General features: G+C 71.3%; 44 protein-coding genes, 10 tRNA genes, 1 other RNA gene and 1 riboswitch. Of the genes, 25 read left to right on the plus strand and 30 right to left on the minus strand.

Annotation, left to right across the window (positions count from 1 at the left end):
* The coding region (locus tag G412_RS38645) for an NPCBM/NEW2 domain-containing protein (protein WP_208857949.1) at nucleotides 1-860 on the plus strand (860 nt) is incomplete at its 5' end.
* A gap of 147 nt (nucleotides 861-1007) precedes the next feature.
* Here the strand turns inward: G412_RS38645 and G412_RS0128780 are convergent.
* Nucleotides 1008-3203, minus strand: coding sequence for an asparagine synthase-related protein (locus G412_RS0128780; RefSeq protein ID WP_037650149.1), 2196 nt, complete (start codon nucleotides 3201-3203; stop codon nucleotides 1008-1010).
* A 622-nt stretch (nucleotides 3204-3825) separates the two neighbouring features.
* Between G412_RS0128780 and G412_RS0128785 the strand changes: the two genes are divergently transcribed.
* The 4 genes from G412_RS0128785 to G412_RS0128800 all read left to right on the plus strand — a co-directional run bounded on the left by G412_RS0128785 (nucleotide 3826) and on the right by G412_RS0128800 (nucleotide 9168).
* Complete coding sequence (locus G412_RS0128785; protein ID WP_028815086.1) at nucleotides 3826-5259, plus strand: NsdA family TPR-like regulatory protein; 1434 nt, start codon at nucleotides 3826-3828, stop codon at nucleotides 5257-5259.
* Between the two features lie 148 nt (nucleotides 5260-5407).
* Nucleotides 5408-6640: an L-2-hydroxyglutarate oxidase gene (gene lhgO / locus G412_RS0128790; RefSeq protein WP_244283288.1), complete on the plus strand. Its 1233-nt coding sequence runs from the start codon at nucleotides 5408-5410 to the stop codon at nucleotides 6638-6640.
* Nucleotides 6641-6847: 207 nt separating this feature from the next.
* The gene (gene trmB, locus G412_RS36460) at nucleotides 6848-7618 is read left to right on the plus strand and encodes a tRNA (guanosine(46)-N7)-methyltransferase TrmB (protein ID WP_106964186.1); all 771 of its coding nucleotides are present in this window, start codon (nucleotides 6848-6850) and stop codon (nucleotides 7616-7618) included.
* 71 nt (nucleotides 7619-7689) lie between these two features.
* The gene (locus tag G412_RS0128800; RefSeq protein ID WP_028815088.1) at nucleotides 7690-9168 is read left to right on the plus strand and encodes a PrsW family intramembrane metalloprotease; all 1479 of its coding nucleotides are present in this window, start codon (nucleotides 7690-7692) and stop codon (nucleotides 9166-9168) included.
* Nucleotides 9169-9284: 116 nt separating this feature from the next.
* Here G412_RS0128800 and G412_RS0128805 read toward each other — a convergent pair whose 3' ends face one another.
* A complete protein-coding gene (locus G412_RS0128805) occupies nucleotides 9285-10385 on the minus strand; it encodes a M23 family metallopeptidase (protein ID WP_028815089.1) in 1101 nt (366 codons plus the stop codon).
* Between the two features lie 11 nt (nucleotides 10386-10396).
* Nucleotides 10397-10544: riboswitch (cyclic di-AMP (ydaO/yuaA leader) on the minus strand.
* Between the two features lie 269 nt (nucleotides 10545-10813).
* Between G412_RS0128805 and G412_RS0128810 the strand changes: the two genes are divergently transcribed.
* Nucleotides 10814-11800, plus strand: a complete 987-nt coding sequence (locus G412_RS0128810) for a DUF2332 domain-containing protein (protein ID WP_028815090.1) — start codon at nucleotides 10814-10816, stop codon at nucleotides 11798-11800.
* Here the strand turns inward: G412_RS0128810 and G412_RS36465 are convergent.
* From G412_RS36465 to G412_RS0128855, 9 genes are all read right to left on the minus strand, one after another.
* Nucleotides 11736-12941 carry a PP2C family protein-serine/threonine phosphatase gene (locus G412_RS36465; protein WP_051338674.1) on the minus strand — a complete coding sequence of 402 codons (1206 nt, stop codon included), beginning with the start codon at nucleotides 12939-12941 and terminating at the stop codon, nucleotides 11736-11738. The two genes, G412_RS0128810 and G412_RS36465, sit on opposite strands and share 65 nt — an antisense overlap.
* A 183-nt stretch (nucleotides 12942-13124) precedes the next feature.
* Nucleotides 13125-13198: transfer RNA gene (locus G412_RS0128820), tRNA-Met, on the minus strand.
* Between the two features lie 119 nt (nucleotides 13199-13317).
* Nucleotides 13318-13518, minus strand: coding sequence for a DUF5988 family protein (locus G412_RS0128825; RefSeq protein ID WP_028815091.1), 201 nt, complete (start codon nucleotides 13516-13518; stop codon nucleotides 13318-13320).
* A 135-nt stretch (nucleotides 13519-13653) separates the two neighbouring features.
* Nucleotides 13654-13729 (minus strand) — tRNA-Lys (locus tag G412_RS0128830).
* Between the two features lie 278 nt (nucleotides 13730-14007).
* Entirely contained in the window at nucleotides 14008-16260 is a 2253-nt protein-coding gene (locus G412_RS0128835; RefSeq protein WP_028815092.1) for a DEAD/DEAH box helicase, read from the minus strand.
* Nucleotides 16261-16486: 226 nt separating this feature from the next.
* A complete protein-coding gene (locus G412_RS0128840) occupies nucleotides 16487-16999 on the minus strand; it encodes a hypothetical protein (protein ID WP_244283290.1) in 513 nt (170 codons plus the stop codon).
* A gap of 176 nt (nucleotides 17000-17175) precedes the next feature.
* A complete protein-coding gene (locus tag G412_RS0128845) occupies nucleotides 17176-17538 on the minus strand; it encodes a fluoride efflux transporter FluC (protein ID WP_028815094.1) in 363 nt (120 codons plus the stop codon).
* Entirely contained in the window at nucleotides 17535-18011 is a 477-nt protein-coding gene (locus tag G412_RS0128850) for a fluoride efflux transporter FluC (RefSeq protein ID WP_028815095.1), read from the minus strand. Before G412_RS0128850 ends, G412_RS0128845 begins: the two co-directional genes overlap by 4 nt.
* Before the next feature lie 5 nt (nucleotides 18012-18016).
* Complete coding sequence (locus tag G412_RS0128855) at nucleotides 18017-18379, minus strand: metallopeptidase family protein (RefSeq protein WP_028815096.1); 363 nt, start codon at nucleotides 18377-18379, stop codon at nucleotides 18017-18019.
* An 86-nt stretch (nucleotides 18380-18465) separates the two neighbouring features.
* Here G412_RS0128855 and G412_RS0128860 point away from each other — a divergent pair, with 86 nt between their 5' ends.
* From G412_RS0128860 to G412_RS0128875, 4 genes are all read left to right on the plus strand, one after another.
* The gene (locus tag G412_RS0128860) at nucleotides 18466-20034 is read left to right on the plus strand and encodes a metallophosphoesterase family protein (protein WP_037650153.1); all 1569 of its coding nucleotides are present in this window, start codon (nucleotides 18466-18468) and stop codon (nucleotides 20032-20034) included.
* Between the two features lie 79 nt (nucleotides 20035-20113).
* Nucleotides 20114-20186: transfer RNA gene (locus G412_RS0128865), tRNA-Glu, on the plus strand.
* Nucleotides 20187-20225: 39 nt separating this feature from the next.
* Nucleotides 20226-20300 (plus strand) — tRNA-Asp (locus G412_RS0128870).
* A 22-nt stretch (nucleotides 20301-20322) separates the two neighbouring features.
* A tRNA-Phe gene (locus G412_RS0128875) sits at nucleotides 20323-20399 on the plus strand.
* 37 nt (nucleotides 20400-20436) lie between these two features.
* Here G412_RS0128875 and G412_RS0128880 read toward each other — a convergent pair.
* From G412_RS0128880 to G412_RS39895, 3 genes are all read right to left on the minus strand, one after another.
* On the minus strand, nucleotides 20437-21273 hold the full coding sequence (locus G412_RS0128880) for a cytochrome c biogenesis CcdA family protein (RefSeq protein ID WP_028815098.1): 837 nt from the start codon (nucleotides 21271-21273) through the stop codon (nucleotides 20437-20439).
* Nucleotides 21270-22022: a DsbA family protein gene (locus tag G412_RS36470; RefSeq protein ID WP_037650156.1), complete on the minus strand. Its 753-nt coding sequence runs from the start codon at nucleotides 22020-22022 to the stop codon at nucleotides 21270-21272. The genes G412_RS0128880 and G412_RS36470 overlap by 4 nt, the downstream gene beginning before the upstream one ends.
* Nucleotides 22023-22954: 932 nt before the next feature.
* Nucleotides 22955-23467, minus strand: a complete 513-nt coding sequence (locus G412_RS39895) for a hypothetical protein (RefSeq protein WP_157839187.1) — start codon at nucleotides 23465-23467, stop codon at nucleotides 22955-22957.
* Nucleotides 23468-23666: 199 nt separating this feature from the next.
* Here G412_RS39895 and hrpA point away from each other — a divergent pair, with 199 nt between their 5' ends.
* From hrpA to G412_RS36480, 3 genes are all read left to right on the plus strand, one after another.
* Nucleotides 23667-27587, plus strand: coding sequence for an ATP-dependent RNA helicase HrpA (hrpA, locus tag G412_RS0128895; RefSeq protein ID WP_028815099.1), 3921 nt, complete (start codon nucleotides 23667-23669; stop codon nucleotides 27585-27587).
* Between the two features lie 93 nt (nucleotides 27588-27680).
* Nucleotides 27681-27755 (plus strand) — tRNA-Asp (locus tag G412_RS0128900).
* A 126-nt stretch (nucleotides 27756-27881) separates the two neighbouring features.
* Complete coding sequence (locus tag G412_RS36480; protein WP_051338677.1) at nucleotides 27882-28157, plus strand: DUF6274 family protein; 276 nt, start codon at nucleotides 27882-27884, stop codon at nucleotides 28155-28157.
* A 380-nt stretch (nucleotides 28158-28537) separates the two neighbouring features.
* Here the strand turns inward: G412_RS36480 and bldC are convergent, their stop codons facing one another.
* Together bldC and G412_RS0128915 are read right to left on the minus strand one after the other, a co-directional pair.
* On the minus strand, nucleotides 28538-28744 hold the full coding sequence (bldC, locus tag G412_RS0128910; protein WP_003949541.1) for a developmental transcriptional regulator BldC: 207 nt from the start codon (nucleotides 28742-28744) through the stop codon (nucleotides 28538-28540).
* Nucleotides 28745-29215: 471 nt separating this feature from the next.
* The gene (locus tag G412_RS0128915; RefSeq protein WP_028815100.1) at nucleotides 29216-30067 is read right to left on the minus strand and encodes a DUF8083 family protein; all 852 of its coding nucleotides are present in this window, start codon (nucleotides 30065-30067) and stop codon (nucleotides 29216-29218) included.
* Between the two features lie 211 nt (nucleotides 30068-30278).
* Between G412_RS0128915 and G412_RS0128920 the strand changes: the two genes are divergently transcribed.
* Complete coding sequence (locus G412_RS0128920) at nucleotides 30279-31361, plus strand: Leu/Phe/Val dehydrogenase (protein ID WP_028815101.1); 1083 nt, start codon at nucleotides 30279-30281, stop codon at nucleotides 31359-31361.
* 300 nt (nucleotides 31362-31661) lie between these two features.
* Entirely contained in the window at nucleotides 31662-31916 is a 255-nt protein-coding gene (locus G412_RS0128925; RefSeq protein ID WP_028815102.1) for a DUF3073 domain-containing protein, read from the plus strand.
* 85 nt (nucleotides 31917-32001) lie between these two features.
* Here the strand turns inward: G412_RS0128925 and purM are convergent, their stop codons facing one another.
* Together purM and purF are read right to left on the minus strand one after the other, a co-directional pair.
* Complete coding sequence (gene purM / locus G412_RS0128930) at nucleotides 32002-33075, minus strand: phosphoribosylformylglycinamidine cyclo-ligase (protein ID WP_028815103.1); 1074 nt, start codon at nucleotides 33073-33075, stop codon at nucleotides 32002-32004.
* A gap of 33 nt (nucleotides 33076-33108) precedes the next feature.
* Nucleotides 33109-34632 (minus strand): amidophosphoribosyltransferase, encoded by a 1524-nt coding sequence (purF, locus tag G412_RS0128935; RefSeq protein WP_028815104.1) that lies wholly within the window; start codon nucleotides 34630-34632, stop codon nucleotides 33109-33111.
* A 261-nt stretch (nucleotides 34633-34893) separates the two neighbouring features.
* Between purF and G412_RS41475 the strand changes: the two genes are divergently transcribed.
* A complete protein-coding gene (locus tag G412_RS41475) occupies nucleotides 34894-36237 on the plus strand; it encodes an LPXTG cell wall anchor domain-containing protein (RefSeq protein ID WP_028815105.1) in 1344 nt (447 codons plus the stop codon).
* Nucleotides 36238-36303: 66 nt separating this feature from the next.
* On the opposite strand, the gene G412_RS0128945 is transcribed toward G412_RS41475, so the two are convergent.
* From G412_RS0128945 to purS, 6 genes are all read right to left on the minus strand, one after another.
* Nucleotides 36304-37140 carry an META domain-containing protein gene (locus G412_RS0128945; RefSeq protein WP_051338678.1) on the minus strand — a complete coding sequence of 279 codons (837 nt, stop codon included), beginning with the start codon at nucleotides 37138-37140 and terminating at the stop codon, nucleotides 36304-36306.
* 50 nt (nucleotides 37141-37190) lie between these two features.
* A complete protein-coding gene (locus G412_RS0128950) occupies nucleotides 37191-37982 on the minus strand; it encodes a putative protein N(5)-glutamine methyltransferase (protein ID WP_028815107.1) in 792 nt (263 codons plus the stop codon).
* Between the two features lie 181 nt (nucleotides 37983-38163).
* Nucleotides 38164-38979, minus strand: a complete 816-nt coding sequence (locus tag G412_RS0128955; RefSeq protein WP_028815108.1) for a maleylpyruvate isomerase family mycothiol-dependent enzyme — start codon at nucleotides 38977-38979, stop codon at nucleotides 38164-38166.
* Nucleotides 38980-39421: 442 nt separating this feature from the next.
* Nucleotides 39422-41671 (minus strand): phosphoribosylformylglycinamidine synthase subunit PurL, encoded by a 2250-nt coding sequence (gene purL, locus G412_RS36485; RefSeq protein ID WP_037650161.1) that lies wholly within the window; start codon nucleotides 41669-41671, stop codon nucleotides 39422-39424.
* Complete coding sequence (gene purQ / locus G412_RS0128970) at nucleotides 41668-42348, minus strand: phosphoribosylformylglycinamidine synthase subunit PurQ (protein ID WP_028815109.1); 681 nt, start codon at nucleotides 42346-42348, stop codon at nucleotides 41668-41670. The genes purL and purQ overlap by 4 nt, the downstream gene beginning before the upstream one ends.
* Nucleotides 42345-42596: a phosphoribosylformylglycinamidine synthase subunit PurS gene (gene purS, locus G412_RS0128975; protein WP_028815110.1), complete on the minus strand. Its 252-nt coding sequence runs from the start codon at nucleotides 42594-42596 to the stop codon at nucleotides 42345-42347. Before purS ends, purQ begins: the two co-directional genes overlap by 4 nt.
* Before the next feature lie 337 nt (nucleotides 42597-42933).
* On the opposite strand from purS, the gene G412_RS0128980 reads away from it, so the two are divergent.
* The 8 genes from G412_RS0128980 to G412_RS0129015 all read left to right on the plus strand — a co-directional run bounded on the left by G412_RS0128980 (nucleotide 42934) and on the right by G412_RS0129015 (nucleotide 47449).
* The gene (locus G412_RS0128980) at nucleotides 42934-43251 is read left to right on the plus strand and encodes a histone-like nucleoid-structuring protein Lsr2 (RefSeq protein WP_028815111.1); all 318 of its coding nucleotides are present in this window, start codon (nucleotides 42934-42936) and stop codon (nucleotides 43249-43251) included.
* A 109-nt stretch (nucleotides 43252-43360) separates the two neighbouring features.
* A tRNA-Gly gene (locus G412_RS0128985) sits at nucleotides 43361-43432 on the plus strand.
* Nucleotides 43433-43485: 53 nt separating this feature from the next.
* Nucleotides 43486-43561 (plus strand) — tRNA-Gly (locus G412_RS0128990).
* A 151-nt stretch (nucleotides 43562-43712) separates the two neighbouring features.
* Entirely contained in the window at nucleotides 43713-44669 is a 957-nt protein-coding gene (locus G412_RS0128995) for an ABC transporter ATP-binding protein (protein ID WP_037650168.1), read from the plus strand.
* Nucleotides 44666-45433: an ABC transporter permease gene (locus G412_RS0129000; RefSeq protein WP_028815113.1), complete on the plus strand. Its 768-nt coding sequence runs from the start codon at nucleotides 44666-44668 to the stop codon at nucleotides 45431-45433. Before G412_RS0128995 ends, G412_RS0129000 begins: the two co-directional genes overlap by 4 nt.
* Nucleotides 45434-45449: 16 nt before the next feature.
* Entirely contained in the window at nucleotides 45450-46667 is a 1218-nt protein-coding gene (locus tag G412_RS36490) for a sensor histidine kinase (protein ID WP_037650170.1), read from the plus strand.
* A 53-nt stretch (nucleotides 46668-46720) separates the two neighbouring features.
* Complete coding sequence (locus G412_RS39415; RefSeq protein ID WP_028815114.1) at nucleotides 46721-47347, plus strand: response regulator transcription factor; 627 nt, start codon at nucleotides 46721-46723, stop codon at nucleotides 47345-47347.
* A gap of 29 nt (nucleotides 47348-47376) precedes the next feature.
* Nucleotides 47377-47449, plus strand: a tRNA-Gly gene (locus G412_RS0129015).
* Nucleotides 47450-47544: 95 nt separating this feature from the next.
* Here the strand turns inward: G412_RS0129015 and G412_RS0129020 are convergent.
* The 6 genes from G412_RS0129020 to ffs form a co-directional block, all read right to left on the minus strand.
* On the minus strand, nucleotides 47545-48444 hold the full coding sequence (locus tag G412_RS0129020; protein ID WP_028815115.1) for a phosphoribosylaminoimidazolesuccinocarboxamide synthase: 900 nt from the start codon (nucleotides 48442-48444) through the stop codon (nucleotides 47545-47547).
* A gap of 140 nt (nucleotides 48445-48584) precedes the next feature.
* On the minus strand, nucleotides 48585-50075 hold the full coding sequence (locus G412_RS0129025) for a N,N-dimethylformamidase beta subunit family domain-containing protein (protein ID WP_028815116.1): 1491 nt from the start codon (nucleotides 50073-50075) through the stop codon (nucleotides 48585-48587).
* A gap of 298 nt (nucleotides 50076-50373) precedes the next feature.
* Nucleotides 50374-52050, minus strand: a complete 1677-nt coding sequence (locus G412_RS0129030) for a M48 family metalloprotease (protein WP_244283291.1) — start codon at nucleotides 52048-52050, stop codon at nucleotides 50374-50376.
* Nucleotides 52051-52295: 245 nt separating this feature from the next.
* Nucleotides 52296-53549, minus strand: coding sequence for a phosphoribosylamine--glycine ligase (purD, locus tag G412_RS0129035; RefSeq protein WP_028815118.1), 1254 nt, complete (start codon nucleotides 53547-53549; stop codon nucleotides 52296-52298).
* A gap of 58 nt (nucleotides 53550-53607) precedes the next feature.
* On the minus strand, nucleotides 53608-55839 hold the full coding sequence (locus tag G412_RS0129040) for a DNA polymerase III subunit gamma and tau (protein ID WP_028815119.1): 2232 nt from the start codon (nucleotides 55837-55839) through the stop codon (nucleotides 53608-53610).
* A gap of 43 nt (nucleotides 55840-55882) precedes the next feature.
* Nucleotides 55883-55981, minus strand: an RNA gene (gene ffs, locus G412_RS38650) — signal recognition particle sRNA small type.
* Nucleotides 55982-56090: 109 nt separating this feature from the next.
* On the opposite strand from ffs, the gene G412_RS0129045 reads away from it, so the two are divergent.
* Nucleotides 56091-56175: transfer RNA gene (locus G412_RS0129045), tRNA-Ser, on the plus strand.
* Nucleotides 56176-56216: the final 41 nt, after the last annotated feature.

The raw sequence follows: 56216 nt of genomic DNA on the forward strand, positions 1-56216 counted from the left end.
GTGCGGCCGGGGGCGCGGCCGGTGCTGAAGCCGTTGGGGTACCGGCCAAGGTGGCGATCGGTGCGGCGGTGGCCGCGGCGGTGACGGCGGGGGTGGTGTTCGCGCTGGCGGGTGAAGACGCGAGGCCCAAGCCGAAGCCGGTGGCCAAGCCGCCGGTGTCCCGGCCGGTCGTACCGCAGCCGAGCCCTGGGCCGTCCAAGCGGCCCGCGCCGCCCGCGCCTCCGGCTCCGAAACCGCCGCCGGTGGCTCCGCCTGCGCCGTCCCCGACGCCTACGCCTCCCCCTTCGCCCACACCCACACCCACACCTACGCCGACGCCGACGAAGGCGGAGCCCGCGCCCACGCCGAAGCCGCCCCCGCCCGCGCCCCCCGCGCCGAAGCCGACGCCACCGCCGCCGCCGCCGCCCGCGCCACCGCCTGCCCCGGACGTCTACCAGGTGAACGCGCTGGCGTACAGCACGTTCGGTGACCACACCGAGCCGGAGGTGCGGCTCGGCGGGAGCAGTTGGCTGTGGCAGCGCTACGGCATGTCGATCGGTGGTGTGCGGTACGGAAACGGCGTAACGACGCACGCGAAGTCGTCTGTCACCATCGACCTCAACCGGGCGTGCACCGCCTACGACGCGCTGGTCGGCATCGACGACATGACGCTGGGGGTCGGCGCCGCGCGTTTCTCGCTGTACGGGGACGGCGCGCTGCTGTGGCAGTCGGGGCTGGTGCGCGGCAACGACGGGGCTGTGCCGGTGCGGGCCGATATCTCGGGGCGGGAGTCGATCCGGCTCGTGGCGGAGCCGGAGCATCCGCACGAGTCGATGCTGCCGGTGGACTGGGCGCAGTCGCGGATCAGCTGCGGCGGGTAGGGGGCGGGGCTGGGCGGGCGGGCGCCTGCGGCGGGCCTGTTCCCCACCCCGCCCCTTCCCGAACCGGGGCGCTGCCCCGGACCCCGGTCCTCAAACGCCGGACGGGCTGCAACGCAGCGTTTGAGGACGGGCCCGAAGGGCGCGGGGTCACAGGGCCCGGCGTGGGGGTACTCCGCCCGCTACCGCGCGTTGGCGTGGGGCCGCCGTTCCTGTCCAGCACGTTCCGCGGCGTGAGACCAGGCGGCGCAGCCACAGTTCCGTGGAGACCAGGTCGGCCAGGCCGTCCAGGGGGACCGGCTCGCCCTCGGCCGCCGCGCGCAGGGCCTTGCGTACGACGCGGGCCTCGATCAGGCCCGCGTCGGCCAGCAGCGGGGCGTCGAAGAGTGCGATCAAGTCGCCGACCGCTGCGCGCAGTCCGGCCCGGGCGGCCGCCGCTGAGGAGGCATGGGATGTGGCGCCCCAGCCCGGCGGCAGGTCCTTGACGCCCGCCCCGGACAGGACCGCGCGCAGGATCGCCGCGCGGGCGCCCGGCTGGACCCGCAGGGCTTCGGGGAGAGCGCGGGACGCCCGTACGACCTGGTTGTCCAGGAAGGGGGCGTGCAGGCGCTGGCTGCGTACCTCCGCGGCCTGCTCGAAGACCCGGTGGTCGGCCGCCGCCCGGGCCAGGGCAGCCCGCGCGCGGGCCTCGCCCGGCCGCTGCACCGACGAGGGTCTGAGGGCCGAAGCCTGGAGGCGAACCGATACTTCAGCCAGCGCCTCACCCGTCAGCCAGCGGGCCGCAGGTCCCGGCCTGGTCCAGGCGAGGGCCGCGAGTGAGGCGTCCAGGGCGGTCACCGGGCCGTTGCCCGTACCCCTGTCCCTGTCCCTTCCCCTGCCCCTGGAGCCCGGCTCGTCGAAACGGCGGTCCTTGAGGCGGGCCGCCGCTTCCTCGATGCCCGCACGGTACGGCGTACGGGCGAGGCGGCGTGCGGCGCGGTAGACGGTCAGCGGGACGAAGAGGGAGTGGGCGGAGGGCCCTTCGACCTTGGCGAGGGCGGTGACGGGGCGCAGCAGGTCGCGCCGTCTGCGGTCCATCAGGAGGTCGGCGAGGCGCGCCGGGTGGGCGTCCAGGACCTGGCGGGCGCCATGCCCCGTGAAGTGGTCGGCGCTGCCTGCGGCGAGACGGCGGCGGTGGCGTTCGGCGGTGACCAGGGAGGGGCCCGGTTCGTCGGTGAGCGGGCCGCTGTCCAAGTCGGTGTACGGAAGGGCCTCTTCACCGGCGGCTACGACGACGTGGTGCAACCGGGGGTTGGCGGCGATCGCGCCGGCCCGCTGCAACTCGGCCTCGCCGCCGGGGCCTTCGGCGGTCAGGTCGTTGAAGGTGACGGCGAGCAGCCGCTCCCCGGCGCCCGTGCCGTGGCCCAGGACGGTGCCGGGCAGCCCCGGCAGGCCCGCCGCGAGGAGCGCGAGCGTCGCCGACGCGCTGCCGCCCGAGAGGTCGGCGCCGATGCCGGGGACGGGCGCGCCGCGGGCGGCCCGGCGGTCGGCGGGGCCCATGCCGGGGACGGGCCCCGGGTCGGGCGGCGCGGTCTCGGGGGCGTGGCGCGGTGCGGTGAGCCTCGCCCGTACCGCTTCCACCAGGGCGTCGCGTACGCCGTCGACAGCGCGCTCCGGGTCGAGCTGGGGCGCGGCGACGGCGAGGGAGGCCACCGGTTCGTACCCGGTGATCTCGCGCGAACCCTCGCGCAGGACGAGGGCGTGGCCGGGCGGGATGCGCCGCACACCGGCGTACGGCGTGCCGTCGCGCAGTGCCTCGGGTACGTCGGGGCAGGCGAGCAGCGCCGCGAGATGGCCGATGTCGAGCTGTGCCTCGATGAGGTCGGCGAGCGGGAGCGCGGCGGTGGCGTACGCGGTGCCATTGGCCCAGGGCGTATAGAACACGGGGCGCGCACCTGCCAGGTCACCGGCCACGGTGACGCGGCGGCCGACCTGGACGACGGCGGTGTAGCTGCCGGACCACGCGGTCAGGTGCCGCAGTGCGCCGCCGCGCGCCGCGAAGAGGCCGACGCGCAGTTCTTCGTCGGTCGCGCCGCAGCAGCCGAGGACGGCGATTCGGGTGAAGGGGTCGACGCTGAGGGTACGGACCTCGTCGGGGCGCCAGTCGCCGACGGCCCACAGGGGGTCGGGGTCGCCCCACAGGAGCTGGGAGCCGACGGGGTGCACGGTGCGCGATTCGTGGTCGGAGGAGGCGTGGGACGAGGGATGGCCGGCGGAAGGGGTGGTGCCGGCCGTGCCGGGCGCGCCGACCGCTCCCACCGTCCCGAAGCTGGCGGCGACACTGCTCCACCCCACCAACCACCGCATCGCGCCTCCACAGGCTGTGGGCAACCACACGCACGTACCGAAGCGGCATCGGGAGAGTCCGAGAAGCGGCTTCGGGACCATGCTGCCACGACAACGGCACGCAGGAGGGGGTACGGAGGGCGTACGGGCAAGTCAATGCGCCCGCCGCGCACAGGACTTCGACCGGTTTGGGCGACAGGCGCCATTCGGCCATTCTGCGGGCGCGGCGGTACCACGGGCGGCCGCGGGGGAACGCACAGTCCGGGAGGCGCTGTTCGCCTCCCGGACCGGTCCGCCGCCCGCGGGGATGAAGGCGGCGGTGTCCCCCAGCCCGCTGGACCCAGTGCAGCGGGCCGACCCACGCGACTCCCATGGAACGGCCCCCGTGCCGGAGCGACGAGAGCGCAGGGCGGGCGCACGGCCACACACACGGAGCACGGGGCGGAGCACGGGCGTTCGTGTAACTACACGAATCTCGCCATACGGACCACCGCCCCTTAACGGTCGGGATGCGGAGAACTACGCTGGGTTTACTGATGTTCTGAGCGGGCCGCATATTCCGGCAGGGCTGGCCGCGTGGTTGTGCGGGCGGTACGGCTTGAAATGTCCCCGCCGGACGGCCGTCTGTGTCGAGGGGTGGCGCATGTCCAGGGAGCAACGCGGGCCGAACGAAAAGCTCGGCACGGTTCTCGCCCTCGCGGGAATCAGCAATGCCGGCCTGGCGAGGCGGGTCAATGATCTGGGGTCGCAACGCGGCCTGACACTTCGTTACGACAAGACGTCGGTGGCGAGGTGGGTGTCCAAGGGCATGGTGCCGCAGGGCGCCGCGCCTCATCTCATCGCCGCCGCCATCGGCGCGAAGCTCGGCCGTCCCGTGCCGCTGCACGAGATCGGTCTGGCGGACGCCGATCCGGCGCCGGAGGTCGGCCTGGCCTTTCCGCGCGACGTATCGGCCGCGGTGCGGTCGGCGACCGAGCTGTACCGGCTGGATCTGGCCGGCCGGCGGGCGGGCGGCGGCGGCATCTGGCAGTCCCTGGCCGGTTCGTTCGCGGTCAGCGCGTATGCCACGCCCGCGTCCCGGTGGCTGATAACACCCGCCGACTCGTCGGTCGCGCGGGACTCCACGGCGTCCGCCGAGTCCGCGCCCGACGCGACGCCGCTGCGGGTGGGGCACGCGGATGTGGCCAAGCTGCGGGAGGCGGCGGAGGACGCGCGGCGCTGGGACTCCAAGTACGGCGGCGGGGACTGGCGTTCGTCGATGGTCCCGGAGTGCTTACGGGTTGACGCGGCGCCGCTGCTCCTCGGCTCGTACAGCGACGACGTCGGCCGCTCGCTCTTCGGCGCCACCTCCGAACTGACGCGGCTGGCCGGGTGGATGGCCTTCGACACCGGGCAGCAGGAGGCCGCTCAGCGGTACTACATCCAGGCCCTGAGGCTCGCCCGCGCGGCGGCCGATGTGCCGCTGGGCGGGTACGTCCTGGCGTCGATGTCCCTCCAGGCCACCTACCGCGGTTTCGCCGACGAGGGGGTCGATCTGGCGCAGGCCGCGCTGGAGCGGAACAGGGGGCTCGCCACCGCCCGCACCATGAGCTTCTTCCGGCTGGTGGAGGCGCGGGCGCACGCGAAGGCGGGTGACGCGCAGGCGGCGGGTGCCGCGCTGAAGGCGGCGGAGGGCTGGCTGGAGCGGGCGCGGGAGGGCGATCCCGATCCGACCTGGCTGGGCTTCTACTCGTACGACAGGTTCGCGGCGGACGCGGCGGAGTGCTACCGCGACCTGAAGGCGCCGCGGCAGGTGCGGCGGTTCACGGAGCAGGCGCTGTCGCGGCCGACGGAGGAGTTCGTACGCTCGCACGGGCTGCGGCTCGTGGTGTCGGCGGTCGCGGAGCTGGAGTCCGGGAACCTCGATGCGGCGTGCGCGGCGGGCACCCGGGCGGTGGAGGTCGCGGGGCGGATCTCGTCGGCGCGGACCACCGAGTACGTACGGGATCTGCTGCACCGGCTGGAGCCGTACGGCGACGAGCCGCGGGTCGCGGAGCTGCGGGAGCGGGCGCGGCCGCTGCTGGTGGCGCCGGCGTAGGGGGGCGGGGCGGGGCGAGGAGCGGTGCGAGGACCGGCGTCACGGGCGGCGTACGGACCGTTCTGCCGGTGGTTCGAAGCGCATTGTCAGTGGGTCAGTGCATCATCGGGAGTCCGGGGGTGCTCTCCCGGAGGACACGGATCCGGACATGGCCGCGGTGGGAGGTGAAGCGATGCCGTACGACTGCGATGTGCTGGTGATCGGTGCGGGGATCGTCGGTCTCTCGGCGGCGTACGCCCTCACACGCGCCGCGCCCGGCACGCGCGTGACGGTGCTGGAGAAGGAGCGGGCCCCCGCCCTGCACCAGACCGGGCGCAACAGCGGCGTGATCCACAGCGGCATCTACTACCGGCCGGGCTCCCTCAAGGCGCGGTACGCGGTGCGGGGCGCGGCCGAGATGATCAAGTTCTGCGCGGAGCACGGCATCGCGCACGAGGTCACGGGCAAGCTGATCGTCGCGACCGAGCGGGCGGAGCTGCCGCGGCTCCACGCGCTGGTGCAGCGCGGCCGCGAGAACGGCATTCCGGTGCGGGAGCTCGGAGCCGCCCAGATAGCGGAGTACGAGCCGAACGTACGGGGCCTGGCCGCGATCCACGTCGCCACGACCGGCGTGTGCGACTTCGGGGCGGTCGCGGGGCAGCTCGCGCAGAGCCTGGGGGCGTCGGGCGCGGAGATCAGGTACGGCGCGGAGGTGGCCGTCGTGGACCGGCGACCGTGGGGTGTGGCCGTGCGTACGGCGGACGGGGCGGTGGTGCGGGCGCGGGTCCTGGTGAACTGCGCCGGGCTGCACTGCGACCGGGTGGCGCGGCTGGCGGGCGACGACCCCGGTATGCGGATCGTTCCCTTCCGCGGCGAGTACTTCGACCTGGCGCGCCCGGAGCTGGTGCGCGGCCTGGTCTACCCGGTGCCGGATCCGGCGTTCCCCTTCCTCGGGGTGCACCTGACGCGGGGCATGGACGGCGGCGTACACGTCGGGCCGAACGCGGTGCCGGCGCTCGCGCGGGAGGGTTACGCCTGGTCGGCGGTGCGGCCGCGCGAGCTGGCCGGGACGCTCGCCTGGCCGGGTTCCTGGCGGATAGCCCGGCGCCACTGGCGGTACGGGGCGGGGGAACTGCACCGCTCGCTGTCGAAGCGCGCGTTCACCGACGCCGTGCGCCGGCTGCTCCCGGACGTCACGGAGGCGGACCTGCGGCCGGCACCGGCGGGGGTACGGGCGCAGGCGGTACTCCGGGACGGAACGCTGGTCGACGACTTCCTGATCCAGGAAAGCCCCCGCACGATCCATGTCCTGAACGCCCCTTCCCCGGCAGCGACGGCGTCACTCCCCATCGGAAGACAGGTGGCTCGGCGCGCGCTGGGGGTGTTGGGGGCGGCGGTGTAGGGGTGGGGATGGGCATGGGGATCGGAGTGGCGCGGTCACCGGGTGCCGGTGCGGTGGCCGGGCAGGCTGTGGGAAGGAGCGGGAGGGAGGAAAGTTCCGCGGGGGCACGCTCATGCCGCGCCCTCCCCGCCGCGCCGTAGAATTGGGGGCACTGTGTCTGAGTTCTCCCGCGTCCGCCCCGACGCCGCCGCCCCCCACGTCTCCCCCATCCACCGAGCCAAGGGTGAGCCCCGCTTCCCCGGCGGTCCCGCGCCCGACCCCGCCGGGTCGCACCACGAGCGGCGGATTCGCAGCTTCCAGCCGCGGCGGAGCCGGGTGACCACGGGGCAGGCCGAGGCGCTGGAGCGGCTGTGGCCCCAGTGGGGCCTGGACATCGACGGGCGGCGCGTCCTCGACCTCGACGAGCTCTTCGGCGGCCGCGGCCTCCCCGTCGTGCTGGAGATCGGGTTCGGGATGGGCGAGGCCACCGCCCAGATGGCCGCCGAGGACCCCGGCACCGGCATCCTCGCCGTCGACGTACACACCCCCGGCCAGGGCAACCTGCTCGCTCTGGCGGAACGCGCCGGACTGAGCAATGTCCGCGTGGCGAACGGCGACGCGATTATTCTGCTGCGCGAGATGCTGCCGCCCGCCTCCCTCGCCGGCCTGCGCGTCTACTTCCCCGACCCGTGGCCGAAGAAGCGCCACCACAAGCGGCGCCTCATCCAGCCCGAGTTCCTCGACCTCGTCGCGCCCCGCCTCGCACCCGGCGCGCTCGTGCACTGCGCGACCGACTGGGAGTCGTACGCCGAGCAGATGCTGGAGGTGCTCACCGCGCACCCCGACTTCGAGAACACCGTCCCGGACGGCGGCTACGCGCCCCGGCCCGCGTTCCGGCCGCTCACCCGCTTCGAGGGACAGGGCCTGGACAAGGGGCACGTGGTGCACGACCTCCTCTTCCGCCGCACAGCCACCTCTTCCGCCGCCGGTAATCGGTAGTCGGCAGTCGGCAATCGGTAATCGGCAAGGCTCCATCGCCAGGTGTCAGTGCCCCTCGTTAGGGTCGACGGGTGTACGAGACACCTCCGCACCCCCGGCAGCACCCGGCGGTCCCGGACTGTGAGCAGCAGCCGCAGTTCACCGCCGTACCGCCGCCTGCGCACTGGCGCTACAAGCCGCGCCGCGCCTGGTGGCGCACCAGGGCGGTGCGTGCGGGTGCGGTGATCACCGTGCTCGCGCTCTGCGGCCTGGTGATCCTGGCGATCGTCCGCGACCAGACCGGTACGCACGGCTTCCTGGTCGGGCTGGGGCTCGCGGTGCTGCCGGTGCCGCTGCTGTTGGCGGCGTTCCGCTGGCTGGACCGGGTGGAGCCCGAACCCTGGCGGAACCTCGTCTTCGCCTTCGCCTGGGGCGCGTTCGCCGCCGCCCTCGTCGCGATCATCGCGAACAGTTTCGCGACCCGCTGGATAGCGACGGCCACCGCCGACCCGGCGGCGGCCGAATCCCTCGGCGCGACGGTGATAGCACCGGTCGTCGAAGAAAGCGCCAAGGCGGCGGCCGTGCTGCTGATCTTCCTCTTCCGCAGACGGCACTTCACCGGGATCGTCGACGGCGTGGTGGTCGCCGGGTTCACGGCGACCGGCTTCGCCTTCACCGAGAACATCCTCTACCTCGGCAACGCCTTCGGGGAGGACCAGGAGGCCGGCGCCTCCGGCCTCTCGTCGGTGACGGCGGCGACCTTCTTCGTACGGGTAGTGATGTCCCCCTTCGCGCACCCGCTGTTCACCGTGCTGACGGGCATCGGCTTCGGGCTCGCCGCGCTCGCGCCGCCGCGCCGCCGGGGGCGGTGGCGGCGTATCGCGCTGCCGCTGCTCGGTCTGACCTTCGCGATGGGCATGCACGCCCTGTGGAACGGCTCGGCAGTCTTCGGGGGGTACGGCTTCTACCTCGTGTACGCCGTCTTCATGGTCCCCGCGTTCGCGCTGCTGACCTGGCTGGTGGTCTGGACGCGCCAGGGCGAGTTGCGCACGATAGCCGCCGAGCTGCCCGCCTATGCCACCGCCGGTTGGCTGCGGCCCGCCGAGCCGCTCGCGCTGTCCTCGATGCGTGCCCGCTCGCTGGCGCGGGGCGCGGCGGCCCGTACGTACGGAGGCGGCGCCGGAAGCCGCGCCTCGGGCCGGGCCGCCGCCCGTGCCGTCGCCGAGTACGAGGCCTTCGCCACGTCCCTCGCCTTCCTGCGCCACCGGGCCCACCGCGGCGCACTGGGACCGGACTTCCCGGCACGCGAGCAGGAGCTGCTGCACCACCTGTGGCAGCGCAGGGAGGTGGCCGGACCGGCCCTGGAGTACGCGGCGCGGGCCACGGGCCGCCTGCGCGTCCCACCGCCCTGGCCGCCACCGTGGCCGTCGCCGTGGCAACAGCCGTGGCAACCGCCCGGTCAGCCGTACGGGCAGCAGTACGGTCAGCCGTACGGGTACGGACCGCCCCCGTCCCAGCGCCCCGCGCCGCACCAGGACTACGCCGCGTACAACCCGTACCGGCAGCAATAGCCGCCCGGGCGGCGGCGACCCCGAACAGGCCGGCAGCCCTGGGCGCGGGGGGCGGGCGCCAGGACTGCCGGGACAGGGGGAGAGCCGTGCGGACAGGCCGTCAGACGGAGAGGCCGTCAGACGGAGAGGCCCTTGCCGCGCAGCCACGCCGCCGGGTCCACCCCGGCCCCGCCGGGCGTGTGCACTTCGAGGTGCAGGTGCGGCCCGGTGACGTTGCCGGTGGCGCCCACGCGGCCGATGACGTCACCCGTACCGACTTCGCCGGACGTGACGGTCATCGAGGAGAGGTGGCAGTACCAGACCTCCGTACCGTCCGGGAGCTCCAGGACGATGCGGTAGCCGTACGAACCCGACCAGCCCGCGGACTTGATCGTTCCGCCGTGCACGGCCTTGACGGGCGTGCCCGTCGGGGCGGCGAAGTCGAGGCCGGTGTGCTGGCCGGAGGACCACATCGAGCCGGACTGGCCGTAGGTGGAGGTGAGCGTGTACGACGAGGTGGGCAGCGAGTAGCTGGCGGCCAGCTCGGCGAGCCGCTGCTCCTCCGCCTTGCGCTCGGCCTCTTCCTCCGCCTTGCGCTTCTTCTCCTCTGCCTCGCGCTTCTCCTCGGCCTCCTTGGCCTCGGCCGCGCTCTGCTGCTTCTTCGCCTCGGCCGCGGCCTTCTCTGCGGCCTCCTGCTCGGCGGCCACCTGCACCTCGGCGTCGGCGGCGGCCTGCTGCTGCTCGGCCTGCTGGAGGATGCGGGCGCGCAGGGCCTCGCCGGCGTCGGTGGTGCCCTGCTGGGCGTCGGCGGTGGTGACGCCCGCGGTGGTGAGCGGGGAGGCCGCCACGACCGCTTGGTTCGCCGTGCCCGCCTGCGCTCCTGAGCCGGATTCCGCGTCGTCGGACATCAAAGAGCCGACACCGGGTAGTGAGTTGGGGTCGGGCCGTGAGTCCGCTATCGCGTCGGGAAGGGAGATCGAGATGGCCGGCTTGTCCTGCGCGGTGGCGATGCCTCCCGCGCCGACCGCGGCGATGACGCCTACGCCGAGAACGGTGGAGCTGCGGCCGAGACCGCCGCGCTGCTTGGCGACGCGGTGACGACCGCGTACGGGCCGGACGGAATCCTCAGTCGGATTCCATTCCTCCCAGGTCCCCTCCGCGCCCATGTAGTTACCGGTGTGGTCGGGCGCCCCGTAAGGGGGCAGAGTGGCTTCGGGGGCAGGCCTGTTGGACGCCACGGAGGCGTGCTCCTTTCCTTCCTTCTCGCCTACCGGGTTAGCTGACGGGTTCGGAGCAGGAAGGTCTCCTACGGGCCTCTCCGTCGGTACGAAGCGGCCCGATTCACCCCAAGGAACGTGGTTCCCCGGTTCCCTTGCGGGATTCGGCGCGTGCGCACGGTGTCGTCTCTTGCGACGACTGGGACGACCGCGCTGCGTTATCGAACGTTAATAGACAGAGGCTCCGGTTTCCAAGCTGTTCCAGTTGATCGTTAAGGGTCTTGACCTGCACCAATCAGGACACAGGCGAACGCAGCCGGACAAATTGACCACCCCTCAGGAAACATCCTCACCATGACGGTTCGTCAATTGTTATGCGCAGTGGCGTCTCGCGATTACCCACCGTCGCAATGACGGTCGCACACCGGTCGCACGACTAACTTCTCCCCATGGTCGTCAACAACACGCAGTCGGTGGCCGATCGCTACCGCGAGTTCTCCGAGCAGCAGGCAAGCGGCGTATCCCCCGCGTACGCCGAACTCACCGCCCGCATCAGCGAGGACGAGGACTTCTGCGCCCACATCGCCGCCCTCCCGCCCGGCAACAAGCAGCAGCCCAACCTCCTCCTCGCCGCCGTCCGCCACCTCGGCGGCCCCTACGAGCAGTGGGCTCCCTTCCGCGACTGGACCCTGGCCCACTGGGACGCCGTACGCGACGTCATGCTCGCCCGCTTCACCCAGACCAACGAACCCGCCCGCTGCGCCACCCTGCTGCCGCTCCTCGCCACGCTCCCCCAGCCGCTCGCCCTCATCGAGGTCGGCGCATCGGCGGGCCTGTGCCTCCACCCCGACCGCTACGCCTACCGCTACAACGACGGCGCCGTCCTGGGCAGCTCCCCCGTCACCTTCGACTGCCGTACGGAGGGCCCCGCGCCCCTGCCCACCGCGCTCCCGGACATCGCCTGGCGCGCCGGCATCGACCTCAACCCCCTCGACCCCACCGACGAGGAGGACGTCCGCTGGCTCCAGTCACTGATCTGGCCCGGCCAACCGGAGCGCCCGGGCCGGCTGCTCGCCGCCATCGAGGCCGTACGTACGGCGCCCAGCCCCCGCATCGTCCGCGGCGACCTGGTCGACGACCTCCCGGCGCTGGCGGCCGGGGCCCCGGCGGACGCCACCCTGGTCGTCTTCCACACCGCCGTACTGACGTACCTGCCGCTCGCCCGCCGCGAGGAGTTCGCCGCGCTCGTGCGCGAACTGCCCGGCCACTGGATCTCCAACGAGCACCACACCGTGCTGCCGTGGCTCGACGCCCCCGCCCCCGACGACGAACACCTGCTCACCCTCGCCCTCGACGAGCACGCGGTCGCCTTCACGGCCCCGCACGGCCAGAGCCTGCACTGGTTCGACCGGCCGGCTGCCGACCGGCCCGCCTGACCAGGCTCACGGTCCTGCGGCGGTCCTGCTGCCCCTCGGCGGGCCGCCCGACCGCCAGCAGGGCCATGTCGTCCGTGGCGGCCCCCGACGTGTGCAGCCGTACGTCGTCGATGAGCACGTCGAGCAGCTCGTCGGGGCCCGGGAAGAGCCGCCCGCGCAGCCGCGCGGCCGGGTCGTAGAAGACGCCCGCGGCGTTCCGCGCCTCGGACAGGCCGTCCGTGTAGAGCAGCAGCGTGGCGCCCGGCGGGAACGCGTACTCCTGCGCCCGGTCCGGCCAGGCGCCCAGGTCTCCCATCCCCAGGGGCAGCGCGGCCTCGGCCGGCACGATCTCCGCGAGATCCCCGTCGGCGTACAGCAAAAGCGGTTCCGGATGGCCCCGGTTGACGAGCCTCACGACGCCCTCACCGCGTGGGATCTCGGCCAGTACGGCCGTCGTGAAGCCCTCGAAGGCGTCGAGCCCGTCCCGCCGCGCGCCCTCCCGCGTAAGCGCCCGCTCCAGCCGCTGCGCGACCTCTTCGAGCGTGCTCTCCTGCTCGGCGGCCTCCCGGAACGCCCCGACGACGACAGCCACCGCCTCCACCGCGCCGAGCCCCTTCCCGCGTACGTCGCCGACCACCAGCCGCACCCCGGACGGCGTGTCTTGTACGGCGAAGAGGTCGCCGCCGATGAACGCGTCCGCCTGAGCGGCCTCGTACCGCGCGGCGACATGCAGCCCGGCGATCCGGTCGGCGGGCACGGGGACCACGGCGCGCTGGGCCGCCTCGGCGATGGTGCGGGCCGAGGCGAGCCGCCGGCCGCTGCGGCGTACGACGCGGTTGATGACGAGCGCGAGGGCGGCGACGGTCACCATCGTGATCAGCTCGGTCACGGACTCGACGTGGGCGGAGGTGCCCTTGTGGAGATGCAGCCCGATGACGGCGGCGGTCGCGACGCCGCCGGTCACCAGGGTGCTGAGGAGTGAGAAGAGCGGTGCGGCGATCAGCGGGGCGGCGGTGAAGAGCGGCGACGCGGTGAAGTCCGGCGGCGTGGTGACGTCCAGGACGCATCCGCCGGCGATCAGCAGCGCCGGCAGCGCCCGGACGAACCGCCAAGCCTCACCCGGGCCGCGCCCGGCGCCCACTCCGCCTTGCTTCCCCACCAGTGGTCTCCTGCTCGCCGCGCACCGGCTGCGGACGGTACCGCGCCCAGCCCGGGCCGGCCGTAGCCGCGCCGCACGACCATCGGCGGTCGGCCGAACGGGGGACAGCGGCCGCCCCTCCCCCTCCCCCGAACACGACGAAGGCCCGGATCTCTTTCAAGATCCGGGCCTTCGTTTCTTCTTCAGTAGCGGGGACAGGATTTGAACCTGCGACCTCTGGGTTATGAGCCCAGCGAGCTACCGAGCTGCTCCACCCCGCGTCGTTGAACCCAACTGTACGCCATCAGGGGACCGCCCTCGACCACTTGAACCCCGCGCATCGACCACCTGTACGCACCCCACGGCAGACGGCGCCCAACCCGCCTCCCCCCGAAGGCCGTTACTCGGCGACCTCCGTACGCTCCCACCACTCGTAGACCGTCACACGCCCCTGGTCGGTCTCCTGATGCCGCGACGTGACCTTGAAGTGTTCGTATCCGCCGCGGTGCGGAATCTTCAGCTCTTGTCCGGGAGGCGTAATCGGAACGATCCGCTCGGTCAGATCATCCGGCCCGCCCTCAAGAAGCGCCTTTTCAGTCATGCCCCCAGTGTTCCTACCCTCCACCGCACGCGCACGTCGGAGGCGGCCAACCGGAAGCACGAAAGCGCCCCGGCCGGCCGAAGCCAGTCGAGGCGCTGAGTAGCAGGTCAGAGAGGCATAGCCCCTCGCTGCGGTTGGTAGGCCGTGTGGGACTCGAACCCACAACCAACGGATTAAAAGTCCGCTGCTCTGCCAATTGAGCTAACGGCCCTTGGCGGATCACCCCCGAGCATAGCCGCAGCGAGCCCGCCAGCCGATCGGGTATCGGTTTACTGGGGCTGTCGGAGCCGCGCGGGCCTCGGAAGTGTGCGCCGGTGGCGAATCGAACCGAGCCACGCCGGCGGAAGTGCCCCCCATGCAAGTCGGCGGAGCGTAACAGGAGTTACCCATGTGAGGAGGGGCAAAGAAAAGCGGGCCCGTTCGTGAAGAACGGGCCCGCTTCGCAGGTCAGCGCGTTACGCCGCCGGGTTGATCACACTGATCGGGGGATCAGCTGCGCTTCCAGCGCGGCTTGTCGTCACGGCGGCCGAACGAGCCGGTGGCCGTGCCGGTACCGGTGCCGGTGCCGCGGTGGTCGTCACGACGGCCCTGCGGGCGGTCGTGGCCGCCGGTGCGGAAGCCGCCGCCGGCCGGACGGTCGTCACGACGGTCGCGGTTGAACGGACGGTCGGCGCCGCCGGAGCGGAAGCCGCCACCGGTGGCCGGACGGTCGTCACGGCGCTGGAAGCCGCCACGGTCGCCACCGCGGTCGTCACGACGGTCGTTGTCGCGGCGGAAGCCACCGCCACGGTTGTCGTCGCGGCGCTCGAAGGAACGGCCACCACGGTCGCCACCGGCCGGACGGTCGTCACGACGCTGGAAACCGCCGCGCTCGCCACCACGGTCGTCACGACGGAAGCCGCCACCACGGTTGTCGTCGCGGCGCTCGAACGGACGGCCACCACGGTCGCCACCGGCCGGACGGTCGTCACGACGCTGGAAGCCACCGCGCTCGCCACCACGGTCGTCGCGGCGGAAGCCGCCACCACGGTTGTCGTCACGACGCTCGAACGGACGCCCGCCGCGGTCGCCACCACGGTCGCCGCGGTCGTCACGGCGCTGGAAGTTGCCCCGGTCGTCACGGCGTTCCGGCGCCTGGGCCGGAACAGCGGCGGCGGCCTCAGCCGCAGCCAGCTCGGCCTCGGCGGCCTTGGCCGCCTCGGCGACAGCCTCGTCCGGGTCCTCGCCACGCTCACGCGCCGCGCGGGCCACCAGACGGTCGGCCTCCTCGCGGAGCTCGGTCGCTCGGCGCTGGACGCGCTCCAGCTCGCGGGTGAGCTCCTTGGCCTCGCGCTCCGCCTGCTTGGCGGCGTTGTTCGCGGAGTCGGCCTGGACCTCGGTCAGCGAACGGGCGCCGGTGATCTCGGCGACCTCCGGCTCGAACGCGCCCGCACCGCCGACGATGTGGCGCGAGGCGTCGACGCCCGCGTCCTCCATCAGGCGGAAGATCTGGCGACGCTGGTGCGGCAGGGAGAGCGAGACGACTACGCCGGACTTGCCCGCACGAGCCGTACGGCCCGAGCGGTGCAGGTAGTCCTTGTGGTCGCCGGCCGGGTCCACGTTCAGGACCAGGTCGATGCCGTCGACGTGGATGCCGCGAGCGGCGACGTCGGTGGCGACCAGGGCGTTGACGTAACCCTTCTTGAAGTCCTCGAGGACGCGCGTACGGGCGCCCTGCGTCATGCCGCCGTGCAGCGCGTCGGCCTTGACGCCCGAGTCCTGGAGCTGCTCGGCGATGCGGTCCGCGCCCAGCTGGGTGCGGACGAAGATGATCGTGCGGCCCTTGCGGGCGGCGATCGCGGCCGTGACCGGCGCCTTGTCCTTCGGCTTCACGACGAGGACGTGGTGGGTCATGGTCGAGACGTTGCCCTGGGCGCTGTCGACCTCGTGGGTGACCGGGTTGGTCAGGTAGCGCTTGACCAGCGTGCTGATCTCGTTCTCCATGGTGGCGGAGAAGAGCATCCGCTGGCCGCCGCCGGGGATCTGGTCGAGCAGCTCGGTGACCTCGGGCAGGAAGCCCAGGTCGGACATCTGGTCGGCCTCGTCGAGGACGGCGACCTGGACGTTCGCGAGCGACGCGGCGCCTCGGTTGAGCAGGTCGCGCAGCCGGCCCGGAGTGGCGACGAGGACGTCGACGCCGCGCTCCAGGGCGTAGATCTGGTTGCTCATGGACGTACCGCCGCAGACGACCTTCATCTTCAGGCCGAGTACGTCGCCGTACGGCTGAAGGGCGTCCGCGACCTGCATCGCGAGCTCACGCGTCGGCGTGAGGATGATCGCGCGGGGCTTCTTCTTCTCGGTGTGACCGCCGGCCAGCGCGGCCAGGGTCGGCAGACCGAAGGAGAGCGTCTTGCCGGAGCCGGTGCGGCCACGGCCGAGGATGTCCTTGCCGGCCAGGGCGTCCGGGATGGTCGCGGCCTGGATCGGGAAGGGGGCGGTGACGCCGTTCTGCGCGAGCTTGCGGACGATGCCGTCCGGCAGGCCCAGGGAGGCGAAGGTCACAGTGGGCTCGGCGTCGACGTCGGCCGCGGCCTCGGTGTCGTCCGCCTCAGTGGCCTCAGCGGCCTCGACCGCGTCGTCGAGCTCGGTGATCTCGGCCGGGATCTCTGCGGTGAGCTCGGTGGCCTCGATGACGTCGGCGGTCGCTACGACCGTCTCGGCGTTCTCGGGCATGGCGGTGCGGTCAGTGCTGGAAATGGACATACGAAATGCGAAACCTCTCGGAGTCTCGGCACGCGCCCAAACTCCGTGAAATCGCAAATCAATCGCAAATCGACCGCCTCAGTGCGGTCAGTCACGGTAAGGGAGAGTACGCGCCACGGGGCGCTCAAGGCCCTCGTCTTTTACGAGAACTCAACGGCGCCGGGCAATGGGATCAAACGATCTATAACCATACGCACCCTCCCCCACTTCTGGCAAACCGGGGTCGCTACACCGGCCCCACCTGCGGCGATGCCGCCGGCTCGCGCTTCATCTCCCGCCGCTGCCCCATCGCCGCCGTCTGCGTGTCCGCCGCCGGCGACGCCGACGGCGGCGGCGGGGTCGGCTCCGGCTCGGACGGCTCCGGAGGCGGCGGCTCCGTGGCCGGCGGCGGCTCGGACGGCTCCGGGGGCGGCGTCGGCGCCGGCGTGTCCTGCGTCGGCGTCGGCACGCCGGGGCGCGGCTTCGGCCGGGGGCCGTCGCGCCGGGGCGGGGCCTGGCCGCTCTTCGACGGTGCGGCCGAGGCGCCCGGCGACGCGCCGGGACTCGCCGAGGCGTCGTCCACGGCCTTGCCGTCGTCAGCCTTCTCGCCGCCGTCGCGGCCGGCTTCGGGCCGCCCGCCCGTACGGCCCATTCCCGCCCCGGTCCGCGCCTGCCCGCCGTCGGGTTCCGCCGCCGCGGCCCCCTGCCGGGCCGCCGAACGGGACGGCGCCGGTTTGCCTCCCTCGTCGCTCACGCTCATGCATCCCGCGGACGCCGCGACCGCGAGGGCGGCGGCGGCCAATCTGACAGGAGCAAATCGGGCAGGCGGGAGCAACTGGCGCACGGGCGGCACCTCCGGGGCACGGCGGGCGGGATTTCACTGCCCAACTCCCTTTGGCCCACAAGAGACACGCAAGGAGCGCCCCCCGACGACCGCTACTGCACCAGCCCCCGCGCGACATCGAACCCGAGAAAGACGGCGCCGAGCCCCACCAGCAGTGACGCCCCCACATTGGCCACCGCGAGGAACGTCCAGCCGCGCTCCGCCAGCCGCAGCGTCTCGTAACTGAAAGTCGAGTACGTCGAAAGGGCCCCGCACAGCCCGGTCCCGAGCAGCGCGTACGTCCCCGAGAACACCAGCGCCCCCGTCAGCACCCCCAGCAACAGGCTCGCCCCCGCGTTGACCACGAACGTCCCCCACGGGAACACCGAGTCGTGCCGCACCTGCACCGCACGGTCCGTCAGATACCGCAGCGGCGCCCCGACGGCCGCCCCCACCGCCACCAACAGCCAGTTCACGAGGCGGCCCCCGCCCGCGCCACGGCAGCCCGCGTCACCGCCACGCCGGCCCACACCGCACCCAGCGCCCCCGCGAGGGTGCCGGCGGCGTACCCCATCGCGGTGAGCGCCTCCCCCCGCTCCAGCAGCCGCGCCACATCCACGGCGTACGTCGAGAAGGTCGTGAAGCCACCGAGCACGCCGACCCCGAGAAACGGCCTGAGCAGCGCGTGCCCCCGGCCCTGCTCGCTCACCAGCACCATCAGTACGCCGATCAGCGCGCAGCCCACCACATTGACGCCGAAGACCGTCCACACGCTTCCGGGCCACAGGACCACCGCGCCGTACCTGGCCAGCGCCCCCAGGACACCGCCCGCGGAGATCGCCGCGAGCACCCGCCACTTGCCGCGCCCGGCGGTCTCGGCGCGCTGCGCGGGCACATGGAGATCGACATCGGGGTCGATCGCGCCCTCAGAACCGGTCGGGTGGCTCAGCCGGCTCACCCGTACCCCAGTGCGTGCAGCCGCTCGTCGTCGATCCCGAAGTGGTGCGCCACCTCGTGGACGACGGTGATCTCCGTCTCCGCGACGACGTCCTCGCGGGACTCGCACATCCGCAGCGTCGGCCCCCGGTAGATCGTGATCCGGTCCGGCAGCACACCCGCGTACCACTCGCCACGGTCCGTCAGCGGGGTCCCCTCGTACAGTCCGAGCAGGTCCGGGCCGTGGTCGGGGTCGTCCGTCGCCGGCTCGTCCTCCACGAACACCGCGACGTTGTCCATCAGTCGCGTCAGCTCCGGCGGGATCCTGTCCAGCGCCTCGGCGACCAGTTCCTCGAACTCCTCACGCGTCATCTCCAGCACCCGGCCATTGTCACGTAATTCCGTGCGACGGGGTGGGGTGAGTTCCGCCCGGCATGAGCCGCCGCCCCCATGGGCATACGGGACCAATGGCCCGCGCCCCTTTTCGTGCCACGAAGATCCTGCCGCTGACCCGACTGCGACGCCACTACCGCTCCCGCACCACCACCCCCACCAGCACCCTCGTCCACACCCCGCATCCCTACGCGCGGGCCCTGGGTCTCGCCGCGGTGGTGCTCTGCGGTGCCTGGCTCGGTCTGCTGATCGTCGGCAGCGTCCGTACGCCGGTCGGTCCGATGGACACGACCATGACGCTCCGCGCGTCCGCCGCCGGCGGCACGAAGATCAACGTCTCCCCGCTGGGCGCCCTCGAACTCGACACCCACGTCGCCCCCGTCCGCCTCGACGTGGACGTCGACCAGCTCGACCCGGTCCGCTCCCAGGCCCTCGTCGAACACCCCGAGCGCCTCTCCGGCCTCCAGGAAGAGATCACCCAGGACGTGGCCGACGGCGCGACGGACCTGGCCGTACGCTCCTGCGTCGCCGTCGTGTCGGGCGCCACCGCCCTCGGCCTCGCCGTCTACCGGCGCCCGCGCCGCGCCCTGGCGGCGGGCGGCCTCGCGCTCGCCCTGCTGACGGCCTCGGGCATCAGCGCGTACGCCACCTGGAACCCGAAGTCGGTCCTGGAGCCGAAGTTCTCCGGCCTGCTCTCCTCCGCACCCTCGGTGGTCGGCAACGCGCGCAGCATCGTCAGCGAGTTCGACGTCTACCAGAAGGAGCTGGCGCGGCTCGTCACCAATGTGACGAAGCTGTACGACGCCACCTCGTCGCTCCCCACCTACCAGCCGGACCCGGCCACGATGCGTGTCCTGCACGTCTCGGACATCCATCTCAACCCGGCGTCGTGGCACATCATCGGCTCGCTGGTCGAGCAGTACGACATCGACCTGATCATCGACTCCGGCGACACGATGGACCACGGCACGGCCGCCGAGAACGGCTTCCTCGACCCGATCTCCGACCTGGGTGCCCCGTACGTCTGGGTGCGCGGCAACCACGATTCGCTCGCCACCCAGCGCTACCTCGAACGGCTCAAGGGCGTCCACGTCCTCGACAACGGCAAGGCGGTGACAGTGGCGGGGCTCCGGGTGGCGGGCACCGGCGACCCGCAGTTCACCCCGGACCGCTCGGTCGCGGCGCAGGGCGATCCGGCCGAACGCATGGCGGGCATCCGCCTCGCCTCGGCCCTGCGCGACCAGAAGCGGGCCGGCGCGCCCGTCGACATCGCGGTGGCGCACAACCCGGTCGCGGCGCGCGAGACGGACGGCACGGTTCCGCTGGTCCTGGCCGGGCATGTGCACAACCGCAGGACGGAGGTGCTCAAGCACGGCACCCGCCTCAAGATCGAGGGTTCGACGGGCGGCGGCGGTCTGCGGGCGCTGCAGAACGACGAGCCGGAGAAGGTGCGTGCGTCGGTGCTCTATCTGGACCGTACGACCAAGCGGCTGCAGGCCTGGGACGAGGTCACGCTGGGCGGCCTGGGCCTGACGACGGCCGAGGTCAGCCGCCATCTCCCGGCCGAGAACAGGCCCGGAGCACCCCCTTCCCCGACCCCCTCCGCCACCCCTTCGCCGACCTCCCCGGCGCCCTCCCCGTAAAGCGTTTTGGCGAACGGTCCCGCCATCCCATATGCTTCTCACGTCCCCGACGCGCTGCAAAGCGCCCAGGCGGGCTCTAGCCCTCATCGTCTAGTGGCCCAGGACGCCGCCCTTTCAAGGCGGTAGCACGGGTTCGAATCCCGTTGGGGGCACGCACAACCGTGTGCGAGACTTGTTCTCGCACCACGCTTGGTCCTGTGGAGCAGTTTGGAGTGCTCGCCACCCTGTCAAGGTGGAGGCCGCGGGTTCAAATCCCGTCAGGACCGCTGCGGATCGAGAGATCCGAGTGGCTGGGTAGCTCAGTTGGTACGAGCGATCGCCTGAAAAGCGATAGGTCGCCGGTTCGATCCCGGCCCCAGCCACCACTTCGAAGGCCCCGTCCACCGGACGGGGCCTTTCGCGTTACCCCTCCTCGGCGGGGGCCTTGCGGCGCCGGGCGCGCAGGGCGAGCGCCACGGCCACCACCGCCACCACACCGGTGAGCAGGACGGCGTCGGGGACGGATTCGCCGAGGCCGCTCACCCACTGCTCGACGGCGAACGAGTCGTCCACGTCCAGGAGACCGGGCAGGGCCGTAGTCCCGTCGAACACGAGGAAGAGCGCACCCAGGGCGACGAAGAAGAGCCCGGACAGCAGCGACGTCGTGTGCAGCTCGAAGCGCCCCACCTTGAACGCCCGCCCCCGCAGCCACTGCCGCCTCCCCAGTTCGAACCGCTCCCAGAGCAGCGCCAGCAGGAACAGCGGCACGGCCATGCCCAACGCGTAGACGGCCAGCAGCAGTCCGCCGTACACCGGACTGCCGCTGACGGCCGCGACCGTCAGGACGCTGCCGAGGATGGGGCCCGCGCAGAAGCCCGCCAGGCCGTAGACGGCTCCCAGCGCGTACACGGAGACCGCCGTCGTGGGCCTGATCCGCCCCGACAGGGCGGCGATACGGCGGGACGCGAAGCCCATGCCCAGGATCTGCGCGACGCCGAGCGCGATGATCAGCCAGCCACCGGCGAGGACGAGCTGGTCGCGGTGCCCGTAGAAGAGCCGCCCGGCGTACGAGCCGGCCGCGCCCAGCGGTACGAGGGTGGTGGCGAGTCCGGCGTAGAAGATGCCGGTCCTGGCCGTCAGGCGTGACGCCGAGTCGATCGAGTACGCGAAGAAGGCGGGGAGCAGGAGTGCGCTGCACGGGCTGAGCAGGGCGAGGAGCCCGCCGAGGAAGGCGGCGAGATACCCGATGCCGGCGCTCACTCGCCCGCCTTCGCGGTCTTCGCCGCCGACTCGATGGCCGAGGTGAAGGTTTCGGCGGGCTGGGCGCCGGCGATCGGCCTGCCGTTGACGAGGAAGGACGGCGTGGAGGTGGCACCCAACTGGTACGCCTCCTCCTGGTCCTTCTTCACAGCCTTCGCGGCGGCTTCGCTGCCCGCGTCCCGGCTGAAGCGGGCGATGTCCTTGACCCCCGCCTCCTCGGCCAGGGCCTTGAGCCGGGCGTCCCCGAAGCCCTTCTCCTTGGCACCGTCGGCGTACGCGGCCGCGTGGAACTGCCAGAAGCGGCCCTGCTGCCCGGCCGCCCAGGCCGCACGGGCCGCCGCTTCGGACTCCTCGCCGAAGATCGGGAAGTTGCGCCATTCGATGCGCAGGGTGCCGGCGTCGACGTACTTCTTCACGAGGGCGGGCTCGGTGTCGCGGGCGAACTTTCCGCAGTAGCCGCACTTGAAGTCGGCGTACTCGATGAGCACGACGGGCGCGTCGGCCCGGCCCTGCGCGAGCGAGTCCTCGGGGTCGCGCCGCGCGAGCTTCGCGAGCTCGGGGTAGACGCCGGCCTGCGGGTCGGCGGAGACCTCGGCGGCGGGCGCGTCGGCGGAGACGGCGGTGCGGGTCTCGCCGGGCTTGGTGGCGGTGTACGAGACGACGCCGAGCAGGACGGCTGCGGCGGCGACGGCCGCGCCGATGGCGATGCCGCGGCGGGCGGAGTTTTTGGGTGAGGAGGAAGAGGTCATGGGTGTTTCGGTGCTCCTGAACGGGATGAGGGAGATGGGATGGGAGGTGGAAGCGAGGGGGCGGGCGCGGGTGGCCGGCACCGAGAGCCGGGAGCCGGAAGCGGAAGCCGGGCGGAGCCTTTCCCCACCCCGCCCCTTCCCGAACGGGGCTCGGCCCCGCCCCGGTCCTCAAACGCCGGACGGGCTGAGGAGGCGGAGGGTCGCCGCCGCACGGAAAGGGCCCGAGCCCACCAGCACCGGCACCGCCGCGCCTTACCGGCCGGGCGCCACACGGCCGGCAGACCATGCCCGGCCGGGCAGAGGTGGCCGGCCTTGCCTGAAGGCATCCCCGCCACCCAACTAAAGCCCGCCCAGAAAGCTGAACCGTTCCGACAAGCCGGAACCTGCCGCCGAGGCGAACCGTGACACCCGCCCCGCCCGGCAAAGCCGAGGCCGGCCGGCGGACCAAGTCCTGGCTGGGCGCACCCAGCCCGTCCGACCCCCGGCCCGCAAAGCCGAGACCGGACGGCCGATCAAGAGCAGGGCGGGCGTACCCAGCCCGTCCGACCCCGGCCGGCCCCGCAAAGCGGGGGCCGGTCGGCCGATCAAGACCTAGGTGGGCGCACCCAGCCGTCCGGCCCCGCCCGCGGCCCGCAAAGCCGAGGCCCGTCGGCCGATCAAGACCAGGGCGTGCGTACCCAACCCGTCGGACCCCCGGCCCGCCCCGCAAAGCCGAGGCCGGACGGCCGATCAAGTCCTAGGCGGGCGCACCCAGCCGTCCGGCCCCGCCCCCGGCCCGCAAAGCCGGGGCCGGTCGGCGGATCGAGTCCTGGGTGGGCGTATCCAGCCCGTCCGGCGTTTGAGGACACGCCCGGAGGGTGTCCGGGGGTCCGGGGGCTTGCCCACGGTTCGGGAAGGGGCGGGTTGGGGAAAGAAGCCCCGCCGGGCGGCGCCTAGACGCGCAGGATCGAGAGGTCTATCGGCGTCGGGGGGCTCAGCGGCGGTGGCCGGTGTTCCGGTGAGGGACGCGGGGCCAGGGCGTCGGCGCCCCAGGAGCCCGCCCCGGCCCTGGCTTCGTGGAGGGCCGGCATCAGCTCGTACGCCGCCCCACCGCGCGGCGGAGTCGCGGGCGTGTTCGCCATACCGTCCCGGTGGCTCTCACGGCAGCCGGGCTCGTCGGAAGCAGGCGCCGTGGCCGCAGCCATCGCCGTCGCCGTCGCCGTCGCGACCGGAACTTCGGCGACCGGCGCTTCGCCAACCGCAGCTCCGGCGACCGCAGCTCCGGCGACCGCAGCTCCGGCCACCGGGGCGTCTGCCGCCGACACGCGTCCGTCCGCCGTGTCCGTACCCAGCAGCAGCACCGCCACCGCCACCGCCACCGCAAGCAACGTCCCCAGCAGCACTCTCACCGCCGCCGCGCTCGCCGCGGGCGCCGCGCTGCGGCTCTGGCGGCTGGCCTGGGGCATGGGGGTGGATCTCCTGTCCGGGGACGACGTCCGGTAAAGCGTAAAGGCTCCGGCGGCGCCGCCCCGGAGCGCCCCGCCCCCAGCGCCCCGCCCCCAGCGCCCCGCTCCCCGCTCCCACCAGCGCCCCCGCCACCGCGCCCCGCCCCCGCCCGAAATCGGTTCGCCAGTCGCGACCGGCGGGTGAGATCCTGAATCAGGTATGTCTACTTCCTTCGCCGACCTCCAGACCGTGCTCGGGGGGCTGCCGCTCCGCGACGCCCACCGGCTCGGCCGCCGTCTCGACGGCGCCCGTCGCATCCGCAAGCCCGAGGCCCGCCAGGCCGTGCTGGACGAAATCGCCGCCGAGGCGGAGAAGTCCGCCGCCCGTCTGGCGCAGCGTGCTGCCCGGATGCCGGAGATCACGTATCCGGAGTCGCTGCCGGTCAGCCAGCGCAAGGACGACATCGCCGAGGCGATACGCGACCACCAGGTCGTGATCGTCGCGGGCGAGACCGGCTCCGGCAAGACGACGCAGATCCCCAAGATCTGCATGGAGCTGGGCCGCGGCGTGAAGGGCATGATCGGCCACACCCAGCCCCGCCGCATCGCCGCCCGCACCGTCGCCGAACGCATCGCGGACGAGCTGAAGACCCCGCTCGGCGAGGCGGTCGGCTGGAAGGTCCGGTTCACGGATCAGGTCAATCCGGACGCGACCTTCATCAAGCTCATGACGGACGGCATCCTGCTCGCCGAGATCCAGACGGACCGCGAGCTGCGCGCGTACGACACGATCATCATCGACGAGGCCCACGAGCGGTCGCTGAACATCGACTTCCTCCTCGGCTACCTCGCCCAGTTGCTGCCCAAGCGCCCGGACCTCAAGGTCGTCATCACCTCCGCGACCATCGACCCCGAGCGCTTCTCCCGTCACTTCGGCGACGCGCCCATCGTCGAGGTCAGCGGCCGTACGTACCCCGTCGAGGTCCGGTACCGGCCCCTCCTCGAAGACGACAGCGACGACTCCGACCGGGATCAGATCACCGCTATCGCCGACGCCGTGGACGAGCTCCAGGCCGAAGGCCCCGGCGACATCCTCGTCTTCCTCTCCGGCGAGCGCGAGATCCGCGACACCGCCGACGCGCTCAACAAGAAGAACCTCCGGCACACCGAGGTCCTCCCCCTCTACGCCCGCCTCTCGCACGCCGAACAGCACCGCGTCTTCCAGCGCCACACCGGCCGGCGGATCGTCCTCGCCACCAACGTCGCGGAGACCTCCCTCACCGTCCCCGGCATCAAGTACGTGATCGACCCAGGCACCGCCCGCATCTCCCGCTACAGCCACCGCACCAAGGTCCAGCGCCTGCCGATCGAGCGGATCAGCCAGGCCAGCGCCAACCAGCGCAAGGGCCGTTGCGGCCGTACGTCCGACGGCATCTGCATCCGGCTGTACGCCGAGGACGACTTCCTCACCCGGCCCGAGTTCACCGACGCCGAGATCCTGCGTACGAACCTCGCCTCCGTCATCCTCCAGATGACCGCCGCCGGCCTCGGCGACATCGAGAAGTTCCCGTTCATCGACCCGCCGGACCACCGCAACATCCGTGACGGTGTCCAGCTCCTCCAGGAGCTCGGCGCGCTGGACCCGTCCGAGAAGGACCCCAAGAAGCGGCTCACCGAGCAGGGGCGCAAGCTCGCCCAGCTTCCCGTCGACCCGCGCCTCGCCCGCATGGTCCTTGAGGCCGACCGCAACGGTTGCGTGCGCGAAGTCATGGTGATCGCCTCCGCGCTCTCCATCCAGGACCCGCGCGAGCGCCCGTCGGACAAGCAGCAGCAGGCGGACCAGCAGCACGCCCGCTTCAAGGACGAGACGTCCGACTTCCTCGCGTTCCTCAACCTCTGGCGGTACGTCCGCGAGCAGCAGAAGGAGCGCGGCTCCTCCAGCTTCCGCCGGATGTGCAAGTCGGAGTACCTCAACTTCCTGCGCATTCGCGAATGGCAGGACATCTACACCCAGCTCAGGTCCGTCGCCAAGCAGATGGGCATACATGTCAACGAGGACGACGCGCCCGAGCTGTCCGTGCACCAGTCGCTTCTCGCCGGACTCCTCTCCCACATCGGGCTGAAGGACACCGAGAAGAACGAGTACCTCGGCGCCCGCAGCGCCAAGTTCGCGATCTTCCCCGGCTCGGCGCTGTTCAAGAAGCAGCCCCGCTTCATCATGTCCGCCGAGCTGGTCGAAACGTCACGCCTGTGGGCACGGGTCAACGCGAAGATCGAGCCCGAGTGGATCGAGCCGCTCGCCCAGCACCTCCTCAAGCGCACGTACAGCGAGCCGCACTGGGAGAAGGACCAGGCGGCCGTCATGGCGTACGAGAGGGTCACGCTGTACGGCGTCCCGATCGTCGCCCAGCGCAAGGTCAACTACGGCCGGATCGATCCGGAGACCAGCCGCGATCTTTTCATTCGCAACGCACTGGTCGAGGGCGACTGGCGTACGCACCACAAGTTCTACGCCGACAACCGCAAGCTCCTCACCGAGGTCGAGGAGCTGGAGCACCGCGCCCGCCGCCGCGACATCCTCGTGGACGACGAGACGCTCTTCGACTTCTACGACCGGCGCATCCCCGAACATGTCGTCTCCGGCGCGCACTTCGACTCGTGGTGGAAGCACAAAAAGCGCGAAGAGCCCGAACTTCTCGATTTCGAGCGCGAGATGCTCATCAACGAGAAGGCCGGGGCCGTCACGAAGGACGACTACCCGGACTCCTGGCGACAGGGGAAGCTCAAGTTCCGGGTGACGTACCAATTCGAGCCCGGCGCGGACGCGGACGGCGTGACCGTCCACATCCCGCTCCAGGTCCTCAACCAGGTCACTTCCGAGGGCTTCGACTGGCAGATCCCCGGCCTGCGGGAAGAAGTGGTCACCGAGCTGATCCGCTCCCTCCCCAAGCCGATCCGCCGGCATTACGTCCCGGCGCCGGACTACGCCCGCAAGTTCCTGGAGCGGGCCGTGCCGTTGCAGGAGCCGCTGCCGCTCACGCTCGCGCGCGAGCTGAAGCGGATGGTCGGCGTCCCGGTCGAGGCCGACGACTTCGATCTCTCCCGCGTACCCGATCACTTGAAGATCACGTTCCGGATCGTCGACGAGCGTCGCAAGAACCTCGCCGAGGACAAGGACCTGGAGGCCCTGCGGCTGAAGCTGCGCCCCAAGGCCCGCCAGGCGCTCTCCAAGGCCGCCGCCGCCACCGCGGGCCCGACGGGCGAGTCGGTCGAACGTACGGGTCTCACGGACTGGACCATCGGCACGCTCAGCCGCGTCTTCGAGACGAGGAGAGCCGGACAGCCTGTGCGGGCCTACCCCGCCCTCGTCGACCAGGGCGAGAGCGTCGCCGTACGGCTCTTCGACACCGAGGCGGAGCAGCAGCAGGAGATGTGGCGCGGCACGCGCCGGCTCATCCTGCTCAACATCCCGGTCAATCCGGCGAAGTTCGCCTCGGACAAGCTCAGCAATCAGCAGAAACTGGCCCTTTCCCGCAATCCGCACGGCTCGATCCAGGCGCTCTTCGACGACTGCGCCACCGCTGCCGCCGACAAGCTCATCGCGGACCACGGCGGCCCGGCCTGGGACGAGGAATCGTTCCGCAAGCTGTACGACAAGGTCCGCGCCGACCTCGTGGACGCGACCGTACGCACGGTGAACCAGGTCCAGCAGATCCTGGCCGCCTGGCAGGCCTGTGAACGCCGCCTGAAGGCCACCAACAGCCTGACCCTGGTCAACAACGTCGCCGACGTACGCGACCAGCTGGCGGCCCTTGTGCCGACCGGGTTCGTCACGAAGACGGGGCTCCGCCGGCTGCCCGATCTGATGCGCTATCTGGTCGCGGTCGACCGCAGGCTCCAGCAGATGCCGACGGCCGTCCAGCGCGACACCACGCGCATGGAGAAGGTCCACGAGATGCAGGACGAGTACGCCTGGCTGCTGGAGCAGCTCCCGAAGGGCAGACCCGTGCCGCAGGAGGTTCTGGACATCCGCTGGATGATCGAGGAGCTGCGGGTGAGCTACTTCGCGCATGCCCTCGGGACGCCCCAGCCGGTCTCGGACAAGCGGATCGTGAAGGCGATCGACGCCGCGGCGCCGTAACTCCTCCGTCGCCTTGAGTGAGTTCGCCCGCACCCCCTGACCTGCTGTACAGTCTGTCTTCGCAGCGCCACGCAGTACGGCGAAGCGAATCAAGGTCCTGTGGAGCAGTTTGGAGTGCTCGCCACCCTGTCAAGGTGGAGGCCGCGGGTTCAAATCCCGTCAGGACCGCACGATACGAAGTAACAGAAGGCCCGGATCCGCAAGGATCCGGGCCTTCTTGCGTCTTGACTGGGTCATCTGCCACCGGTACCCAGACATCAGGGCATCGGGGGGCCCGCACCGGGGAGGTGACGCATGGCGGCATCAACGGCCAGGCACGAGACGCGTGCACTGCTGCGTGCCCATCTGGCGGCCTCGACGGGCTATCGCCACGTCACGAGGCACTGCCCCATCTGCCATCGGCTCCTGCGGCTCGCCATGGAGCCGGAGCCGGCGAAGCCGGTCAAGGCGGCGAGGACCGCGGAGGACACCACGGCCGACCAGTCCAGCGCGGGCAGCGCGGTCGGTGTGGTCGGCGAGGCCGCCGCCGGCGTGGAGAACGTCGAGGTCACCGACCCCCCGGCCTCGTGAGGCCCCTATCGCTGGTGGGGCCTGGATTTAACAAGAGTTGAGCCCTGTGACGGGTGTCACCGCACGAGTTTTGGAAACCAGCGCGCTTACACCCTCCCTACAACGGGCCAATTTAATATGTGCAATTGCACCCCTCCGCAGGGGCCTCCGGAAGCCTCCCCGGAAGTCGGCGGACCGCAGGTCAGAGCGGTCTACGCGCCCTCTTCGCGGGCATAAAAAAGATCGCGCTGGACCCGGCGGAGTCCAGCGCGATCGACGACGCACCCGTCTTGCATGGATGTGGCGCCTGTTGGGGCAGACGCCTGTCGTGTGGTGCTCAGGTGGGCGGCCGGGTTGGGGGACCCGGAGGAATGCCCGGTAAAACGGGGTTATGCGGTTGTTCAGGCCTCGCTGCGCTGCTGCGGAATGCCCGCAAGCAGTGCGCGGACCTCAGCCTCGCGGTAACGCCTGTGTCCACCAAGCGTGCGGATGGACGTGAGCTTGCCTGCCTTGGCCCAGCGCGTAACCGTCTTCGGGTCCACACGGAACATCGTGGCAACCTCAGCGGGGGTCAGCAGCGGCTCGGCGTCAGGGGTGCGAGCGGTCATGAGCGGCCTCCTCGGGAGAACCGAACCATCACGGTTCTTTCCTCTAAATTCTGCACCTTGACCCGCGTTGCCCGAAATGGTGGACGCGGGCCGAGTCGGTTATAGGACGAACGGCTTGTCCTCGGCACTACAACTACACCATCCGTCCAGCCACGTCGGCCAAACCGATGGAATTGCCCTCCCAGGTGTTCATCAGCGACGAAGCCGATGGACCATGCCATAGCGGACAGTCACGTCACAGTGACGATCAGTCACAGAGCGATCAGGAGCCACCAGACCCCCCATAGTGCGCAATACCGAGCCATTCCGCCCTTACATGGACGGAAGGAGCCCTCGCCGGACTCCTTGTCCTATTTTGGCATGAGGATGGGCGATGGGCGCAAGAGCCCGCTTAGTGCTGTCCGTCACCCTTGAGGCAAAGGCCCGGATCGGGACCTACGTCCCGGCCGCCCGGAGGCGACCCGAATGCTGTCAGTTCGCGAACTGGCGCTCGCGCACCACCCGCCACCGCTCCGTGAGCCGTCCGTACGCCTCACCGGCCGCCGCGCCGTCCCCGGCCCGCAGCGCCGCGATCCCCTCGGCCACGTCCGCCGCGGAGAGATCCCCGGCCAGATGCTCCTCGGGGAGTACGTGCGCCAGGCCGCCGTAATCGAGCTCGACCAGCGACCGGGGGTGGAACTCCTCCAGCCAGCGCCCCACGTCCACCAGGCCGTCGACCAGCGGCCCCCCGGCCTCCGCGTCGAGATGCTCCCGCAGCACCTTCAGGGCCCGCGCCACCCGCCGCCGCGCCTGGGCCATCGGCGTCCGGTAGCGCAGTACGGGCGTCGTCTCGCCCTCCGCCTTCGCGTACTCCCGCTCCTCACCCGAGAAGAGCGCGAACCAGCGCACCGGCACGTGCCACGCCGAGCTCCTGATCCACGGACGCGCGTCCGGGTTGCGCTCCAGCCAGCGCTCGAAGTCCGCGGCCGCCTGCCGGCGCACCAGCGGCGGCAGCGCCGCGTCCAGCAGCGGCTCCGGGAAGAGGTCGGGCAGCTCCTCCAGCGCCAGCCAGCCGCGCAGCCTCGTCCGCCAGGGACAGACGCACACGACTCCGTCCACCTCGGTCACGAACGCGTCACCGCTCTCGTGCACCGGCACCGGGACGGGCGGAATGGGCAGCAAGTCCACCAGGGACCGCCTCAGTTCGTCCTGGGCCGTGGGGAGCCGCTCGCGCTTCGCGTACCGCGCCCAATGGCCGCGTTCGGGCTCGGGGAAGGCCGCCAGCGGTTCGTACACCCGCAAATAGGAGACGTACGGGACGATCACCGAGGACTCCTGGGCCACGCCTGCTCCTCACTCGGACCGGAAATGAGCGACCGGAAATAAGCTCAAAGAACGAAAGGAAACCGGAGAGAAATCGTCCCACGGCTACTCCGCCAGGGGGTGATCCTCAGCACTGCCGCCCGCCCGCGGCTCCCCAGGTCTTACTCTCTTGCCCATCGGCCCTCCCCACCCGCAGGAGGGCGAAGCCGCCTCGCACTTGGGAGTCACCACCGTGACCGACGCAACCGACGGCGTCCTGCACACCCTGTTCCGATCGGAACAGGGCGGCCACGAGCAAGTCGTGCTGTGCCAGGACCGCGCCTCAGGCCTCAAGGCCGTCATCGCCATCCACTCCACCGCCCTGGGCCCGGCCCTCGGCGGCACGCGCTTCTACCCGTACGCGACCGAGGAAGAGGCCGTCGCCGACGCCCTGAACCTCGCGCGCGGCATGTCGTACAAGAACGCCATGGCCGGACTTGACCACGGCGGCGGCAAGGCCGTGATCATCGGTGACCCGGAGACGCTCAAGAGCGAGGAACTGCTGCTCGCGTACGGCCGGTTCGTAAACTCCCTCGGCGGCCGTTACGTGACCGCCTGCGACGTCGGTACGTACGTCGCCGACATGGACGTCGTCGCCCGCGAGACCCGCTGGGCCACCGGCCGCTCCCCCGAGAACGGCGGTGCCGGCGACTCCTCCGTGCTGACCGCGTTCGGCGTCTTCCAGGGCATGCGGGCCTCGGCCCAGCACCTGTGGGGCGACCCGACGCTGCGCGGCCGCAAGGTCGGCGTCGCGGGCGTCGGCAAGGTCGGCCACCACCTCGTCGAGCACCTCCTGGCGGACGGCGCCGAGGTCGTGATCACCGACGTACGGGAGGAGTCGGTACGCCGCGTCACCGAGCGTCACCCGCAGGTCACTGTCGCCGCGGACACCGAGGCGCTGATCCGCGTCGAGGGTCTCGACATCTACGCCCCGTGCGCGCTCGGCGGCGCGCTGAACGACGCCAGCGTCCCGGTGCTCACGGCGAAGGTCGTGTGCGGCGCGGCCAACAACCAGCTCGACCACCCCGGCGTCGAGAAGGACCTCGCGGACCGCGGGATCCTCTACGCGCCCGACTACGTGGTGAACGCCGGTGGCGTGATCCAGGTCGCCGACGAACTGCACGGCTTCGACTTCGACCGGTGCAAGGTGAAGGCCGCGAAGATCTTCGACACCACGCTGGCGATATTCGCACGTGCGAAGGCGGACGGCATTCCGCCGGCCGCGGCGGCCGACAGGATCGCCGAGCAGAGGATGGCCGAGGCGCGCCGGAGCTGACCCGCGGGGAGGGCCGGCCCGCCGTTCGGTGGGGCATGAAGAGACATGACGAGACATGACTCACCCCCGTCGGCGGGTCGACCCTCAAGAAGAGGTTAAAATCGCAGTTGACCAGCGAGGACGGGGCTCCTCGCGGGTTCTGTGCCGAGGCGTTGCATGCGGGCGGCGTACCGTATGGCCGCGGAAGCAGGTACCGTTGATGCCCTACGGACCGGTCTCTCCGAGGGGAGTCCGTTCCGAACCATGAACGCGTGTCAAGACTCTGGGGCCGTCGAGCCCCGTCACCGAGGGGGTCGAGCCATGGGGCGCGGCCGGGCAAAGGCCAAGCAGACTAAGGTCGCCCGCCAGCTGAAGTACAGCAGCGGCGGGACTGACCTGTCGCGTCTGGCCAACGAGCTGGGCGCTTCGACGACTTCGCAACAGCCGCCTAATGGCGAGCCGTTCGAGGACGACGACGAGGAAGACGACCCGTACGCACAGTACGCGGCTCAGTACAACGATGACGGGGACGAGGACGAGGAGTCCGGTCCTTCGGCCCATCGTCGCGGCGCTTGACGTCCGTACACCTCGAACAGGCATCACACACTTGACCCGGTCCTGGGCCTCGGCCCCGGACCGGGTTCTGTGCTGCCTCGGGTGACTACTTGGCGTAGTCGCCCGTAAGCGTCGCGCCGGTGGCGTGGTCGCCGCGCTCGGTGATCTCTCCCGCGACCCAGGCGTCCACACCGCGGTCGGCGAGGGTCTCCAGGGCCACGTTCACCGACTCCTCCGGAACGACGGCCATCATGCCGACGCCCATGTTGAGGGTCTTCTCCAGTTCGAGCCGCTCGACCTGACCGGCCTTGCCGACCAGGTCGAAGACCGCGCCGGGGGTCCAGGTGGCGCGGTCGACCATGGCGTGCAGGCCGTCCGGGATCACACGGGCCAGGTTGTTCGCAAGACCGCCGCCCGTGATGTGGCTGAAAGCGTGCACCTCGGCGGTGCGGGTGAGGGCCAGGCAGTCCAGCGAATAGATCTTGGTGGGTTCGAGCAGCTCCTCGCCGAGGGTGCGGCCGAACTCCTCGACCTCGCGGTCCAGCGACCAGCCGGCGCGGTCGAAGACCACATGCCGGACGAGTGAGTACCCGTTCGAGTGAAGACCGGAGGACGCCATGGCGATCACCGCGTCACCCTTACGGATACGGTCCGCACCCAGCAGCCGGTCGTACTCCACCACGCCCGTACCGGCGCCGGCGACGTCGAAGTCGTCCTCGCCCAGCAGGCCCGGATGCTCGGCCGTCTCGCCGCCGACCAGGGCGCAGCCCGCGAGGACACAGCCCTCGGCGATGCCCTTGACGATGGCCGCGACACGCTCGGGGTGCACCTTGCCGACACAGATGTAGTCGGTCATGAAGAGCGGCTCGGCGCCACAGACGACCAGGTCGTCGACGACCATGCCGACGAGGTCGTGGCCGATCGTGTCGTACACGCCCATCTTGCGGGCGAGGTCGACCTTCGTGCCGACACCGTCGGTGGCGGAGGCGAGCAGCGGACGCTCGTAACGCTTGAGGGCGGAGGCGTCGAAGAGACCGGCGAAGCCGCCCAGGCCGCCAAGGCCCGCGACTTCAGCGCGCTGCGTCTTCTTCACCCACTGCTTCATCAGCTCTACGGCGCGGTCGCCCGCTTCGATGTCGACGCCCGCGGACGCGTAGCTGGCACCAGTCGTCTCAGACATTGCTGGGAACTTTCGTGTCGTGGAACGGGGGCGTTACGGGCGACGGAGCGCCTCGGCCGCGGCGTTCGCCGGGCCGGCCGCGAGCTCGGTCTCCAGAAGCTGCTTACCGAGCAGCTCGGGGTCCGGAAGCTCCATCGGGTACTCGCCGTCGAAGCAGGCGCGGCACAGGTTCGCCTTGGGGATGGTGGTCGACTCGATCATCCCGTCGATGGAGATGTACGAGAGCGAGTCGGCGCCCAGGGAGGTGCCGATCTCTTCGATCGTCATGCCGTTGGCGATCAGCTCGGCGCGGGTCGCGAAGTCGATGCCGAAGAAGCAGGGCCACTTCACCGGCGGGGAGGAGATCCGGATGTGGATCTCGGCGGCGCCGGCCTCACGGAGCATCTTGACCAGGGCGCGCTGGGTGTTGCCGCGGACGATCGAGTCGTCGACGACCACCAGGCGCTTGCCGCGGATGACTTCCTTGAGCGGGTTGAGCTTCAGGCGGATGCCGAGCTGGCGGATCGTCTGGGACGGCTGGATGAAGGTCCGGCCGACGTACGCGTTCTTGACCAGGCCCGAGCCGTACGGAATTCCGCTGGCTTCCGCGTAGCCGATGGCCGCGGGGGTGCCCGACTCGGGCGTGGCTATCACCAGGTCGGCTTCGACCGGGGCTTCCTTGGCCAGCTTGCGGCCCATCTCGACACGCGAGAGGTAGACGTTGCGGCCGGCGATGTCGGTGTCCGGGCGCGCCAGGTAGACGTACTCGAAGACGCAGCCCTTGGGCTTCGCTTCCGCGAATCGGGAGGTGCGCAGACCGTTCTCGTCGATGGCGAGCATCTCGCCCGGCTCGACCTCGCGGACGTACGCGGCGCCGCAGATGTCGAGGGCGGCGGACTCGGAGGCCACCACCCAGCCGCGCTCGAGACGGCCGAGGACCAGCGGGCGGATGCCCTGCGGGTCGCGGGCCGCGTAGAGCGTGCCCTCGTCCATGAAGACGAGGGAGAAGGCGCCCATGACGTCGGGGAGAACCTTTGCGGCGGCTTCCTCGATCGTGAGGGGCTTGCCGTCGTCGTCCGTCTGGCCGGCCAGCAGGGCGGTGACCAGGTCGGTGTCGTTGGTCGCGGCGACCTGGGTCGCGCGTCCGTTCTCCTTGGGGAGGGCGGCGACCATCTCGGCGAGCTGCGCCGTGTTGACCAGGTTGCCGTTGTGTCCCAGGGCGATCGAGCCGTGCGCTGTGGCACGGAACGTCGGCTGCGCGTTCTCCCACACCGAGGCTCCGGTGGTGGAGTAGCGGGCATGACCGACCGCGATGTGGCCCTGGAGGGAGCCGAGGGAAGTTTCGTCGAAGACCTGCGAGACCAGTCCCATGTCCTTGAAGACCAGGATCTGCGACCCGTTGCTCACTGCGATGCCCGCGGACTCCTGTCCACGGTGCTGCAGGGCATACAGTCCGAAATAGGTGAGCTTGGCGACCTCTTCGCCGGGAGCCCAGACACCGAAGACGCCGCAAGCGTCCTGGGGGCCTTTCTCACCGGGGAGCAGGTCGTGGTTGAGTCGTCCATCACCACGAGGCACACCACCGAGTGTAGGCGAGATCGACCACTGGTCCGAATTGGGGACAGGGGCGGGCTCCGAATCGGGGGCGCATTGGGCGCAAGGGCCCGTAATCACGCGCATTCCGCTGTCTGGTGTGGTGCTTGGAGGGCTCGGAATGCGCCCTTTACATCGCTGCGCGTAGCCGAGTCGAGCGCACAGTGTTCGCGGTTTAACGTGCTCCGCGCTTGATCACGATGTCCTTCCCCCATGTTCTCGTTCTGCGGCGGAAGGAACCCCCACATGCAGTCGACCTCCCGAGTCCGTCTGTCGGCCCTCGCCTGCGGCGTCGTACTCGCCTCGACGGCGGCCCCGACCGCCCGCGCCGGCGAGGTGGCGCCCGCCGACCGGCGCACCGTGCAGGTCGTGATGGTGAACTTCAGCGACAGCGCGCTCGCCGACGCCGCGAAGCTGGAGTCGGCTCTGAAGTCCGCCTATTACGGGAAGAGCGGTTCCCTGGCCTCGTACTACAACGAGATCACGCGGGGCAGGATCACCTTCGGGCCCGCCGGTACGGACCAGGTGACCGGCCCGCTCACGCTCCCCGTGGCCGCCTCCTGCGACACCGGCCGCATCGCGGACGAGACGCAGAAGGCGCTGGCCGCGACGGGCATCGGGAAGGACACGTACGACCACGTCTCGATCGTCTTCCCGAACGAGAAGGCGAAGTGCGGCTTCGGCGGCCTCGGAACGGTGGGCGGCGGGAAGACCTGGATGCCGGACGAGCACTTCTCGGTCGACGCGCTGGTCCACGAGTTCGGCCACAATCTCGGCTACCACCATCAGATGCGGCTGCGCTGCCCGGACGGAGACCTGGGTGCCGGCTGCAAGGAGGACGGCAACAGTCACAAGTCGGTGATGGGCGGCGGCGGTTCGGCGGCCGGACTGACGGCGGCCGAGCTGATCCACAACAAGTGGCTCACAGGCGGTGAGCTCACCGACGTCACCAAGTCCGGCACGTACACGCTGCGTCCGCTGTACGGCGAGGGCACGGGCGTCCGCGCGCTGCGCATCCCGCTCGGCGGCCAGGACAAGATCATCGTCGAGATGCGGTCGAAGGCGGGTGCACTCGACGGCGCGCTCCAGGGCGTTCACGCCTACCGGGTCGCGAGGGGCGACTACACGAGGTCGGCGCTGATCGACCCGACCACGGGCGAGGCGAAGGCGCCGGACGCGGACGCGGTCCGGGCCGGCAGGGAACTGACCGACACCGCGCGCAAGGTCACGGTGAAGGTCGTGTCCTCGGGCAAGACGCAGGCCACGGTCGCCGTCCGCCTGGGCAGCGTGGCGGCGGGGCCGGGGAGCCCGGCGCCGGCACCGGCGTCGGCGGGCCCGGCGGCGGGCGTCGCTGCGACGGGCCCAGTGTCGCCCGGCCCGGCCCCGGTGGCTGCCGCGAAGCCGGGCGGGACCGCCGTATCGGAGGCACCGGCACCGACCCCGGAATCCGGCGTACGTACCCACGTGGGCGACCAGCGCCTGGCCGCGACCGGCGGGGACTCTTCCACCGTGCCGCTGGCCCTCGGTGGCGCGGCGGCGCTCGCGCTGGGCGGCGCGGCGCTGTTCGCGCTGCGCCGCCGTCGCCCGTAACCACTCGTCGTCCGTAACCGCTCTGCGCCCGTAACCGCTCGGCGGTACTCGCTCCGGACTAGCTGGCTACCTGGCGATCGCCACTGCGTCCAGTCCCTTGCCGCCCGCCGCGGTGAGGGACAGGGCGCGCTCACGGATCTCGTACGTCACCTTGCCGTCGAGGATCTTCAGCAGGGCCCGCTCGGTGTCCATCACCGGGGGCGGGCACAGCTTCCGGGTGGTGGCGATCTTGGAGAAGGTGAGGGTGGAATCGGAGACCTTCGCCCGGCCCGAGACGTGGTTGCAGCCGAGGTTCCCGCCCACGGATCCGTCCTCGCCGAAGACCAGCTTCGCCTTGCCCGCGGCGTCCCCGGACACCGAGGTCGCGGTGTCGCCGTCCCGCAGCGACTCCACACGCCACTCGGTACCGAGGAGCTGCGCGTCCGGTTCGGGCTTCGTCTCGGACAGGGCGATGGTGTCGCCCCCGGCCGTGGTCAGCGTCAGCCTGTCGTCCGTGATCTTGGCCTTGAGCTCACCGGTGAAGGTCCGCTGCAGGTGCTGCTCGAACTTCGCGACGTTCTTCGGACAGCCGATCTCGGTGGTCCGACCGGGCCCCACCGTGATCGTGTCGCCCTTGACCGACACATCGGCACCGAAGTGGTTGCAGCCGGTGTTGCCCTTGGCCCGGCCCTTGTCGTCGATCCGTACCGTGGCCTTCTCGGGCGCCGGGATCTTCTTCCCGTCGACCGTCACACTGTCGACGGTCCAGTCGATGCCGGAGACCTGAACGTCCGGCTTTACGGTGCCGTCACCTCCGGCGGCCGAGCCCCCCGGCTCCGTGCCGCAGGCGGCCAGGGTCAGGAGGGCCAGGACGGTGAGGGCGCCGGTGAGGGGGCCGGAGATGCGGGTGCGCGACGTATCCATGGCGATGGGACGGGGCGAGTGGGGTTTCTGGTTCCACCTGCCTGTTTCCGTCACTTGCCCCTGGTCCCGATGACGACGGTGGCGTACAGCTCGTCGCACGTGACGACCCGCGGGACCAGGCCGCCGCGGGCGACGGTTTCGACGGCCTGCGGTGCCTGCCGCTCACTCGTCTCGAACAGCAGGTGGCCGCCCGGTGCCAGCCACCGCGCCGCTTGTGCCGTCACCCGCCGCAGTACGTCGAGTCCGTCCGCCCCGCCGTCGAGTGCGACCCGCGCCTCGTGGATGCGGGCCTCCGGGGGCAGCAGCTCTATCTCGCCGGTCGGTACGTACGGCACATTGGCCAGCAGTACGTCGACCCGTCCCCGCAGCGTGGCGGCGGGCAGCGGCGCGTAGAGGTCGCCCTCGTAGACCTGCCCGCCGACGGCGGTGACGTTGCGCCGGGCGCACCGCACGGCGGCGGGGTCCACATCGGAGGCGTGCAGCTCCACACGCTCCAGGGACACGGCCAACGCCGCGCCGAGCGCGCCCGAGCCGCAGCAGAGGTCTACGACGACGGCCCGCGACGGGGCGAGGGCGACGGCCTGCTCGACGAGGAACTCGGTGCGCCGGCGAGGGACGAAGACGCCGGGGTCCACGGCGATGCGACGGCCTCGGAACTCGGCCCAGCCGAAGACGTGTTCGAGGGGCAGGCCGTCGATCCGGCGGTCCACCATGGCGCGGAGGTGGGCAGGGTCCCGCGCGGCGGAGAGGAGCAATTCCGCCTCGTCCTCGGCGAATACGCAGCCGGCGGCCCGAAGCCTGGTGACGATGACGGAAGGGGAGAGCGAGGTGGAGCGAGACATGGGAAACCTTTCGGGACGCCGATGGGCGCTCCCTCGGTCCCCAGTTCCCGGTGCCTATGTCCGGTGGACCGCGCGGTCGTGAGAGGAGAGCACCCGACCTGATACAGCGGTAATGGGGCTCACCTCCTTGGTGCGTACGTCCTGCGTGGGCGTCGGCAACACTACATGATCAACTAGCGGCCTAGCGGAGGATGGGCAACAACCCGGCCAGGCCGGCCCGTTCGCCGCTGGCGCTGACCTTCGCGTCGTCGACGGCCGTGTCCCAGTCCGTACGCCCCGTGGCGAGGCGGATCCAGGTGAGCGGGTTGGTCTCGACGACGTTGGGCGGCGTGCCGCGGGTGTGGCGGGGGCCTTCCACGCACTGCACGACGGCGTACGGCGGGACGCGGACCTCGACCGAACCGCCGGGCGCCTTCACGGCGAGGGCGTCGGCGAGGAGGCGGGTGCAGGCGGCGAGGGCCTGGCGGTCGTACGGGACGGCGAGGCCGGCCGCGCGGTTCAAGTCGTCGGTGTGGACGACGAGTTCCACGGTGCGGGTGACGAGGTAGTCGTCCAGGCGCATGGCGCCGACGCGGGACGCGAGCAGCCGGTCGCCGGGGGCGGCGGGCAGCAGCTCGGCGAGCCGGGTGCGGGTCCGCTCGTACAGCGCGTCGAGGTCTGGCGCCGACTCGGCGATCGCCTTCGTGTCTTCGGAGATCCGCGCGGCGCGGGGGGCCGTTGCGAACGGCCAGTCCAGGAGGGTGACTTCCTGCTGGGGCGGGGCGGGCTGTTCGAGGCAGCGGATGACGGCGCCGACGGCCATGGCGACGTGCGCGGCCAGCTCGCGTACGGTCCAGTCCCCGAGGTGGGTGGGGAGCGCGAGCTGCGCGGGCGTGAGGTCGCGCACGGCGTCGTGCACGTGGCCGAACTGGGCCAGGACCGCGGCGCGGGTCTTGGCGGCGTCGTAGCGGCGGGGGCGGGGGCGGGGGCGCGGGCCCTTCTGGGCAGCGGATGCCATGCCCCCGAGACTAGCCCCCGGCTATGACAACGGCCGCTTTCCGCGCGACCGCACCAAGCACGGGGCTCCGCCCCGGACCCCGCGGAGATTCCCCTACCCGCCCCTTCCCGAAACCGGGGGCAAGCCCCCAGCCCCCCGGACGCCCTACGGGCGTGTCCTCAAACGCCGGACGGGCTGGATGTGCCACAGCGAGCTGGATACGCCGGCAAGCTGGTCCTTCCGGGGAAGCCGGATCTGCCGCCCGGCGGCCACGTCCCCGCTCAGCGGCACGATGAGCCCGTACCCCACCCCATCCAGCCCGTCCGACGCCTGAGGACCAGGATCTGGGGCAGCACCCCCCGCAGCGAAGCCGCACATGTCACAGCCGGGAAGGGGCGGGGTGGGGAACAAAAAACCTCGGCCCCGGCCATTAGCTGGCCGGGGCCGAAGTGTTGGTCCGGGGTCAGGCGAAGAGGTCCGGCAGGGTCGCCTCGTGCGCCGTGCGGAGTTCGGTCAGCGGGATGCTGAATTCGCCCTGCACCTCGATCTCCTCGCCGTCGACGACACCGATCCGGGTCGCGGGCAGCCCCCGCGCCCCGCACATGTCGTTGAAGCGAAGCTCCTCGCTGCGCGGCACGGAAACAACCGCCCGGCCCGCCGACTCCGAGAACAGGAAGACGAAGGAGTCCAGTCCGTCCGGAACCACCAGCCGCGCACCCTTCCCACCCCGAAGGCAGGACTCGGTGACCGCCTGGATCAGGCCGCCGTCGCTCAGGTCGTGCGCCGCGTCGATCATGCCGTCGCGCGAGGCCGAGATCAGGATCTCGCCGAGCAGCTTCTCCCGGTCCAGGTCGACCTTCGGCGGCATGCCGCCGAGGTGGTCGTGGATCACCTGGGACCAGGCGGAGCCGCCCAGTTCCTCGTGCGTGTCACCGAGCAGGTAGAGGAGCTGGCCCTCTTCCGCGAAGGCGACCGGCGTACGCCGCGTCACGTCGTCGATCACGCCGAGCACCGCGACGACGGGCGTCGGGTGGATGGCGGTCTCGCCGGTCTGGTTGTAGAGGGAGACGTTGCCGCCGGTCACCGGCGTACCGAGCTGGAGGCAGCCGTCCGCGAGACCACGCGTGGACTCCGCGAACTGCCACATGACGTCCGGGTCCTCCGGCGAACCGAAGTTCAGGCAGTCGGAGATCGCGAGCGGCCTGGCGCCGGAGGCGGCGACGTTACGGTACGACTCGGCCAGCGCGAGCTGCGCGCCCGTGTACGGGTCGAGCTTGGCGTACCGGCCGTTGCCGTCGGTCGCCATCGCGACGCCAAGGTTCGTCTTCTCGTCGATCCGCACCATGCCGGCGTCCTCGGGCATGGCGAGCACCGTGTTGCCCTGCACGAAGCGGTCGTACTGGTCGGTGATCCACGACTTCGACGCCTGGTTCGGCGACGAGACCAGCTTCAGCACCTGCTCGCGCAGCTCGGCCGCGTTCGCCGGGCGCGGCAGCTTGTTCGCGTCGTCGGCCTGGAGCTCGTCCTGCCAGGCAGGGCGGGCGTACGGCCGGTTGTAGACGGGACCTTCGTGGGCCACCGTCCGCGGCGGTACGTCGACGATCTGCTCGCCGTGCCAGAAGATCTCCAGTTGCGAGCCGTCGGTCACCTCACCGATGACGGTGGCGATGACGTCCCACTTCTCGCAGATCTCCATGAACCGGTCGACCTTGTCCGGCTCCACGATCGCGCACATGCGCTCCTGCGACTCGCTCATGAGGATTTCCTCGGGCGAGAGGGAGGAGTCACGCAGCGGCACGGTGTCCAGTTCCACGCGCATGCCGCCGGAGCCGGCCGAAGCCAGCTCGGAGGTCGCGCACGACAGGCCGGCGCCGCCGAGGTCCTGGATGCCCGCGACGAGCTGCTCGCGAAAGATCTCCAGGGTGCACTCGATGAGGAGCTTCTCCTGGAAGGGGTCACCGACCTGGACCGCCGGGCGCTTGGCCGGGCCCGTCGACTCGAAGGTCTCCGAGGCCAGCACCGATACGCCGCCGATGCCGTCGCCGCCCGTGCGGGCGCCGTACAGGACGACCTTGTTGCCGGGACCGCTCGCCTTCGCGAGGTGGATGTCCTCGTGCTTCATGACGCCGATGCAGCCGGCGTTGACCAGCGGGTTGCCCTGATAGCACGCGTCGAAGACGACCTCGCCGCCGATGTTCGGCAGGCCCAGGCAGTTGCCGTAGCCGCCGATGCCCGCGACGACGCCCGGAAGGACGCGGCGCGTGTCCGGGTGGTCGGCCGCGCCGAAACGCAGCGGGTCGAGGACCGCGACCGGGCGGGCGCCCATGGCGAGGATGTCGCGGACGATGCCGCCGACGCCCGTGGCCGCGCCCTGGTAGGGCTCGATGTACGAGGGGTGGTTGTGCGACTCGACCTTGAAGGTCACGGCGTAACCCTGGCCGACGTCGACGACGCCCGCGTTCTCACCGATGCCGACGAGCATCGCGTCGTTGGCGGGGACCTTCTCGCCGAACTGCTTCAGGTGGACCTTGCTGCTCTTGTACGAGCAGTGCTCGGACCACATGACGCTGTACATGGCGAGCTCGGCGCCGGTCGGGCGGCGGCCGAGGATCTCCCGGATGCGCGCGTACTCGTCCTCCTTGAGGCCGAGTTCCTTCCAGGGCTGCTCGGCCTCGGGGGTCTCCGAGGCGTGCTTGACGGTGTCCAAAGTCATGCGTTGACCAGCTTCTTCAGGATCGAGGTGAAGAATCCGAGGCCGTCGGTACGTCCCGTGCCGACCAGCGGCTGCACGGCGTGCTCCGGGTGCGGCATCAGGCCGACGACGTTGCCGGCGGCGTTGGTGATGCCGGCGATGTCGCGGAGCGAGCCGTTGGGGTTGACGTCCAGGTAGCGGAAGGCGACGCGGCCCTCCGCCTCCAGTTCGTCGAGCACGCGCTCCTCGGCGACGTAACGGCCGTCCATGTTCTTGAGCGGGATGTGGATCTCCTGGCCGGCGGTGTAGTCCGCGGTCCAGGCGGTGTCGCTCGTCTCCACGCGCAGCTTCTGCTCGCGGCAGATGAAGTGCAGGTGGCTGTTCTGCAGCATCCCGCCGGGCAGGAGGTGGGCCTCGGTGAGGATCTGGAAGCCGTTGCAGATGCCGAGGACCGGCAGACCGGCCTTCGCCTGGTCGATGATCGTCTCCATCACCGGCGAGAAGCGGGCGATGGCGCCGGCCCGCAGGTAGTCGCCGTACGAGAAGCCGCCCGCGAGCACGACCGCGTCGACCTGCTTGAGGTCCTTGTCGCGGTGCCACAGCGAGACCGGCTCGGCGCCCGCGGTCCGGACGGCGCGCAGGCTGTCCTGGTCGTCGAGCGTTCCCGGAAAGGTGACGACTCCGATACGAGCGGTCACTTCGGCTCCTCCACCTTCACGGTGAAGTCCTCGATGACGGTGTTGGCGAGGAACGTTTCGGCCATCTCGTTGATGCGGGCGAGGGCGGCGTCATCGACAGGCCCGTCGACCTCCAGCTCGAAACGCTTTCCCTGACGGACGTCCGCGATTCCCTCGAAGCCGAGACGGGGCAGTGCGCGCTGCACCGCCTGTCCCTGCGGGTCGAGGATCTCGGGCTTGAGCATGACGTCGACTACGACGCGTGCCACTGGCACTCCCGGTGGTGGTGTGGTGCGAAGGCGGTCCAATCAGCGTACCTGCCCTGAAATTCTACGCGGGTAGATATAGGTGGGCGCCGATCACGTTCCGGTATCGGGGGTGACAACCGCGGGAAAAATCGGGGGAAAAACGCGTGCCTCCGATTGCGGAAGGACACGCGGACCGAATTAACTGGGCTTCACGATGCAATGCCTGTCGCTGTACAAAGGAATAGCGAGAAAAACAGCATTGCTCCAAATCAGCCGGAAGGCCGGCATCACCGCACGTCAGGCGTCATGTCAGGCGCCATGTCGGACGCGGTAGTGCCGCAGGAAAGGACCGATATCCGTGGCTCAGCGCGTAGTGGTCACGCTCTCCGACGACATCGACGGAGGGGAAGCAGCGGAAACGGTCAGCTTCGGCCTGGACGGGAAGTCGTACGAGATCGACCTGAATCCCGCCAATGCAAAGAAACTGCGCACCGCGCTGGAGCCGTTCATCGAGGCGGCCCGAAAGCACTCGAAGTCGGGCAAGGTCTACCGGCACACCGCCGTGGCACCCGACCCGGCAGCCGTGCGCGCGTGGGCGCGCTCGCACCAGATGGACGTGCCGGCCCGCGGCCGCATCCCGAAGAAGGTCTACGAGGCCTTCGCGGAGGCGTCCTGACAGCGCTCGAACCCGGCTACGCAGCCGACTTGCGCTCCACCCCTGTTGATCGGCTAGAGTCTGGAGCACGCCGAGGGGCAAGGCCGCAGGGCCGGTCCCCAAGCAGCGTGCGGGTGTAGTTCAGTAGTAGAACATCCCCCTTCCAGGGGGAAGGCGCAGTGTGCAATTCCTGTCACCCGCTCTACATCACTTACCAACCACTGCGGTGGATCGGTTAGAGTGGTGGCACCAAATGCGGACGTGGCTCAGTTGGTAGAGCATCACCTTGCCAAGGTGAGGGTCGCGAGTTCGAATCTCGTCGTCCGCTCCATGTGTACGAAGGCCCCGGTCATTACGACCGGGGCCTTCGTCGTGTCCGCGTTGTGTCCGCGCCGTGCCGCGACCGCGGTTCTGACATTTGTCATGTGCGGTGATGACAGCCCGCACTGCCCGCGGACGTGATCCGGCGGAAGTCTTGGCACATGACCACCAACGACTACGTGATCGACGCCGAAGGGCTCCGGCGTACCTACAGCGGCGGCTTCGAGGCCGTCCGCTCGCTCTCCTTCTCCGTCGCGCGCGGCGAGCTGTTCGCGCTCCTCGGCACGAACGGGGCCGGCAAGACCTCGGCCCTGGAACTCCTGGAGGGCCTCGCCCGGCCCAGCGGCGGCAGCGTCCGGGTGCTGGGGCACGACCCGTACACCGAGCGCGCGAAGGTACGTCCCCGGGTCGGCGTCATGCTTCAGGAGGGCGGCTTTCCGTCCGAGCTGACGGTGCGCGAGACGGTCCGGATGTGGGCGGGATGCACCAGCGGGGCGCGGCCGGTGGACGAGGCACTGGACCTGGTGGGGATGGGGAAGCGGGAGAACGTACGGGTCAAGCAGCTTTCCGGCGGGGAACGGCGGCGGCTGGATCTGGCGACGGCGCTGCTCGGGCGGCCCGAGATCCTCTTCCTCAACGAGCCGACGACGGGGCTCGACGCCGAGGGGCGGCGCGAGACGTGGGAGCTGGTGCGGAAGCTGCGCGACGGGGGGACGACCGTACTGCTGACCACGCACTACCTGGAGGAGGCCGAGGAGCTGGCCGACCGGCTGGCGATCCTGCACGAGGGGCGGATCGCCGCCGAGGGAAGGGTGGACGAGGTGGTGGCGGAGTACCCCTCGCAGATCTCCTTCGAGCTGCCGGACGGCTACCACCTCGGGGATCTGCCGCCGCTCGGGCAGCTCGGTGTGACGGGGCACGAAGTGGCGGGGCGGACGGTCCGGTTGTTCACGGACCGGCTGCAGCGGGCCGCCACGGGGCTGCTGGCGTGGGCGGAAGCGGCCGGGGTGGAACTGCGCGGGCTCGATATGCGATCGGCCTCGCTGGAGGAGGCGTTCTTGAACATCGCGCGCGCGGCGAAGAGCGACGAGCGGGAAGCGGAGGTGGCCGCGCGATGAGCACGGCTGTGGTGGGACGCATGGCGGCCCTGACACGGGCCGAACTGACTCTTCTCGTACGGCACAAGGCGGTGCTCCTCGCGGCGCTGGTCCTGCCGGTGGCGATGACCTACGCGATGCGGCCGGTCGTCGGTGACCTGGAACTGGCCAGGGCCGGGATCTCGCCGGGTGCGGCGATGATGCCGATGGCCGTGGCGTTCGTGCTGCTCTTCGGGGTGTACTCGGCGCTGGTCACGGTCTATGTGGTGCGGCGCGAGGAGCTCGTACTCAAGCGGCTGCGGACCGGGGAGCCCGGTGACGTGGAGATCCTGGCCGGAACGGCCGCCGCCACGCTCGTGGCGGGACTCGCGCAGTGCGTGGTGCTGGTGATCGCGGGGGTGGTGCTGCTCGGCGTGGAGATGCCTGCCGATCCGCTGCTGGTGGTGGCGGGGGTGCTGCTGGGCGTCGCCGTCGCGGGGACGACGGCGGCCGCCACCACCGTCTTCACCAGGTCGGCGGAGGGCGCCCAGATCACGATCATGCCCATGATGCTGGTCTCGATGGTGGGGTCGGGGGTCGTCGTGCCCCTGGAACTGCTGCCGGACAAGGTCGCCTCGGTCTGCGAGCTGCTGCCGCTGTCACCGGCCGTCGCGCTCGTGCGGGGCGGCTGGAGTGGACAGTTGGGGGCGTACGAGGCGCTGGGGGCCGTCGGCACGGCGGTGGCCTGGACCGTACTGTCGGTGTTCGCCGTACAGCGGTGGTTCCGGTGGGGGCCACGGCGATAGAAGTGGGGGGACGGGGATGAGGGGCTTCTGGGGGAAGCAGAGCCAGGCCGCGAAGATTGACCTGTACATGCGGGCGACGCTGTACGTGCTGCCGTGGCTGATCTCGGTGGGTGTGCTCAGGCCCCTCACCGAGGAGGTGGGCCGCGACCCCGGCGCCGTCGCGCTCGCGCGGGCGCTGCTCGCCCTGTGCGTGGCCCAGTGCGCGGTCGCGATGCACACCATCCACCACTCGCTCGCGCATTACATCGACGGGGCGCCGGCTCCGTGGTGCTCGGCGGCCGTCGCGCTGGCGCTGGGCGGGGGCTCGGTGGGGCTCCTCGTGGCCCTTCAGGCGACCGGCGAGATCGGGGACGGGACGGTGCTGATCCAGATACTGCCGTACACCCTGCTGACCACGGCCATGTCGACGTTCATGCTGTCGACGCTCCGGCGGCTCGCGCTCGGGACGGTGGTGGCCGCGGTGCTGGTCGCCGGCGCGCTGGCTGCCAGCGGGGCGGGGGCCGGCCTGGCCGTGGGCGGGGTGGTGATGGTGGTGCTCGTGTGGCTGTTCGCGCTGGTGACCACCCGGTCCTCGGCCTGGTTCATGGCGGTCATCCGGGAGCTGGACCTGTCCCGTGACGTCTCCGCGCGGCTCGCGGTCGCCGAGGAACGGCTGCGCTTCGGACGGGACATGCACGACGTCATGGGCCGCAATCTCGCCGTCATCGCGCTCAAGAGCGAACTGGCGGTGCAACTGGCGCGGCGCGGCCGGCCGGAGGCCGCCGACCAGATGGCCGAGGTGCAGCGGATCGCGCAGGAGTCGCAGCGCGAGGTGCGTGAGGTCGTACGGGGCTACCGGGCGGCGGATCTGCCCGCCGAGCTGGAAGGGGCGCGGGGCGTGCTGAGTGCGGCGGGCATCGACTGCCTGATGGACCGGGGGCCCGGTGACGAGCTGCCGGCGGGCGTGCAGTCGGCGCTCGGGTGGGTCGTACGGGAGGCGACGACCAATGTGCTGCGGCACGGTGACGCGCGCACCTGCACGGTGCGGCTGGCGGCCGACGGGGGGCGGGCGGTGCTGGTCGTGGAGAACGACGGGGCGGGCGAGGTGTCCGCTGCGGGGACTGAGGGCTCGGGGCTCGCCGGGCTCCGCGAGCGGCTGAGCGCGGTGGGCGGGACGCTGCGGGCGGGGCCGGCCGGGGACGGGCGGTTCCGGCTGACGGCTGAGGTGCCGCTGGTGCGGGAGGTGCTGCGGTGAGTGGCGGAAGTGGTGCTGGGAGTGGTGGCGTGAGTGGTTCTGGGAGTGGTTCCGTGGGTGGTTCCGCCGTAGCGCCCGTGCGGGTCCTGCTCGCCGACGACGAGCATCTGATCCGGGGCGCGCTCGCCGCGCTGCTCGGGCTGGAGGACGACCTCGTCGTCGTCGCACAAGCGGCTACCGGGCCCGAGGCACTGGCGATGGCGCGGGCGCACCGGCCGGACGTCGCCGTACTGGATCTGCAGATGCCGGGCGCCGACGGTGTGAGTGTGGCCACAGCTCTGCGGGCCGAGCTGCCCGGCTGCCGCTGCATGATCGTGACCAGTCACGGGCGGCCCGGACATCTGAAACGGGCGCTCGCAGCGGGGGTGCGGGCGTTCGTACCGAAGACCGTCAGCGCGCAGCGGCTGGCCGAGCTCATCCGGAGCGTACGGGACGGAAACCGGTACGTGGACCCGGAGTTGGCGGCAGACGCGATCTCCGCCGGAGACTCCCCGCTGACCGTACGGGAGGCGGAAGTGCTGGAGCTGGCGGCGGACGGGGCGCCGGTCGCGGAGATCGCGGAGCGGGCCGCGCTGTCGCCCGGCACGGTGCGCAACTATCTGTCTTCGGCCGCCTCGAAACTGGGTGCGGAGAATCGTCATGCCGCGGTGCGCCTCGCACGCGAGCGAGGTTGGGTATAGTTGGCATCGCACACGGCAACACAGTGCATGCGGACGTAGCTCAGTTGGTAGAGCGCAACCTTGCCAAGGTTGAGGTCGCCAGTTCGAACCTGGTCGTCCGCTCAGAGTCAGAAGGCCCCGGTCATCCCGACCGGGGCCCTCTGCGTTGCCGGGGCGCTCTGCTATGCCAGGGCGCTGTGCGTTGCCCCGGCGCCGCTCTAGGACCAGCTCATGCCGGTGAGGCGTTCGTACGCCTCCACGTACTTCGCCCGGGTCGCGTCGACGATCTCCTGCGGGAGCGGGGGCGGCGGCAGCTCCGCCGTGCGGTCCCAGCCGGAGGCGGGCGAGGTCAGCCAGTCGCGGACGTACTGCTTGTCGTACGACGGCTGGGCGTGGCCGGGCTCCCAGGTGGCCGCGGGCCAGAAACGGGAGGAGTCCGGGGTCAGCACCTCGTCGGCGAGAACCAGCCGGTCGCCGTCGAAGCCGAACTCGAACTTCGTGTCGGCGAGGATGATGCCCCGGTCGCGGGCGATGTCACGGGCCCGGTTGTAGATGGCGAGGGTCATCTGGCGCAGGTGGGCGGCGGTCTCGGCCCCGACCTGGCGGGCCACTTCCTCGTAGCTGACGTTCTCGTCGTGGTCGCCGACGGCCGCTTTGGTGGCAGGGGTGAAGATCGGCGCCGGGAGTTCCGAGCCGTCGGTCAGGCCCTCGGGGAGGGCGAGGCCGCAGACGGTGCGCGATTCCCTGTACTCGGTGAGGCCCGAGCCGGTGAGGTAGCCGCGGGCCACGCACTCGACCGGGACCATGTGCAGGGACTTGCAGATGAGCGTACGGCCGGCCCAGTCGGCCGGGGCGCCCTCGGGCACGTCGGTGGAGACCACGTGGTTCGGGGCGAGGTCCGCGAGCTGGTCGAACCACCAGAGCGAGAGCTGGGTCAGGACCCGGCCCTTGTCGGGGATCTCTGTGGGCAGCACCCAGTCGTACGCGGACATGCGGTCGCTCGCGACCATCACGAGGTCGCCGGCCTCGTTCTGGTAGAGGTCACGCACCTTGCCCGTGTGGAGGTGGGTCAGGCCCGGCAGCTGGAGCGGCTCGGGCTTTTCTACGAATCCGGACACGGTTCCTCCGCGTAGGTTGATCCAGGAGCGCTTCTGATTCTCCCGTATGCGGGGCTTGGGTGTGGGGGCGGGGGGCGTGGGGGGCGGTGTCCTGGCGGTTTGCCGGCGGTGCGGCGGGCGTGCGTCGGCGGTGTTTTTTCTCAGTCGCGTTTGCAGATGCGGTCCAGGAGGTTCGCCGTCGCGCGTTGGATGCGTGGGTCCACGTGGCCGGGGCGGTCCAGGGCCGGGGACCAGGCGAAGGTGCCCGAGGCGAAGACCAGGGCGCCGCTGGGCGCCCGGTAGAGGGACGTCTCCTGGTGGCGCAGGGCGCCGTCGCCGTCCCGGTAGGGGGAGTGGGCCAACAGGATGCGGCCCTGGTGCTCGGGCAGGGCCGTACGGGGAAAGTAACGGTCCGCCTCGCCCGCGACCAGGCCCTCGATCTCGTCGTTCTCGTACGCACCGGTCGAGTCCCAGAGCCAGTGGTCCGCGTTGCGTACGACCAGGGGGCTCGGCTCCGGGACCCTTCCGGCGTACTGGATGCCCATCAGCTGCTGCTCCGGGCGGTCGATCTCGCGCCAGAGGGCGGCTTTGCCGGGAGCTCTGCGTTTGCGGCAGGTGAGGAGGCGGTCCGCTGTGCCGGAGGCGGAGGGGGCGAGCTCCACTTGCCAGTACATGGTGTTGGCCGAGAGGAAGACGAGCGACGTGCCGGCCTCGCGCGCCAGCTCCGTGGTGCGCCGCATGGGGGCCGACCAGTACTCGTCGTGGCCCGGGAACACCAGGCCTCGGTAGCGCGTCGGGTCGACGCGGCCCGCGTGCAGATCGCGGGCGTCCGCGTAGGCGAGGTCGTAGCCGTAGCGCTCGGCCCAGCGGATGAAGTCGTACGCGTGCCCCACGTGGAGGGGGAGGCCCGCACCTGCGTACGGGCGGTCGAAGGAGACCGTGGTGGCCGCGTCTTCTTCGCCCAGGAGACGGCCCATGCTGTCCCACGCGTGGTAGAGGCTGGCGCCCGTGCGGCCGTCCTCCGGGTAGAGGTTGTACGCCTGCCAGGTGATGTCCGGCAGGAGGAGGAGCAGGTCGGCGGGGTGGCTGTCGCGGACCGTGAAGGGGATGTGGGAGCGGTAGCCGTCGGCGGTGGTCAGCACGGCGACGTACGCCCCGACGTTCCACAGATCCGGGATCTGGAGGCGCCAGGAGAGCCACCAGTGGTGGCAGGAGACGGTGCGGTCGGCGGCGAGCGGGGCCGGCTGGACGATGCCGGCCAGGCGGGGGCTGGTGGTGATCTTCGCCGCGCCGTCGCCGCCGTAGTGGCCGATGCGGTAGATGTCCACGGAGAACTGCTGGGGCGGGTCCACGGTGATGTGGAAGTCGATCGCCTCGCCGGGGGCGGCGGCGCCGGGGGACGCGAAGCCCTTGATCTGCTGGCGTACGTCGTCGGCGTTGCGGGGGCCGCCGGTGGGGGCGGAGCGGGGCTGCGGGAGCTTGACCCCGGTGACGGGGTCGACGTGCTCGGCGTACCAGGGGATCACCTGGCCGCTGTCCCCGAAGTAGTGCTCGCCGCCGCGCAGCCAGGGCAGGGGGCCCTGGCCGAAGGGATCGGAAACGGCGTGCGCCAGGGCGCCCGATTCCCAGCGTCGGATGAACTCGTCCCCCATGCCGCTTCCCTCCCTCTAGCCCCCGAGACAACTGTGGTGCGTCACTTGTCAGCTACTTGCCTCCAGCACATCACATAACGCACGCACTCCGTCACCGTTCGTCGCTAATTGACGTTAACGGAACCTCAGTCTCCGGTAAGCGGGGAGCGTGGTAGAGGCGTTTCCCAGCGGCGTTTCCCAGGCGTTTCCCAGGGGCGTTGCGTCTTGTGTGCGGGGGCGTTGGGGTCGGGGCCGAGCCGGGGCGTTTCCTCGGGCGCCGAACGTTCGGGTACTTCGCAGGACGGCGAAGCGACGTGGGTCACACCAGGCGGACCGTCTTTTCCGGGCGTACTCCTACCGAGGCCAGCCAGGAGCGCAGTGGTGCCGCGTCGCCGTCTTCCACCAGGCTCAGGACCCGGGTGCCCAGGTCCGCGCGGCGTTCGCCGTCGACCAGGAGTGCGGGGCCGTCCAGCCAGTCCAGGCCCGGGGCGGCGCCCGCCGTGTCGACGGCGGCGCAGCAGACCATCGCGGTGACGTGGTCGGCGAGCAGATCACGGCCCGTCCTCGGCGGCTGGAGCGGGAAGAGCGGGAGCGGGTCGGTGTCCCAGGGATCGTCGCCTTCTCCCAGGCCGAGTGGCGCCGGCGGCGGAGCGGCTGCCTCCTCGCGGGCCACCTCTGCCCCGATGGCGGCGGCGAGCGTCTCCGCTGCCGGGTTGAGGGCGTCGGACGTGGCGGGCGGGCGGTCCCCGTTCGGAGGGGGGGCCGAGGCGGTCGACAGGTGGTCCATCACCCGGATGAGGGTCGGAGCCGCGGGGGCCGAGGCACGGCGTACGCCCATGGTGTCCAGGACTCGGTGCAGCCGGGCGGCGTCGGTGCGCCACTTGCGGTCCACGACCTCTTCCGGGTACTGCTGCCAGTCCACCGGCGACCAGTCCGGGCCCGGCTCGGCGGGGCCGCCGTGGAAGAGGCGGGCGGCGAGGAGCGAGGTGGCCTCGTCCACCGAGCCCGGTTCTTCGAGCAGGTCGCACGCCGGGCGCTCGCCCAGGCGGGAGGCGAAACCGTCCGCCAGACGGTCGCGGCGCGAGAGTTCGGTGAGGGCGGAGACCACGCCCGCGTCGAGACGGGACGGCCAGCGGCCCATGCGCCAGGCGGGCAGCGCGACCCGGGTCAGGAGCCGGTCCCAGCCCGCGTACGCCAGGCCCACCTGCTCCTGGGCGACGATCCGCAGGCCGTAGTCGACGGTCTGCGCGCGCTCCGAAGCGGCCGTGGCGACGCCCCGCTCCATCTCGGCGGCATGCAGCCTGCAGCCGCGCAGGAGGAGCTTGGAGACCCAGCCGACGAAGCGGAGGGGGATCCGGCGCAGTGGTCCCTGGTCCGGGGCGGCCGCGACGGCGACCGCTGCGTCCAGGCCGCGTACGAAGCGGCGGGCGGCGGCTATGTCGGGGTGAGCGGAGGGACCCGTACCGGCGACGACCGGGGCGAGCACCGCCCGCAGCTCGGCCACCCGCATCCACCACAGGAACGGCGACCCGATGACCAGCACCGGTGATGCCGTGGACCTGCGGCGTCCGGGGGCGCCCGGTATGGACGCCGAAGCCGGATGCGTACGGTCCTCCAGCCAGCTGTCACAGTCCGGCGTGAGCGCTATCGCGGACGGCGCCGGCACCTCCAGCCGGTCCGCCAGGTCGCGCACGAGCCGGTAGAGATCCGGTGCGGAGTGCTCGGCGACCTCCACCGTCGGGGTGGTGGCGGGCCTTGCCCGTACGATCACGGCCCCTACGGCGACGGCCGCCAGCAGGGCCACGACCGCCGCGCCGGTCATCACCCAGCGCGCGGCGTCCCAGGCCCCGCCCACCACGTGGCCCGTCGCGCCGCCCACCAGCAGGACGACGGCGACGGCCGCGGGCAGCAGGGCGACGGCCAGCGCCGTGCTGCGGACACGCAACACAGCGAGAGCCCTGGAACGCGCGGACTGCGCGCCCCTCTCCACACCCATACCGGTACCGGACACGGCCGGACGTCACCCCCTTCGCCCTGCGACGGCTTTGCTCACTCCCCCACTGTGGCACCCGCCACTGACATCGCAATGTCGGTGGGCCAAGTGCCGGAATGCTTGCGCCGCACCCTAGTTGGGGGTGGGGCAGCCGTCAGCCGGATAGCCCAGCGGTCACTCGATGGAATGGCTTTGGGGAAAGCTGCTGACGCCGTCGGGCGTGGGAAGCGGGTGGGAGGCGGGTGGGATCAGGCCCCGGACGCCGCCTTTTCGGCGATGTCCGTGCGGTACTGGGAGCCGTCGAGACGGATCCGGGAGACGGCTGTGTACGCGCGCTCGCGGGCCTGGGTGAGGTCCTTGCCGGTCGCCGTCACCGACAGCACCCGGCCGCCGGCGCTCACGACGGCGTCGCCTTCGCGCCGGGTCCCGGCGTGCAGTACGTACGCGTGGGGCGCGTCCTGGGCGGCGACCTCGTCGAGACCCTCGATCGGGTCACCGGTGCGCGGCGTGCCGGGGTAGTTGTGCGAGGCGATGACGACCGTCACGGCAGCGTCGTCGCGCCAGGTCAGCGGCGGTTCGACGTCGAGAGTGCCGTTGGCGGAGTTGAGGAGCACGCTCGCCAGCGGAGTCTTGAGGCGGGCCAGGACCACCTGGGTCTCCGGGTCGCCGAAACGGGCGTTGAACTCGATGACCCGTACACCGCGCGAAGTGATCGCCAGACCCGCGTACAGCAGCCCGGAGAACGGCGTGCCGCGGCGGCGCAGCTCGTCGACGGTCGGCTGGAGCACGGTCGCCATGACCTCGTCGACCAGCTTGGGGTCGGCCCACGGGAGCGGGGAGTACGCGCCCATGCCGCCGGTGTTGGGGCCCTCGTCGCCGTCGAGCGCGCGCTTGAAGTCCTGCGCGGGCTGGAGCGGGAGGACGGTCACACCGTCGGTGATCGCGAAGAGGGAAACCTCGGGGCCGTCGAGGAACTCCTCGATGACCACGCGGTCGCAGGCCAGCGCGTGCTCGCGGGCCGCCTGGAGGTCGTCGGTGACGACGACGCCCTTGCCCGCTGCGAGGCCGTCGTCCTTGACGACGTACGGCGCCCCGAAGGCGTCCAGCGCCGTGTCGATCTCTTCGGGGGTGGTGCAGACATAGCTGCGGGCGGTCGGGACGTTCGCCGAGGCCATCACGTCCTTGGCGAAGGCCTTGGAGCCCTCCAGCAGGGCGGCCTCCCCGGACGGGCCGAAGCAGGGGATCCCGGCCGCCCGCACGGCGTCGGCGACGCCCGCGACGAGCGGCGCCTCCGGGCCGACGACGACGAGTCCGGCACCGAGCTCGCCGGCGAGCCTCGCCACGGCGGCGCCGTCGAGGGCGTCAACCGGGTGCAGCTCGGCCACCTCGGCGATGCCGGCGTTGCCGGGGGCGCAGTACAGCGCGGTGACGTCGGGATCGAGGGACAGAGAGCGGCACAGGGCGTGTTCGCGGGCGCCGCCGCCGATGACGAGGACCTTCACGGTGTGCAGCCTAGCCCGCGCGCCGCGCTCCCCCCGCCGCGCGCTCCTCCCGCCCCCGCTACTCGTTCGTGAACTCCTCGACGACCGTCGCACCCAGCTCCCGCACGATCAGGTCGTGGCCGGAGAGCGCCGAGTCGACGAGGTCGGGGTCGTCTTCCGCCGGTACGTCGTCCTCAATCGCCATGGGCGGGGGTGCCGGTGCGGGCGGCGGCGTCGGCTCCGCCGCGTAGGAACTGCCCGCTGAGGCCTCGGGTGCCGGGCGCTGCGGGCCGGGAGCCTGCGGCGCGGCGGCGCCTGCCGGGGCGGGCTGGGCCTGCGGGGTGGGCTGGGCGGGGCGCGGAGCCGGGGCCGGGGCGCGCCCGCCGAAACCGCCACCGCCCGCGCCGCCACCGCCGAAGCCGCCGCCACCGGGTGGCTGTGCGCCACCGCCGCCTCCTCCGCCGCCGGACGGGTCGACAACCGACTCGATCTTCCACTGCACGTTGAAGGACTCGGCCAGTGCCTGCTTCAGCACTTCTTCGCTGCCGCTGCTCGCGAAGTTGTCCCGCGCACCGGCGTTGATGAAGGCGATCTGGAGCGTGGTGCCGTCGAAGCCGCTGACCTGGGCGTTCTGGCTGAGCAGGATCCAGGTGAAGCGCCGTCGGTTCTTGACGGCCTCCAGGATGCCGGGCCACATGTTCTGTACCTGTACGGCGCCCTGCGCGGCCGGCTGGGAGACGGCGGGCGCGGGCGGCGCTGCTGCGGCAGGGGCCGCCGCCGGCGGCGCCGCGACGGGCGCGGGCTGCGGCTCGGGCCGGCCCTGGCCAGGAGCGGAGGCGGTGGGCCACCCACCGGGCCGGCGCCCCCCGGCGTCCTGTCCGGCTCCGGCTCCGGCACCCGTACCGGAGCCCGGCCAGGCACCGGGACGCTGGCCGCCCTCGCCGGCAGCGGGAGCAGCCACAGGGGCCGCCGCGGCAGCTACGGGTGCGGGCATCACAGGAGCGGGGGCGGGAGCAGGAGCGGGGGCAGGACCGGGGCTAGCCGCAGCCACTCCCCCAGGAGCCCCATGCGCCTCGGGCCCCGGTACGTACCCCATAGCCGGACCGGGAGCTGCGGCCGCGGCCATGAACGCACCGCCACCACCGCCACCGCCACCATTGCGCTCCAGGCGGTCCAGGCGCGCCTGGAACGAACGCTCGTCGTCGAAAGCGGCCGGCAGCAGCACCCGGGCGCAGATCAGCTCCAGCTGGAGCCGCGGCGATGTCGCCCCCCGCATCTCGGTGAGCCCCGTGTTGACCAGGTCGGCGGCGCGGCTCAGCTCCGCCGCGCCGAACACGGAGGCCTGGGCCTGCATCCGCTCCACCACATCGGCGGGCGCGTCAATCAGACCTTTCTCGCGGGCGTCGGGAACGGCGGCCAGGATCACCAGGTCCCGCAGCCGCTCCAGCAGGTCGGCCACGAACCGGCGGGGATCGTTCCCGCCCTCGATGACCTGGTCGACGACCTCGAACGCGGCCGCCCCGTCGCCCGCCGCAAAGGCGTCCACGACCGAGTCGAGCAGCGAGCTCTCGGTGTACCCGAGCAGTGCGGTCGCCATGGCATATGTCACACCGTCGTCGGCCGCGCCGGCGAGCAACTGGTCCATGACGGACATCGAGTCACGCACGGACCCGGCTCCGGACCGTACGACGAGCGGAAGCACTCCGTCCTCGACCGGGATGCCCTCCTTGCCGCACACCTCACCGAGGTATTCGCACAGCGTCCCCGGAGGCACCAGGCGGAACGGGTAATGGTGCGTACGCGACCGAATGGTGCCGATGACCTTCTCGGGCTCGGTCGTCGCGAAGATGAACTTGAGATGCTCCGGGGGCTCCTCGACCACCTTCAGCAGGGCGTTGAAGCCCGCCGGGGTGACCATGTGCGCCTCGTCGATGATGTAAATCTTGTAGCGACTGCTGGCGGGCCCGAAGAATGCCTTTTCCCGCAGGTCACGGGCGTCGTCCACGCCACCGTGCGAAGCGGCGTCGATCTCGATGACGTCGATGGACCCCCGGCCGTTCCTGGCCAGGTCGACGCAGGACTGACACGCACCGCAGGGGTTCGGCGTGGGGCCCTGCTCGCAGTTCAGACAGCGGGCGAGGATGCGGGCGCTGGTCGTCTTTCCACAGCCCCGCGGCCCGCTGAACAGGTACGCGTGGTTGACCCGGTTGTTACGCAGGGCCTGCTGCAACGGGGCAGTGACATGCTCCTGCCCGATGACCTCGGCGAACGACTCGGGACGGTAGCGGCGGTAGAGCGCAAGGGACGACACGTATACGAGGTTATCGGGACCCACTGACAACCGGCCCCGCCCCAACGCAAGCGCCCCCCACGCACCCGCCAGAGCTCACTTACCCTTGCTGCCTTCCGGCCCTGGGGGAGTTCGGTGAGATAGCGCCACGTGAGGGGCTGGCCCCCACACTAGCGGATCGCCCCCCAGGAAAACGAGCCGGGCCCCGACCACGGGCAACGTCGGCGGAACGCGTTCGCGAGCACTCCTCAACGTCTTGTATTGTTTGCGGCGGAGGATTCGCCTAGTGGCCTAGGGCGCACGCTTGGAAAGCGTGTTGGGGGCAACCCCTCACGAGTTCGAATCTCGTATCCTCCGCACTCGCCCACCTGGGCAAACGAAGGGCCCCACCGCTGAGC

It is taken from the genome of Streptomyces flavidovirens DSM 40150, from assembly GCF_000429085.1.
Classification (GTDB): domain Bacteria; phylum Actinomycetota; class Actinomycetes; order Streptomycetales; family Streptomycetaceae; genus Streptomyces; species Streptomyces flavidovirens.

What these genes read in the sequence shown, in the direction of transcription:
- G412_RS36490 (WP_037650170.1), top strand. Translation starts at nt 45,450, where the DNA reads ATGAGGGGCTTCTGGGGGAAGCAGAGCCAGGCCGCGAAGATTGACCTG.
- G412_RS0128925 (WP_028815102.1), top strand. Translation starts at nt 31,662, where the DNA reads ATGGGGCGCGGCCGGGCAAAGGCCAAGCAGACTAAGGTCGCCCGCCAG.
- G412_RS41475 (WP_028815105.1), top strand. Translation starts at nt 34,894, where the DNA reads ATGCAGTCGACCTCCCGAGTCCGTCTGTCGGCCCTCGCCTGCGGCGTC.
- G412_RS36480 (WP_051338677.1), top strand. Translation starts at nt 27,882, where the DNA reads ATGGCGGCATCAACGGCCAGGCACGAGACGCGTGCACTGCTGCGTGCC.
- hrpA (WP_028815099.1), top strand. Translation starts at nt 23,667, where the DNA reads ATGTCTACTTCCTTCGCCGACCTCCAGACCGTGCTCGGGGGGCTGCCG.
- G412_RS0128860 (WP_037650153.1), top strand. Translation starts at nt 18,466, where the DNA reads ATGGCCCGCGCCCCTTTTCGTGCCACGAAGATCCTGCCGCTGACCCGA.
- G412_RS0129025 (WP_028815116.1), bottom strand. Translation starts at nt 50,075, where the DNA reads ATGGGGGACGAGTTCATCCGACGCTGGGAATCGGGCGCCCTGGCGCAC.
- G412_RS0129000 (WP_028815113.1), top strand. Translation starts at nt 44,666, where the DNA reads ATGAGCACGGCTGTGGTGGGACGCATGGCGGCCCTGACACGGGCCGAA.
- G412_RS0129030 (WP_244283291.1), bottom strand. Translation starts at nt 52,050, where the DNA reads ATGGGTGTGGAGAGGGGCGCGCAGTCCGCGCGTTCCAGGGCTCTCGCT.
- lhgO (WP_244283288.1), top strand. Translation starts at nt 5,408, where the DNA reads ATGGCCGCGGTGGGAGGTGAAGCGATGCCGTACGACTGCGATGTGCTG.
- purL (WP_037650161.1), bottom strand. Translation starts at nt 41,671, where the DNA reads ATGACTTTGGACACCGTCAAGCACGCCTCGGAGACCCCCGAGGCCGAG.
- G412_RS0128995 (WP_037650168.1), top strand. Translation starts at nt 43,713, where the DNA reads ATGACCACCAACGACTACGTGATCGACGCCGAAGGGCTCCGGCGTACC.
- G412_RS0128955 (WP_028815108.1), bottom strand. Translation starts at nt 38,979, where the DNA reads ATGGCATCCGCTGCCCAGAAGGGCCCGCGCCCCCGCCCCCGCCCCCGC.
- G412_RS0128945 (WP_051338678.1), bottom strand. Translation starts at nt 37,140, where the DNA reads ATGGATACGTCGCGCACCCGCATCTCCGGCCCCCTCACCGGCGCCCTC.
- G412_RS0128950 (WP_028815107.1), bottom strand. Translation starts at nt 37,982, where the DNA reads ATGTCTCGCTCCACCTCGCTCTCCCCTTCCGTCATCGTCACCAGGCTT.
- purM (WP_028815103.1), bottom strand. Translation starts at nt 33,075, where the DNA reads ATGTCTGAGACGACTGGTGCCAGCTACGCGTCCGCGGGCGTCGACATC.
- bldC (WP_003949541.1), bottom strand. Translation starts at nt 28,744, where the DNA reads ATGACCGCTCGCACCCCTGACGCCGAGCCGCTGCTGACCCCCGCTGAG.
- G412_RS0128835 (WP_028815092.1), bottom strand. Translation starts at nt 16,260, where the DNA reads ATGTCCATTTCCAGCACTGACCGCACCGCCATGCCCGAGAACGCCGAG.
- G412_RS39895 (WP_157839187.1), bottom strand. Translation starts at nt 23,467, where the DNA reads ATGCCCCAGGCCAGCCGCCAGAGCCGCAGCGCGGCGCCCGCGGCGAGC.
- G412_RS0128840 (WP_244283290.1), bottom strand. Translation starts at nt 16,999, where the DNA reads ATGAGCGTGAGCGACGAGGGAGGCAAACCGGCGCCGTCCCGTTCGGCG.
- G412_RS36470 (WP_037650156.1), bottom strand. Translation starts at nt 22,022, where the DNA reads ATGACCTCTTCCTCCTCACCCAAAAACTCCGCCCGCCGCGGCATCGCC.
- G412_RS0128780 (WP_037650149.1), bottom strand. Translation starts at nt 3,203, where the DNA reads ATGCGGTGGTTGGTGGGGTGGAGCAGTGTCGCCGCCAGCTTCGGGACG.
- G412_RS0128785 (WP_028815086.1), top strand. Translation starts at nt 3,826, where the DNA reads ATGTCCAGGGAGCAACGCGGGCCGAACGAAAAGCTCGGCACGGTTCTC.
- G412_RS0128810 (WP_028815090.1), top strand. Translation starts at nt 10,814, where the DNA reads ATGGTCGTCAACAACACGCAGTCGGTGGCCGATCGCTACCGCGAGTTC.
- G412_RS0128825 (WP_028815091.1), bottom strand. Translation starts at nt 13,518, where the DNA reads ATGACTGAAAAGGCGCTTCTTGAGGGCGGGCCGGATGATCTGACCGAG.